Origin of the sequence: Paenibacillus sp. FSL M8-0334 (assembly GCF_038000405.1) — a bacterium.
In the GTDB taxonomy this organism is placed as follows: domain Bacteria; phylum Bacillota; class Bacilli; order Paenibacillales; family Paenibacillaceae; genus Paenibacillus_AQ; species Paenibacillus_AQ campinasensis.
The window spans coordinates 57672-114645 of sequence record NZ_JBBOCH010000002.1 but is presented as its reverse complement, the minus strand read 5'-3'; the positions used below and the strand labels follow the sequence as shown (position 1 = coordinate 114645).

Sequence of the window (56974 nt, the reverse complement as noted above, 5' to 3'; positions counted from 1 at the left end):
AGCTGACCCAGCGATTCCATCGCGATCTCCCCCTCCCTCTTGATACGTTCAACGATTCATGCAGGCACCATTGCCTGCTACTATCATTCATCCGATCATTCATTCGTTAACATAGCGGGCCTTACCCGCCCTTCTTCTTGCTGGCCTGCATCTCGGCGGCAAACCTTAACATCTCTTCAAATTCTTCATCGGACACGGCCTGTCCTGACGCATTCCCCTGGGCCACCGGAATGTCCGGCTTCACCTTGCCGCCCTTGGCGTATGTACGCGCCCGCGAAGCCGCCTTCTGTTTGCCTTTCATTTTGGCCTGATCGCGAATGTATTGAACCGCCTTCTCATAAGTATCCACCTGCTTCAGCAGCATGTTGGAGGCGATCGCCTCCACGAAATTGCGATTGATCCGCTGCTCTCCATCCTCGGCGATCAAGGTCATCAAATAATGAATGAGCACATTGATTACCTCTTCAGGCAGCTTGTAGCTCAAGTCGATCTTCTCGAACATATCCATAAACGGCGACGGAATCGTCCCCGGAAAAAATGTCTGCAGCAGCTTCGTATACGGCTCATTGCGAAGCATCATATTATATTGGTGAATATCGCATTTCGATTGAAACTGTAGCGGAACTTCCACATAATATTCCATCTGCACCGGATGCTCCTGTGCCGGCTCGTCCGGCTCGCCTTCCAGCTCCTGCCGCAGCGCCACGACCTTGCCTGCCGTGATCTCGCGCTTCTCCTGCAGCTTCATGCCCTGCCGGAAATGAAGGCTGGCCTTATGTTGCAGATCATCAAGCACAATCTCTCCCTGGGAGGTAAATATACCATCCTCATCGAGCAAACGGCATAAATCCTGCACGCTGAGGTTGTATTTCCGAACGACATAATTGACGATCCCCATCTGTTCATGATCATAGCGAAGCCGCTCGACAAACACCCGGTTGCGCGACTCGCGCGGGAAGCGAAGGATAATGTCCGCATAATTCAGCCCGCCGCTATCCTGGTCAGAAGAAAGGGACCGGACTGGCTTGCTCCCGGCAGACACCTCTTCCAGCGCCTGTTCCAGCTCATAATCGATGACATGGGTGTTCAGCTCAAATATATCGTAAAAGGGTACCGAAATATTCTCCTTGTTCAAGGATATCCCAGACCACTCCTGCGGCTCCTTGCTCCACAGCTCCTCGCGCAGCGAGAGCACAGCGAACTTGCCCACCTTGTCCCGAAGCAGCAGCGTCAAGTGCTGTGTCTTGAAGAACTCGGCCGGCGACAGCGGTGCCTGCAGCTCATATTCATAGATGTAATCATCGGTCTCGGCCACTACCATGCGGCTCGTCTGGAGCAGTCCAACCGCTTCCAGCTTCGAGGTCTGCTCAATTAGATACCGCCGCCCCTTCTCGCTTGGCTCAAGCCCGAGTGTCAGGAACAATCTGCGCTGCTGCTCAATGGCCGAATATCCTACCTTCTCTAGCGGAATATGCGAGACAAGCAGACGGTATAAACTGATGGCGAACGCACCGACCATCGGCTGATAGATCGAACTGAGCATTTTGTCGTCCAGGACGCTCACACAGAAGTCACGGTATACGCAGTAACGGTGATTCTCGGTAAAATGTAAGAAATTTGTCATGCGCATCGTTATCTGCTCCCCCTGCCTCACAAAAATAGACTGCCTCTATTCTATCATAAATCATGTCCCTGCAAGCCAGTTCCTCGCATCAAAAATTTCTGGCATTTTCATCCCCGCCTGGTCAAAAGAAAAACGGCCTTCCAAACCGGAAGAGCCGCCGCGGTTCTCTGATCTCCATCCGCTCAGGGTAGAGATTTCAGCCAAGCGATTAGAACATTTTAAAGCCTTTGATGCGAAGCGTGCGGATTGTCCACCCGCTCATATAAGCTCCTATAAGCCCAGCGACACCGGTCAAATAATCAACCAGCTGGAACGAGCCCACGTGGGTCCAGAACGGAACTTCTCCCCGATCCCACAGGCTGTATACAACAACCGGCAGGATGACAATCACAAATAAAAAGCACGGGAACCAGGTTGTCTTCATCAGCATATTCAAGATGAAGCCGATTCCAAACATCATAACAAAGAACAAAATCATCAGCACTAGTACAGGAATAATGGAAAGCATAATCGCTGTTTCACCTCGACTTTATCGCTTCAGCTGGACGTTCTCCACTCTAATAGGTAAGAAGTGTATGTCGCCCGCGCTTCAGCCCGTTGTTAGTTTACTAAAAAAATGATGACAGATCAACGAACATTCCATGAATCTATATCCGAATCGTTTGCCCTGTGTCCATCGCTTGCAGTACAATGGATGAAGAGTGCGGCGCCCTTAAGGCGCGGCAAGCATTACGACATATGATGTTTAGGAGTGATCTCATGAACGAAGCCGCCATGACGCTGGAAGGCTGGTATGCTCTACACGATTTTCGCACCATTGATTGGTCGGCCTGGAAAGCGGCAGACGATGAAAAGCGCGCCTTCGCGCTTGAAGAGCTGAATGCTTTTCTGGCAGAATGGGAAGCGGTCGATGCCTCCAAGCAAGGAAGCACGGCTGTATACACCATTGTAGGCCAAAAAGCCGATTTTGTATTTATGCACCTGCGTGAAACGCTGGAGGAATTGAACGCCATCGAGAATGCTTTTAACAAAACAGCGTTCGCCCAATATACAATCAAAGCCTATTCCTATGTCAGCATCGTAGAGCTCAGCAATTACCTTGCCGGCTCCTCCGATGAAGATCCGATGCAAAATCCGCATGTGATCGCACGGCTCAAGCCTTCGCTGCCGAAATCGAAGCACATCTGCTTCTATCCGATGAACAAAAAGCGCGATCTGTCGGATAACTGGTATATGCTCAGCATGGAAGAGCGCCGCAACATGATGAAGAGTCATGGTCTGATCGGCCGCGGCTATGCCGGCAAAGTGAAGCAGATCATTACCGGCTCGGTCGGCTTTGATGATTGGGAATGGGGTGTTACCCTGTTCTCCGACGATGCCCTTCAATTCAAGAAGTTGGTGTATGAAATGCGCTTTGATGAAGTGAGCGCCCGTTTCGGGGAATTCGGCCCGTTCTACGTCGGCAATCTGCTGGACAAGACCTCGTTCACGGAATTGATGAAGGTATAACTATAACGATCCCCTTGTACAAAAAGGTATGCTCCCGGTTAAGCTATCCGGAAGAGCATACCTTTTTTTGCTTATCGAGGTCAGACTTGCTCGTCGTCCTCCTGCTTGTTCAAGGATTCCAGAAACTCCGCTGTAGCGCGATCGCGCGCCCGCCCTTTATCCTTCAGCCGCTCAATTGCCGGCATGATGAGAATGTCCACTTCCTTCTGAACCGTATAGGCCAGGTCATACTTTTCCTGCGATTCCAGATAAGCGCCAACCTCCATCAATGCATTGTAACGGTCCAGCTCATCCCGGGTCAGCAGTCCGCGGACTTGAACGCTGCAATGTCTCATTACAGAAACCTTCCTTTTTTGAGCACGAGCGGAATGCCTCCAATAATGAAGAGATACCGCAAGTCAACTAGTTTCTTCAATTGTGCGGCTTTCCAGCCCTGATATTTCTTGTCCCCCACAACCGCAATGCCTTCACCCTTGCCGAGAGAAGCCACGGTTCCTTTATTGTGGAACTCAAACGTCTTCATCGGTTTGTTCCGGATGGAAGCTACGATATTCTGGGCACAGCATACACCCTGCTGCATCGCAATTTGGGCGGTTGGCGGATAAGGTCGTCCCTCATCATTAAAAATAAGCGAGTTATCGCCGATAATATAAATGTTCTCATATCCAGGCGCACGCAAATATTCATCTACCTTAACACGGCCGCGCATCGTTTCGAATCCTGCGGCTTCAACCAGACGATTGCCGCGAATACCGCCTGTCCATACGATCGTTGCGGCTTTAATCTCTTCGCCGCTACTCAGTATGACGCCGCCCGGCAGACATTCCTGGATCGCAGTTCCGAACTTGAAGGTGACGCCCTTCTTCTCCAGCGTCTTGATGGCATAATCCACAAGCTCCGGGGCGAAGCCCGGCAGTGCAGATGGAGCCGCCTCGATGTTGTAGATGTTGACAAGTGTAGGGTCCACATCAAACTCTTTGCACAGCTTCGGAATCCGGTCAGCCAGCTCGGCCACAAATTCGATGCCGCTAAAGCCTGCGCCGCCGACAATGAAGTTGATTCGTTCCTGCGGTCTGCGCTCGTTCTTGAATAATGCAAACTGGTATTCGATATGCTCCCGGATCAGACGAACCGAGTTGATGCTCCGGATCGTCATCGCATGCTCCGCCAATCCCGGGATGCCGAATGTTTCCGGCTCGCCGCCGAGTCCAATGACCAGGTAGTCGTAGGACAAGGTGCCGTCCTCAAGGATGACCTTTTTATCGTGAAGACGAATTTCCTGCACTGAGGATTTGACCAAATCGATTTTGAATTCATCAATCAGTTTGGAAATCGATACCCGCGTATTTTCGATGCTGTCTGTTCCCGCTGCCGGCATATGCAAATGGGTCGTTATATAATGGTAGTCATGGCGATTGACCAAGGTAACGTCCGCCTCGTTATAATTCAGCTCTTTTTGCAGCCGCTGCGCTGTCAATATGCCACCGTAACCCGCGCCGAGGATTACGATCTTCGGTATGCTGCTCATTCTACTGCTCCTTCCAGCTTACTCTTTATCTGTTATCTGTACAGTATGGTATAAAGATGTTAACAATTTGTGAAAAACGTGCAGAAAAAGAGATGAGCCCCTTCATCAGAGCCCACTCACACGGTTTTGACCCGATTGTCTTTATGCTGTCCACACGTCAAGAATGATAAGCGTGCAGTACATATTCAACATGAAGCTAACACTCAATGAACACAAGTTATCAACGTTAATAATATGCATAAACCTTACAAATATCAAGTTTTTTTTGAGGTATTGTCCACAGGAAAAGTACGGATAGTTCCGATGTCCTCCGTCATTAAAACGACATCATCTGACCTTGCTTGGACCTTCAGCATATATCTTGTCTTTTCAGTGTCGTCCCGGAGGATTATAATAGTTAAGGTATATCGAAATGAATCAGTCCGATCCCAGAGGCGAGCATTCGTCTGTCTGATTCGAATATAAATTCAATGATGGAGGTGCTTACCGCATGACCACGGTGCAACAAGAGAACGGCATGACCGATCTGATCATTATCGGGGGCGGCCCTGCAGGTATGTTTGCCGCTTTTTACGGAGGAATGCGTCAAGCTTCGGTCAAGCTCATTGAGAGCATGCCTCAGCTTGGTGGCCAGCTGGCCGCGCTATATCCTGAAAAATACATTTATGATGTGGCCGGCTTCCCTAAAGTAACCGCTCAAGAGCTGGTGAACAACCTGTCCAAGCAGATGGAGCTCTTCAACACCGACATCCGGCTGGAAGAGAAGGTCCTTTCGGTCAAGAAGCTGGAGGAACGCCATTTTGTTGTGACAACAAACCTGGGCGAGCATCATGCCAAGGCAATCATTATTACAGCCGGCGTTGGAGCATTCCAGCCGCGCCGTCTCGAGCTTGAAGAAGCCGAGAAGTTTGAAAAACGCAATCTGCACTACTTCGTGAACGATTTAAGCCAGTTTAAAGGCAAGAAAGTGCTGATCAGCGGCGGGGGCGACTCTGCGGTCGACTGGGCGCTGATGCTGGAGCCGATCGCCGAGCAGGTGACACTCGTGCACCGTCGCGACAAATTCCGTGCTCATGAGCACAGTGTCGAGCAATTGATGGCGTCCAAGGTGAACATTATCACCCCGACGGAGATTAGCGCACTTCATGGCGAGGAGACGATTACCAAAGTGACGCTCTCCCACATCAAGACCCAAGAAACCCAAGAGATTGAAGTGGACGATGTAATTGTCAACTTCGGTTTTGTATCATCGCTCGGACCGATTTCCGAGTGGGGCATCAACATCGAAAGCAATTCGATTGTCGTAGATTCCCGAATGGAAACCAGCATTCCGGGGATTTTCGCAGCAGGCGACATCACAACCTATCCAGGCAAGGTCAAGCTGATCGCCGTCGGCTTCGGTGAAGCCCCGACAGCTGTGAACAACGCCAAGGTGTACATCGATCCGGATGCGCGTCTGGCTCCTGGACACAGCAGCAACATGAAGCTGTAGATCCGCTCGCATCTGCCAGAATAATACAAACAAAAAAAGGTATCTCCATCCCGCTGTCCGGTGGGGTTGGCAGATACCTTTTCTATTTGTGTAGAGCAGCAAGCTTCAAATACGGTGGATAATTGCTAACAGATCCAATGCTTCGTCATGCTGTTCCTTGGACATTTATCTCATCTATCGTTCATCAGCCTATACTAGTGCAAAACATTGCCGGAATTGGTGTCCAAGTTCCGTTTTTGAATTTCGGCCAGCAGGAGAGTGATAAACTCTCGTTCCAACTTTAACTCTACAGCCATATGATAGGAATCGAGCAGCATCTCATCCGACAACATAGCCATCTCTTATACACCCCTTCCTCTTTTTTCCTGGGTCTATCATAGCAAACATTAAATAGTGGAACAACTGTTCGCTTATCCACACCCAACTGTGGAAATCCTGTGTATAATTTGTTGGTAAGTATTAAAAATCTGCTCGTATCAACGTGGATTATGGGGATAAATGTTATACACAGGTGAGAAGCCAAATCTACTATAAAAAAAATTAATCACCTATTATATCGGTTTTTTTGTGTCAATTATTAAATACCCTATTAATTTTTCATATAAACGCTTAGATTTGGTCTCATTGGATAATCTTAGGAAGGAAGGGCATCCTATAAGAGATCAGCTCGGACGCGTATTGACTTCCAGAATCCAGATCTTCCCTTCTTGATCGATGCCGTAATCAAAACCGAGCTGTGCGATTCCCGGGAATTTGGATTCCAGGAGCGCAATGCAGTGCCGGGTGAGGCCGCGCATCTCCCGTCGTTTCTCCCTTACTTTCACACGCGGCAGGGATAACACCATCGCCTGGGTTCCTCTCAGCAGACTTCCGCCTTTGCAAATATTCGTGACAATCAATCCCGGGCTGGCAAGCCGGCCGACCATAGCCTTAAACCGCCAAGCGCCTCTTTCCTTGACCACCTTCACCCGATAATCCAGCGGACGGCCTCGTATTTTGGCCAAATGTATCCCTTGCTGAATCATGTATTCCCTTTTTAATTTCATGCGTGCAAGTACCCTCATAAGGGCATCCATCGTATCCACATGAACCGTGCGTCTTTTGTAGGTAACCATGTAACCCGTACCGCTTTTGAGAATGCGTATGACACCATTGCCGCCAGTCCCGATAATCGGCTTGATGACAACCATGCCATGCTCCTCCAGCATCGAGGTCAGAGCCTCGGTCCCAAAAGCCTGGGTGGCCGGAATGTAGGGAGCAACCTGCGGATCAGACAGCAATGCCTCGGTTTTGAGCCATTTGCTGGCCAATTGTCTTCCCGCCATAGCTGCTTTCGCCTCCTTTATTCATGACATATCATATAGTACTCTCTAACGCACTGTCCCTCTTGGATGATTGTCCGGTATGGGATGCCTAATAATTGGCGGGCACCGCCCGTTCTGAAGCGCTATTCCAAATCAAGCCGACATGTCGTATAGTAAGTACAAGGCATACAACGACGTACACAAGCTAAACGGAGTATAATGAGGAGGATTCTTACCTTGGAACAATTATTTGAAATATTGTACTGGGTGGCAATCGTGGGGATGTCTGTCGCTCTTGCAGCGGTCACGGTCCTTATATTTGCCATCGGCTTCAAATTTATTAAGAGCAACCGCAAGGGACTCGGCGTGGGCTGCATTGCGTTCTCCCTTGTCGCAGCCGGGATGATTGTGCTCATGCTTAATGACACCTTTTTCTTCCCTGCCTGATGTTGCCATATCCCATGCGATTGCGATCAGCCATGCAGCTGTCCACTCTATACCAGAGGAGGCAACTGCATTTTTTGTTTGAACCGCGTTTTGCTCACATATAAAAAGCCCCCAATCAAACGCTCCTCCGAAATGTCCAGCGCGATAACAGCGGCGGGGAGATATGGGAGTGGTACGATACCAGCCCTACCTCGAACGAAATCGAGATGATTCGATCTATTATTGAATCCGAACAGACGACGCTCCGGCACGAAGGATCGCAATACTACAATGACCGCACCATCACCAATTCGGAAAAAAGAGCGTTAAAAAACGTGTTGGATGCGTATGAACTCATAACCGCCGCGAATCCTTAATACCTAGCCCTCAATGGAGCAATCCTGCGAGGGCTCATTTTTTATCCTTCTCTAGCGGTCCTTGTCCCATATAGCCAATCCAATTGCTTGATCGGCCCCCGGCGTCTTCAGCACTGTGTACTTCAACTGCTCCCCCTGCACACACATATAAAAAAGCCTCTACAGCGAAAAACACGCTATAGAGGCTCTAACCGACAATCCTTAACGGTACCAGAATGGCTGGTATGGGATTATCGTTCATATTACAGGAATCTAAGCTTGTATGAGCATTATCCGCTTAGCACGGCTCCTCGCTTGGCTTGCCGGCATCGGTAGCCGTACGGAAGGAAGCCCCGCAGCCGCAAGTAACGGTCGCATTCGGGTTGTGGATTGTAAACCCTCCGGTCATGCCCGATTCCTCAAAATCAATTTCCAAACCGTTCAGGTATTTGATGTCATCCTTCTCCACAACAATTCTCAAATCCTGAACATCCATATATACATCAGCTTCCGTCTCTTGGTCGTCAAAGCCCATGGCATACGAAAAACCGCTGCAGCCGCCGGCAGTTACCCCCAAACGAAGGAACATATTTGGTGCTTCCTGTTCGGACAGCATTTCTTTTAAACGTTCTGCTGCCGTTTCACTGATTGTGATCATAGGTCATCCTCCTTTCGCTCATCTTTTAGTATACTCCTCTCTTCTCAATCCCTCAAGCATCATTCCCCCTGCCCGCCGCCATATATTTCCCTTCAGGCGGGGAAAATATGGCGATCGCCCCGTTAAAGTACGTTTTGACGGTCTTCTTTGCGTCATCGCTTTTCCCCAATAGTATTGCCCCTCCGAAATGTGAGGTTTATAATAGGGAAGGAACCCGGGCGGCAACGCACCGGATGGATCGTTTGTTCCGCCGGCCTCGCAGCCGCCGGAAGCGATGGGATTATTATTGTATATTTTTTCACAAAACGATCGTGCCTCGGCACGCAAACAAGAGGACCGTTCCCGCTTGGGAATGATCCATTTTAGCACCTCGATTCTCTGATACAGAGAATGGAAGGTGTGAAGAGGAGGATGGAGCATGTCCACAATCGTTACCCCCTACACCGACCATAGAATGGCGGAAATCGCCGATAAGGTACGCAATGGCGTTCGTCTTTCTCTTGAAGACGGTGTATATCTGTACGAAACCGATGACCTGCTGACCCTGGGGCAGCTGGCCAATGAAGTGAATCTGCGCAAGAACGGGAAAAAGGTTTATTTTATTGAAAATATGAGCCTTTATTTCACCAATGTGTGTGAATCCCACTGCGCTTTTTGTAATTTTAGAAAAGATCAGGGCGAGGAAGGCGCGTACACCCTTTCCGGTCAGGAAATGATTGAATATGTTGAGCAGCATATCCATCCGGGTGTTCGGGAATTCCATATTGTCGGCGGACATAATAATCATGTGCCGTTTCAATATTATGTGGATTCGCTGAAGGCGCTGAACGAGCGCTTCCCTGATGTTACACTGAAGGCTTACACAGCGGCAGAAATCGAATTCTTCACCCGCATCAGCGGTCTCAGCACGAAGGAAGTGCTGGAGGAGCTGCGCAAAGCGGGCCTGAAGACGCTCACCGGCGGCGGGGCTGAAATTCTGTCGGATCAATACCGTCAGAAAATGAAAGTCGATAAAGCCAATGTCGATCAATACCTGGACGTGCACCGCACCGCGCATCAGCTCGGCATGAAGACGCATACGACCATGCTGTACGGCGCGATCGAAAGTCATGAAGACCGGATTCGCCATATGATCCAAATCAGGGATCTGCAAGATGAAACCGGAGGCTTCCTCGTCTTCATTCCGCTGTCGATGCAGCCGAAGAGCAAGAATGCCAGCATTATGCGCCGCAACTCGGCTTATGAAGACCTGAAGACCATCGCCATCAGCCGTTTGATGCTGGACAATTTTGACCATATCAAGGCCTATTTCATTAATATCGGTCCACAGCTGACCCAGGTTGCTCTGAGCTTCGGAGCCTCTGATGTGCACGGCACCATTCTGAAGGAAAGAATCAGCCATGCTGCCGGAGCATTGACACCGGAAGGACTGACGCGCAAAGAGCTCGTCTGGCTGATCAAGGGTGCAGGACGCATTCCTGTGGAGCGCGATACGTTCTATAACGAAATTAAAGTATACGAATAAGAAGTATAACAAGCCAGCCTAGACCAGACCGAATCAAGCCTATACAGATACAGAATGTTCCCAATAGCGGAAATTCGGTTAATGTGATCATATAGGGTGGAAATCCATAAGCCGCTTATAGCGGCGTTTTTCTTGCGAAAGCGGATTCAAGAATCACATTCATACGCATTTTCTCTCAAGAAAGGAAGAAATCTATGAAAAAGCTCGTCATTCTCGGTGGAGGCTATGGCGGCCTCGCTTTGATTCAAGAATTGTTCAGCGGCTATCTTCCTCCAGATGTAGAAGTTATTCTCGTCGACCGCATGCCCTACCAGGGCTTGAAGACCGAATATTACGCTCTGGCTGCCGGAACCGTCTCCGATGTATCGGTACGCGTGAAATTCCCTCAATATGAAGGATTGCGCATCCTGTATGGTGAGGTGACAGAGATTGATCTGGAGAACAAGCGGGTGCTTATGCTGAATGATGACCCGATAGAATATGACCAGCTGGCCATCGCGCTCGGGTGTACAGACCGGTACCACGGCGTTCCGGGAGCCGAAGAATACACTTGCAGTCTGCAGTCATTTGCAGCGGCCAGAGAAACGTACGTCCGTCTGAACAACCTCAGACCGTACAGCCGGGTTCATATTATCGGCGGCGGCTTGAGCGGGATCGAGCTTGCAGCCGATCTGCGGGAGAGCCGGCCTGACTTGAATATCGCCATCCTCGATCGGGGACAACGGGTCCTTTCTTCTTTTCCGAATCGTTTGTCTGCTTATATTCACCGCTGGTTTGAGGATCACAATGTGGAAATCCATAACGGCGTGTCTGTCTCCCGGGTGGAGCAGGATGCGGTATTCAACCTTGAAGAACCTATCGAAACCGACATCGCGGTCTGGACGGCCGGCATTCAGCCGGTCAAGGTCGTTCAGGAGCTCGATCTGCCCAAAGACCGCAGCGGCCGTATCCTGCTGAATGAATGGTATCAGGTGCCCTCTCACCCTGAGGTATACGTCATCGGCGATTGCGCCAGCCTTCCGTTCGTGCCGAGTGCCCAGGCTGCAGGCGCGCAGGCGGAGCAGGTCGGCAACGTGCTGAAGGCGCTGTGGAGAAATGATACCCCTAAAGTCCATCCGTTGAAGCTGAAAGGGACGCTCGGTTCCCTTGGCAAGCATGCCGGCTTCGGATTGATGGGGAGCACTTCGGTCATCGGACGCGTACCGCGCATCCTGAAAAGCGGTGTCCTGTGGAAGTCGAAGCGGAATTATTAGCCCTTCTCATTCTCCTGCTCTAGAAGCTCAAGCTTCTGTGAAATAAGGGCGAACAGTTCTTCGGACGTGACGGCTTCCACCCGGTCGCCATCCACATAGGCAAAAGGCGCCAGGTAACATTGCCCGCAGTCGGTCAAGCAGCCATATTCAATAATTTGGCAATCAAACCGCTCGGCAAGCGGCTGAAGCGCCTGATCCGTTCCGAAATAGCTGTTACTCGTGCAAAATTCAATCATAATGGACATAAGTCAAGAACCTGCCTTATAAGTTTGCCATTTTATTTTGGCGGTTTATGTACTATAATAAAGAAAGGAAAGGAGTTGAACAAGATGAGCGATAACGCACAAATCACCATGTATGATGAAGTGGCTGAAGTGCTTGATAAGCTTCGTCCGTTCCTGCAGCGCGACGGCGGTGACGTGGAATTGGTCGACGTTGAAGACGGCATCGTTAAGCTGAAGCTGATGGGTGCTTGCGGAAGCTGCCCAAGCTCCACCATTACACTGAAGGCAGGAATTGAACGCGCCCTCGTTGAAGAAGTGGAAGGCGTTCAAGAAGTAGTACAAGTATTCTAATCATGGTTTATTATAAAAGAAAGTCTTGGTTCTTCTCCGAACCAAGACTCTTTTTTTTGCTGTCATTCCATACAGAATCGTTCACTTCAAGCAGTCGAGTCATTCCGGTTTAATCCGTGAACGGATCGGATCAAGCCCGCCGGACACATTGATCATGTTGCCGGTTAGGAAATCCGATCGATCCTGGCACAGAAACTCAATCACCCGGGCTACATCTTCCCCGCTTCCGGAGCGCCCTCGCGGTGTCAGCCCGTCATCGACGCCGGTCACTTCTTCAATCGTCTTCTCCTTGTTCGCTCCCCGAATATCACCGGGACACACCATATTGACCGTAATCCCGTGCGGCGCTTCCTCAATCGCAAGCGTCTTCGTGAACGACACCAGCCCGACCTTGGCCGCGGCATATACGGCCCGATGCGGCCAGGCCCGCGCCTCCACTGCATGCCCGAAGCCGAAATGAATAATTCGTCCCCACTTCTTCTCCCGCATAGCCGGCAGCACGCGATGATCCAGAAGCATAACCCCGGTTAGATTCCCGTTGACGAGACGAACAATCTCATCTCTGGAATAGTCGGCAAACAACCGCCGCTCATGAATATATGGCCCTGCATTGTTAACAAGAATATCCACCGTTCCAAGCTGCTGCTCCGTTGTATCCACAAGCGAGTACAACTGCTGCTCATCGGTTATATCCGCCTGAACCGATATCGATGACACGCCAAACTTCTGTATCTCTCGGCAAAGCGACTCTGCCTGCGCTTGACTGTTCACATAGTTAACGGCAATATGGCATCCCTGACGTGCAAGCGACAATGCAGTCATCTTGCCGAGTCCCGTCGCACTGCCTGTAATCAGCGCCACCTTCCCCTTCAAGGCTTTCCCTCCTCCAAGTGGATGTCCTGTCCTCAGTATAATGGATGGGATGGCCTTCAAACAACCTGAGACGTCACACCGCCGACCGCAGCCATGCTAGGCTGGCCTTCCTCCGTCCGTTACTACTCTCATCGCCTCTGTCTTCGTTTGCCCTTATAACACCGATTCTAGCCGTACTAAAAAAGCGAACAGGTGCGATAAATTCGCACCTGTTCGCTTATTCTGTCACAGTATGCTGTCTGTTCCGCTGCAATATTAGAATGCTGGAACGACCGCGCCTCCGAATTCCTGTTCGATAAAGCTTCTCACATCTTCCGTAGTCAACGCTTTAGCCAGTTTCTGAATGGCGTCGGAATCTTTGTTGTCCGGACGAGCCACCAGCAGGTTGGCATACGGGTTGTCTTTATCCTCAAGCAGCAGGGAGTCCTTGGTTGGATCCAGGTCTGCTTCAAGTGCGTAGTTCGTGTTGATCACCGCAAGATCCATTTCATCCAGCATGCGCGGCAGCATCGCTGCATCTACATCCTGGAATTTCAGATTTTTCGGATTTTCCACGATATCCCGGGTGGTCGCTTCCAGCTTGTTCTCATCCTCCAGCTTGATCACGCCGTTCTTGGACAGCAGGGACAGCGCACGGCCCAGGTTGGTTGGGTCGTTTGGAATCGCCACGACCACGCCATCTTTAAGCTCGTCAATGGAAGTAATCGTTCTGGAATATACGCCAAGCGGCTCAATGTGAACGGCAATAACCGGTTCAAGTTCCAGACCGCGTGCATTGATTTCTCCGTCCAAGTAAGGCTGATGCTGGAAGAAGTTCGCATCCAGCTCTTTGGAATCTACTTGTGTATTCGGCATTTGATAATCGGTGAACTCGACAATTTCCAGGTTAACGCCCTCTTCGGCAAGAGCCGGCTTGATATGCTCCAGAATTTGGGCATGCGGTACCGGTGTTGCGCCAACCTTGATGGTAACTGCTTCAGGAGCAGACTCGCTTCCACCCTCCGGCTGGGATGCATTATTGTTGTCTGTGCCTCCGCCGCCGCAAGCCGCGAGAGCCCCAACCAATGCTAAACTGATGAATCCGGATAACCATTTTTTCATTTCTTAACCCCTCCACAAATGTAATATCATCTCTATATGTGAAATCCCTTGCTGCCTTCTTCAAAAACTTACTTTCTCGTAAAACGCCGCACCAGCCGGTCACCGGCCATCTGCAACAACTGTACCAATACAATCATGGCAATAACGGCAATAATCATAATCTCGGTATCATAACGATAATAGCCGTATTGGATCGCCAAGTTACCAAGACCGCCGCCGCCGACCTGGCCGGACATCGCCGTATAGGAGACCAGCGTAACGATAGTGATGGTCATCGCTGCGAGCAGACCCGGCCGCGCCTCCGGCAGCAGTACCCGAAAGATAATGTGCCGTGTCGAGGAGCCCATCGCCTGAGCCGCTTCAATCACGCCCTTATCCACTTCATTCAGCGCAGTTTCCACCAGCCTTGCAAAGAACGGGGCCGCCCCGACAACCAGCGGCGGAATCGTTCCAATCACTCCGTAGGATACACCGACAATCGATTTCGTAATCGGAATCATCGCCACGATCAGAATGATGTACGGAATAGAACGCAGAATATTAACGATAAAGGAAAGAATTCCATATCCGAATCTAACCCAGCCCGACGTCGACCTGGCGGCCATATACAGTATTACCCCGATCGGCAAACCGAGAATAAAGCTGAATAATGCCGATAGCCCCAGCATCCGCAGTGTATCAAGCGAAGCGGTCCCGATTTCATTCCAGTTTACCTGAGAAAAGTCCAAACCCAGCATCAACGAATCACCTCCACGTCGAGCCCTTGCTCAAGCAGCTTCTTTATTGTCTCGTCCGTGGCAATTTCGTCACCTTCGAACCGGACGATCAGCTGACCGTACGGCGTTTCCTTGATCGTTGAAATTGTCCCCTGCAGAATAGCAAAATTCACGCCGGTCTCATGCACAATGCGGGACAGAATCGACTCATACGTCTTGGTGCCAAGGAACGTAATCTTCACCGCGCGCGATGGACCGGAAGCAGCACCTGCAATCGCCAGACGCAGCGCTTCGCCGCTATCGGTTTCCTGGCGGATGAATTCCTTTGTAACCTCATGCTGCGGCTTGAGGAACACCTCCGCTACCGGCCCCTGCTCCACGATGCCGCCCTGGTGAATGACAGCAACCTTGTCGCAGATGCTTTGGATGACGTGCATCTCATGCGTAATCAGCACAATCGTCAAGTTGAACCGCTTGTTGATATCCAGAAGCAGCTTCAGGATGGAATCCGTCGTCTGCGGATCGAGCGCCGAAGTTGCTTCGTCGCACAGCAGCACCTCCGGGTCGCTTGCGAGCGCTCTTGCTATGCCAACCCGCTGCTTCTGTCCGCCGGACAGCTGTGCAGGATATTTATGGCTGTGCGCCTCAAGTCCGACCAGGCTCAGCATCTCCTTCACCTTGCGCTCGATTTCCGCCTTGGGCGTCTTCGTCAGTCGCAGCGGATACGCGATATTGTCAAACACGGTCGCCGAGGACAGCAGATTGAAATGCTGAAAAATCATACCGATCTTGCGCCGCTGGGCCTGCAGCTCGGTCTTGCCGAGGCGCGTCAGGTTGACGCCGCCAACCCATACCTCGCCCGACGTCGGCCGCTCCAGCAGATTGATGCAGCGGATCAAGGTACTCTTCCCGGCTCCGGAATGTCCGATAACGCCAAATATTTCTCCTTTGTCAATTGACAGATTCAATCCGGACAAAGCGGTAGTTACATTGCCGCCCGTGCCGTACTGCTTCGTCAATTGTTTGATCTGTATCAAATCTTGAGCCTCCCTTTCCCTAGCCTTTGGCACATCTATTGTCCATAAAGAAAAGAGCCTCTCTTTGTCAGAATCAAAAAGGGCTCTCTTTACGTAAAGTCAATGCCTTTTCTCATCTGTCAAAACTTCGGATAGATTCCAAAGTCTTGAAGGAATTAGCACCATGACACTCCAGACGTCTGCGGTGATCCGCTTAACGTCAGGAATCGGTTGCCGGGCTTCATCGGGCCTGTCCCTCCGCCGCTCTCGATAAGAAATAAATGTGTTATGAAATTATCGTTTTCATGAGGAATTTCATCGAATGCAATTGTTAGTATAGTTTTTTTTCAGCTTTTTGTCAAAAGGAATTTCATAGTAGCTTCCCCATCAGGTCAGTTTTCAAGCTGAATTCCTTGGGTCGTCCAGATCTGATTCGTATACCGGAACGACGCTGCGAGCGTCTGGCATACCATATCCAGTCCTTGCTTCAGATCATCCAGATGCGCATCCAGATCCTCCAGCTCAAGCTTCGTATCATGCCCCTGCATCCTCTGCCACAGATCATCCTGCATTTCAGCGTTCATGTAATGAATCTCGGCATTACGCCGTTTGCGCAGCGTCCCCATCGGCACCTTGTACTTGGCTTTGATCCCTTCAAGCTCCTCGGACAGCGAATCATGAATTTTCAGAAATTTAAACTGCCGCAGTACGGTAAAATAGGAAAAATGCACTTTTACCTTGGATGTGTGCAAATTGAACAGCTCATCAAGCACAGTGCCCAGCTTATCCAGAATGGCAAACACACGGATGAATCCATTCTTATAAAAATACACATACCTGGCGTACTCTTCCTTCTCCTGAAGCGACATATCATCAATGAAGCCGGACGTCACCGATTTGCGAAAATGGCAGGCTGCATACCAGCTCTGCTCCAGTTCATCCAGCGATACAATCAGCCCGCGTATCCAGATTTCCAGCTTGCGGTGGTCATGGGTCGGATCCGGATGTTTCTTGATCTCCTCCCGCAGCAGCTGTACGGTCTTCGTCATCGATTCCACCGCAGCTTTAAGATATCCATCATTATGTCGGGGCTGCTCCCCTAACAAGGTCCGAAGCATGCCATCCCTCCCTGTTCACAAGTTGTTCACCATTCGCCGCCATAGTTTCCCGCATACTTCTACTTCAACATCTCCAGAGCAACCAAATACAGCTAACGCGAATGTCCCGATTACTTGGCAAAATACTCATTCCAGCGCTCATCCACCATGTTGACGATATCCTCACGCGGGAACAGCTCAGCAGGATAATCCGGCTTCATGCGCGCGTCTATAACAATCGGCAGCCGGTACGACAGGTGATGATGCTGAACATTCGCCGCAGCGAACAGGTCGGTCGCTGGATTGAAGCGGGTAAATACCGTCCACAGGAAGGAGGTTTGGGTCGCTGCCGCCTGCTGTGCATTATCCACAACGATAACGAGCGGCCACGACGTGTCCCGCGATTTCAGATGCTCCATCACGCGCAGGGCGAGATCGGAATCTTTGTCATAGGATGCCCCGGAAACGACAAGACAACCGCCGCAATACGCAACAACGTTGTCAATGCCCGGGATGTCGCCTTCCTCATAGCTGCGCGGAAGCTCGCGAATTGGATGGCCAACGCCGATGAGCACAGCCTTGCTGCCATGATTCAGTTTTTCACCTGTATAATCGAGCGTATCCTGGGATGTTTTGTTGAAAATATACAGGTCTGTGGACGGGTCGAAGCGCTCAAGCACCGCCTCCAGCGTCTCGTTGAAATCGGTCAGATCCACCGGGCGGCTTGTCAGCATCAGGAAACTTCGTCAGCGACAGCTGCCCTTCTCCCAAGATGCGGAAGGCCGATACGAGCGCTTCACGCGAATAGCTTTCCCGAACCACCGCGGCCGTCAGTGCATGGAATCCGGTCTCAGCATAAGTCCAGAGCGAGCGGACCGATGGCATTACCATCGGAAACGCCGGCGACAGCAGGCGCTGCAGGAAATCGCCCAGATAATAATCCTCCTGTCTCGGTTTGCCTACAATTGTAGCCGGATAGATGGCATCCTTGCGATGCCACATATGGTTCACATGCAGCACCGGATACTCGTGCGCCAGAGAATAATAGCCGTAATGATCGCCAAACGGCCCTTCAAGACGGCGCTCATGCGGCGGCACATAACCGCTGATCGCAAATTCGGCCTCCGCCGGAATGCGATGTCCGCCCAGCGGGTTGTCCGTCATCGGCAGACGCCCGCCCATGATCAGCGAGGCCAGAAGCAGCTCAGGCAGATGCTCCGGAACGGGAGCGATCGCTGCAGCGATCAGCGCCGGAGGGCCGCCGATAAAGATCGACACCGGCAGCGGCTGGTTCTGCTGCTCCGCTTCAAAGTAATGGAACCCGCCGCCCTTATGAATCTGCCAGTGAATCCCGGTCGTGTTATTGTCGTAGATCTGGATGCGATACATACCCAAATTGTGGTGCTTTGACCTGGAAGGGCTCTCTGTGTAGACGAGCGGAAGCGTAATGAACGGACCTCCGTCCTCCTGCCAGCTTGTCAGTCTTGGCAAATGTTTCAGCGGCTCCTCCGTCACCTTTACGCCCATGATCGGGGCTTCCTGCGGGACGACACGCTTCATGCCAACCTTGAGCATATCCTTGATCAGTCCGCGCTCGTTCCAAATGGCCGGCAATGTCGGCGGAATCAGCGTTCCCGTCGCTTCAACCAGCGACTTCATCAGCTGCTCAGGCCGAGGACCAAAAGCCATATCCACCCGCCGCGGCGTACCGAACAGATTCGTTGCTACCGGGAACGGCGTGCCCTTTACATTCGTAAAGAGCAGCGCAGGCCCTCCCTCCTCAATGACACGGCGATGAATTTCAGCAAGCTCCAGGTACGGATCCACCGGTGCTTCGATGACGGTCAGATCATTTTCCTTGCGAAGCGTTTCCAGCCATTGGCGTAAGTTTTGATAGATCAACGAGCCCACTCCTTCAATAGCAGCATAGTCCTCGTACAATTGTCCGGGGACTATGCCTGCGTTTCCATATGATGCTCATCGTTGGACTTCCACAGCCTGACGGCTGCCTCTAAACGATATGTTTCTGATCCCGGGCCTGGTCGGATGTCTGCTGCAGCGAGGCTGGTCTGCTCAGCTGCCACACTCTGACACTCATATAACTAAGGACGCCGAACAATATGGAGATCAGCAAGGTATGTCCCAATGCCGAGAACACATAGACTTCCTCGTTGTGGATCGTTGCCATAATAATCCCGCCGCTGATCACCTGCAGCACGCACAGAATCGTTGCAGCAACGCCCAGCATCTGAATCTCCCGGTTGTTCCGGTTGCGCCAGTATGCAAAATGTCCCATAACGGCCACCAGTACCAGTAGCAGCAGCGCCGCCACCCTGTGCATAAAGGCGATGCCTACGCCTCCGCTCAGCTCCGGAATCACCTCGCCGTTACACAGCGGCCAGCCTGAACAGCCTTCCCTGGAATCGGTATGACTGACAAACGCCCCGATGTAAACGACGATATAGGTATAAATAGCCGTCGCCCAGACGAGCCAACGAAACGCTGGCGTAACCCGGGGCTGGGGCTTGTCGTTGGCCATGCCCCCCGACTTCTCCACCCTTCGCATGCCCAGCGCAAGCATGGCCGAGCTGGCAAACGCAATAAGCGAAAAGCCGAAATGCAGGGCCATGACAGCTGCCGACTGCCGGTTCACCACCGCAAAAGCTCCCATAATGGCTTGTACGATGACAAAGATGGAAGTCATGATGACATACGCCATCAAGTCCCGGCGATCCCGCTTATATTTCCAGAAGGCGATCAAGGATGCGAGCGCAGCTAGACCTGCAAGTCCGCTCACCGCCCGATGCGAGTATTCAATCATCGACGCCACGGTGTAAGCGGGAACAAATCTGCCGTTACACAGCGGCCACTCTTCCCCGCACCCAAGTCCTGACCCTGTCTTGGTCACGACCATGCCGCCGAAGGTTGCGCAGAACATGATCACACATGTTGCGTAGCTAAGCCATTTCAATTGTTTATCATTCACTAATCTCACCTGCTGCCCCGTAATGATCTATCCCACAAGCCGAACATTACCTTCTATGTACAATCCACATTCCATTATACCTGATTCCGCTGTCAAGGTCATGAAGCGTTTGTGACAAAATAGATGAAAACGCGTTCAATAGTAGCACGACCGAGCATTCGCTACAAAAATACCGCCGAATCGGCGCTTCCCAATTCGGCGGCATCTGCACTGCCTGTTGCTCTTCGGTCGCTGTTCACCTTCCCGAACACCAGCCTTACTTGTGGATCGTCTCGTATACGTCCACGGCACGCTGCAGGAAATCTTCAATCTCCTCGCGCGATTTGCGATATTTATTCACGAAGCGAACGAGCTCGCGCCCATCTGAATAGGCCACAAAGCTCGGAATGCCCAAAATGTTCTGCTGCTGGCTGACATCCCCGACTGCGTCCACATCCACTTCAACCAGAGTGAGCTGATTGGAGAACTTGGTCTCCACTTCCGGCATGAACGGATCGATGAACTTGCAATCTCCGCACCAGTCCGCTTTAAAAACAGCGACCGTCAGTCGTGGCGACTGGATCGCAACCTGGAATTCCGCTTCAGATGTAATCTTTTGCATGTGGGTATCTCCCCTTTCTGACGAATCTGTCACCCTTAGTGAATCAAATTGAAGAGTGGAAGTCAAATTTTCGAGCCATACTGACAATAAACGATGTGAACGTCCGACAGTCAAGGATAAGGAAGGTGTTCATCACATGGGCGATTCTCACGGCTTCAAGGCCGGCACCCGGCATCTGTGGTCCAGGCTGGCCTCGTTGCCGAGAGCGGCGGGGGCAGCCTTGAGCGGTTTTACAGCAGCCTGGCTGGATTCCAGCGAGCTCAGACGCTCCCCGCAAGATCTCCATTGGAACGAGAGTGCAGTCCAGAGCATTTTAGAAATATTAAACAAAACCGCCGCGATTCGACGCATGGAGCACACCGGGGGCCATCCGGGGCCGACAGGCGCCTCCCATATTCCCCCCATCCAGGGCTCTGCTCCGGCACCGTCGGAGCTTTCCAGCCGGGACCACCTGCTGCTGCAGCGCATCCGTGAAAATGTTCAGGATGCCAACAAAAGCAACATTACCCGGACCCGGGCTTACTTACAATTTTATGAGGCGTTCCCCGAGGTGCACTGGGCGCTGCTCGCCCATATGGTATCGCGCAATGCCGGCTGGAATATGACCGATCTGAAGAGCGGGCTTATGTCCGATCTTGTAAAGGATCCGTTTAAGGACCGGCTGTATCGCTTTCTGGAACGCTGCAATGCGCTCATTTTTCAGGACGCTTATCCGCAGCTGCTGCTGTATCAATACAGCCGCGAACAGGGGAGAAGCTGCTTTCATTTGCTTCCTCACTTTCATATCTCATCGTTCATGACTCCGTTCTGGGAACGATTCTGGCTGGACCGGAGCAGCAGCCCGGTATTAACGGTTGCACTCATTATCAATGAGCAGAACTATATTGAAGGGCGGGTCGTCCAGAACCCGATGTTTCGCCAAAATGTACTGGATCATCCCTCGATGAAATTATTTGACATCGCCAGGCTGAACCAGGTTCTGTTTCCGCTCGGGAGCCCGAACTGCCGCCACGATCTGTTTCGTGAATCCATCCTGCCTCTGCGTCCGCTGGCCGGATTGACCATGCGGCAGTTCAAGGACGTTGCTGCACGGATCAGGACAGGGAAGGCGTTATACGCCATGCTGTTCGGCTATAAGGATATTTACGAGGGAGTGATGCATTTTGCCCGCTGCACGGATCATCACGGCTCGCGCTCCGAATATTGGCCAGCGCTGTTTACATCCCGGAAGCAGGCGGCCATGGCGGGTGAGGATGCCAGCCTGGAGCTGCTCGAATCCGAATGGAGAACTTACGGTGATCGGCTATACAGCCCACGGCTCGAAGATGTTTGGTACGATAACGAGTACGAGCCGATTCCGAGGTACGACTGGTTTCAGTCCACAGAGCGGCTTAGCCACCTGAAGCGGCCTTCCCGCCCGCTCCTGATCGACATGACCCATGCTCACCGGTTTGCACTGGAGCGAATTGCCTTCGCTCACGATGCCGAAGAACAGTTCTAGTCACCTAGAATCATAAAAAAAGCCAGGCCACCTCCCATACCAAGGGAGACGAGCCTGGCGCTTCATACACACTTCCTGTAGCCGGAGATACTCGCAGCGCACTTTCCTGGTACGCCATCCGACCTGCATGAAGCTTTCGGCAAGCGACTCCGATCGAATAAGATCGGACACGATCGGACATGCCTGGACACATAACACACGGGGCTTGTCTTCACCCCTCACATCAAACGATGTGGACAGCCTGTTATCCCCGCTCGCGAAGACGTGCAGGCTGCAGTCTCATCAGCGGACGGAACAGCTTCTGCAACGGACGCGGATAGCTGGCAAGCTCGGATTGACGCAGCACGCCAAACATCACCATGAGCACCAAATACACCACCACCACGGCTACGCCGACGATGAGGCAGGTTATCAGGAATGCCAAGCGGCTCGGCATCACATGCACCAGCTGAATGCCCGCCTGGTTGAGGCCGTAGCCGACCAGCCCGGAGGCCAGCACCGTCAGCGCGAAGCCGACCCAGCGTTTTCCGAGCATGGAGAACGCAACAATCGCTTTGATCGAGCGAAGATTAAGTGCTGTGATCACGAGGAAGCATATCGCGGTGCCGCCGATAATGCCGTAAATGCCAAACAGCGGGGCCAGCAGGAAGCTTGCGGCCAGCTTGACCACCACTCCAATCATGACATGGACCATGGATAGCTTCGCTTTGCCGATGCCAAGCAGAATCGAGTTCGTGGTCATCATCGTGATCTGAAGGATGGTGCCAAATGTCAGGAACGCAATGATACCGGTTCCCTCCAGATTACTGAACAGAAGACCGTTAATGGAGTATGCTGCCGTACACAGCGCAATCACAACCGGCATGCCGGTCATGATCGCGACCCGCATCGCCATCGTCACCTGCTGCTCCAGATGCTCCTGATCCTTTCGCGCATACGCTGCGGAGATGATCGGAATGAGCGAGGTGCTTAGGGCGATGGCCAGAATCGGCGGAATGCCGGCCACGCTCTGTGCCCGCGTGCCGAGCACCGCCAGCGCTGCCGTTGCCGCTTCCGCACCAATCGGCCCGGTAAGCAGCGGCTTGACGATGGAATTGTCGATGAAATTGACCGCTGGCACCGCCATCGATGACAGCACAATCGGAATGGACAAGGTGAATATCGCCTTGTAGATTCCCCTCAGCGGGATCGAGCGGTCAGCCGGCGGCATATGGGCCTCCCGGTCCGTGCGGCGGAGCTTGGCTGCAAAATACAACATGACCGCAAACGCCCCGATGCTGCCCAGCACGCCCCCGAAGGATGCCCCAGCCGCAACCCACTTGTCATCATACCCCATGCGAAGCAAAATGTAAGCCAGACCGATAGCGGTAACGACCCGCGCAATCTGCTCCACGATCTGCGACAGCCCGCCGGCCGTCATATTGTTGCGGCCCTGGAAGTAGCCGCGCATCATCGCGATCGCCGGGAACAGCAGCAGCGCCGGCGCCAGCGCCTGAATCGCCGGGGCCGCTTCCGGAAGCTCGGCCACATAAGTGGCGTAATACGGCGCTGCGAAATAGAGCAGCACCGTGATGATCACGCCTGCTGCGGCTGCGAACAAAAGCGCAGCCTGATATACCCGCCGGGCCTCGGCAGGCTTGTTCAAGGCGTGGCGCTCGGAGATCATTTTGCTGAGCGTGCTCGGTATGCCCGCTGTAGCTACAGTTAACAGCATCAAATATAACGTATTGGCAAAATTGAATGAGGCCTGTCCCACATCGTTCAGCATGTGCTCAAGCGGCACGCGCTGCGCGATGCCCAGCACGCGCGCCACCAGAGCAGCCACGGCCAGAATGATGGTTCCTTTAATAAACGTTTCCTTCTTCGACAAGTGTCTACCCTTCTTTCCCCAAAAAAGCATCCCGTCAGCTCAGCAACCATGCGCCGATCATCTGCCACCCGTTCTAAAGCAAAGTGTGACCATGCCGTTCTTCAATCAATTGCCGGCCCTAAGGGACTGTTATTTAGAAAACCCAGATAAAGAAAATAATAATCATCGCCAGCTGCAAGATCACCTTCACCAGCACGCTGCTGAACAGTCCCAGTACAGAGCCCATTCCAACCTTGAGCGACTTGCCCGGCGAGGAACCGGTCAGCATCTCCCCGATCAGCGCCCCCAGAAACGGGCCGATGATCAGACCGAACGCCGGAATGACAAACGGCCCGATAATGAGTCCGATCGTACTGCCCCATATGGAGGCCTTCGAGCCGCCAAGCTTCTTGACACCCCAGGCATTCACCGCATAATCAGCGATAAACAGCACGACCAGAATCAAGGTCTGGATGATCCAGAACCATAACGTGTAATCTGCAAACGAGAAGAACCACCCGTACACAAACAGTGCAAAATAGATGGCGAGCACCCCGGGCAATATTGGATAGATCGCTCCGGCCATACCGATGACAAACAGAGCGATCACGATAAACCAGCCTAATATGTCCATAACCTCACCCTTCGATCAAAATATGATCCCGGATCACCTCGACAATGCCGTCCTCGTTGTTGCTGGACACGACCAGATCCGCCTCATCCTTCACGGTCTGTTGGGCATTGCCCATCGCCACACCGAGTCCGGCCTGCTGTATCACCGCCAGATCGTTCAAGCTGTCGCCAACGGCAACGACCTGGGACATCTCAATGCCCAGCAGCTCGCACACCTGCCTGATGCCCGTCGCTTTGTTGACGCCCATCGGGTTAATCTCCAGGTTATACGGCGAGGAATTGGTGATTTCCAGTCCGCCCATATCCTGCAAGGACATCAGAATCCGATGCCGGACCTCATCATCCTCGGTCGTATACCCAAACTTCAGCCATTCCTGGCCCTCCACATCATCAATCCAGTGAGTGTCATTGTAAAGCCGGTCAACGGTGTAGGCCCAGAACCATGCGCCCGTCTCCACTGCCAGCTCATGCATCTGCTTCACCAGCTTGCTGTCGAGCAGCGCACGGCGGTGAAGCTCATACGGCGCCCGCCATACTTCGCTCCCGTTCACCGTCACCATCGGCGTCATCAGCTCCAGCTGTTTCGCGTAAGGATATGCATCCTTGAACGGCCGGCCGGTGGACAGGCATACATAGATGCCGCGGCGGACCGCCTCCTTGATCCATTTCACCGTCTCGTCAGAGATTTCATGATTGTCCTGAAGCAGTGTTCCATCCATGTCCAAGGCCAGCAGCCGGTATTTATAATCCATGGTTCATCCCCCTTGGTTTCTCCAAACATGATCTGGTGCGTTCGATCCCACACCTTTTATAGCTCACGCATAAACATAACGACATTTTACCACAAATAAATAGGAAGCAAAAAAGATCGGCAGACATCCCCAGCAGGCAGTCTCAGTCATACCTTGTGCATATACGTTCCGGAGGTGTATTTCGTTTCACCATAACAAAAGACAGGCCACAGGGATAGGCTCCCCACGGCCTGTCTATTCAGCACAGAGGCGGCGGGAGCTCCCCCGATTATGGCTTACTGGTTCTCCCCGCCCTCACCCTGCTCTCCATCCTCCTGCTCCGTTTCTAGGTCTTGCTTCGGATGCGGTGTTCCGTCGAGCCCGTAGATTTCATCATAGGCGTCGAATATTTTGCGCGCGATCGGCGCAGCGCTCTGGGAGCCGAATCCGCCCTCCGGTATAACTACAGCTACCGCCAGCTTCGGATTCTCACGCGGTGCAAAAGCGATAAACACACCGTTATCCACCCGTTTGCGCGTTCCATTAATGTAAATATCCTGCTCGGACGTACCGGTTTTTCTGGCAAAATCGTACCTGAAATCATCAAATGCCCGCAGACCCTGCGTGTTCATGCCTTTAATGACCGCATCCCAGTGTTCCTTCGAAAATTCCATCTTGTTCAGAACTTCCCGTTCGAACTTCTTCACGACATTGCCGTTATGGTCAACAATCTCCGTCGCCAGCTGCGGCTTGATCCGCTCGCCTCGGTTTGCCAGAGTTGCGGCGTATTGAGCCAGCTGAAGCGTGGTATACTTGCCCCCTTGACCGAAGGATGAGAAGGCCAGCGACGCCAGCGAGCTACCCATCTGCTCTACATTGTTGTATTCCTTCCGGCCCAGGAACTCATTCGGAAGACCAGAGCCTGTCGAGACGCCAAGGCCAAAGGCTTCCATATAGTCATTCCATACATCAAGACCTTTGGAACCGTATTTGCCAAACAGCCGTTCTGCCACCATATCGATCATATAGGCATTAGAGGAGTTCTGAATGGCGGTTATTGCATTCAGCGAACCGAACGCCCGGCTTCCCGAGTTTCGGATTTGACGCGGGTCTTTCCCGATCTGGGCATATCCGATGTCCGGATAGTATTCATTCACGCCAAACAGATTCTCGTTCAATCCAATCAGCACGCTGAGCGGCTTGACGGTGGAACCGAGCAGCAGCACAGATTCCAGATTATTGCCTGATCTGCCGGAGCTGTATGGCGAAATCGTACCGTTGCGGTAATACTTCATGACCGACTCCCAATCGTCCGATCCGTTCTCCCACACGTTCGGATCATAGTCCGGCATGCTTGCCATCGCCACGATGTTTCCGGTATCGACCTCCATAGCGACTGCGTAACCGGTCAGCGCATCCCTGTGAAGCTTGCCGGAGACCGGATTGGTGTGCAGCCATTGCAGCTGCTCCAGGATCGCCTCCTGTGCTGCCAGCTGAATATCCTTGTGGATCGTAGAGTGGACATTGTAGCCTTTCTCCGGCGGCACCATCGTTGGCACGCCTTCCGCCATATTTTGCGGATTGATCGGAATGCTGATGTAGCCATTCTTACCGCGAAGCTCCTCCTGGAACATCATTTCGAGTCCATCTACACCGACCTTCTCCTGCTCGGTATAGATCAGCCCCGGATCCTCCTGGGTTCGGTTCTGCTCATCGATCTCCTTATATTTGTTCAGATCCTTAGTCCCTTTAAACTCCCGTAAATAACCGATGGTCTGTACCGCAATGCGGTCCGTATTGTAATGGCGCGAGCTTTCTTCCACTACCTCTACGCCAGCAAATATATTTTTGTGCTCCAGAAAATACGCCACTTCCTCAGGCGTCAGATTGCTCTTGATCCGTCGCGGCTCATACCCGGGCTGCTTGTTAAACTCCAGGTCCATCGCTTTGATGACATCATCAACGGTCATCTGCTCCCCATCCGGGTCCCCGTACTCATCAAATACCTTGACCATTTGCTCGGCCACTTCTTCGATCTCAGGCCGATTCTGCTGCCCTCTCTCCGAAGAACTGTAATCCTTCAGCAGCGTAATATACAGCGATTGAGAAGCTGTCGAATAAGCAAGCGGCGTACCGGAGGCATCCACGATGCTTCCCCGGATCGGCTGAAGCGGGAAGCTTCTTGACTGGCCGCCGGTTTCCTGTCCCTGAAGCTGAGGCCCCTCTACAAATTGGAGAATCGCCAATCGAACGATAATGATACAAAATAGAATGAATGTACTGAAGAAAAACACATTGATCCGCAAATTAAACTGATTGCTGGATTCCCCTTCGTTCTGTTTGTTGTCCGGCTTAAACCCTTTCACTTTAAGCTTCTCCCCTTTATCCCAATCACATAAATTCATATTAACACAAAATGATAAGCCGCTTCATCCGGAGAACCTAGGAAAGGCGGACTTTCACCCGAAAGCCCGCCTCTAAAGCTTAATGATTAACGAAGCCTCGGCCCTCTAGAAGACCTGCTCCTTGATATGCGTTTCGTTGAAGCGCGGCGGGTTGAACCAGTCACCGCTCTGTGCCCAGGTAGGATCAAGCGGAACCCATCGTCCTTCCTCGCTGAGGTATACTTCATTCCAGGCGTGCGGGCCATAGCCGCCCTGACCATTATACCCCCGCCCGGTCACAACTCGCACATCCAAATCCTGCGAGCGGGCCATCATGGCGTACAGGCGGGCATAATCGATGCAGACACCAAGCCGGGTATTGTAGGTATCCTCCGGTGTCTGTTCCTTCCAGATGCGATGCTCTTCGTACAAGCGCACCTTCTCATGATCATAAGCGATGCGGGTGCCGACCCAGTCATACAGCCTGCGCGCTTTCTCCTCATCGGTCTCAGCTCCCTCCACGATATGGGAAGCCGTTTGCTCAATGCCCTCCGGTATCTGGTGATCGATGACCTCATACTTCCGCTGAATGATTCCGTTCAGCTCTTCCTGAACCGATTGCGTGAAGACCGGCAATCTCTCGCGGACGATCGTCCCTGACAGAGGCTCAATCACCGCTTGCGCTCCCTGCTTGTAGACCGGGGAGGCCTCGACATAACGGCTGAAGCCGTTGTCGGGATTCAAGCTGACCCAAATGAACAAAATCGCAATCAGGATGATGCTGCGAGCGGCTCCGATGACGCCCCCGATGCCCGCTCCGGCCAATCGGCTGAGCAGCGATGCGGAAGAATCCCGTCCCGGGCCGAACAAGCTGATCCGGCTGCCAAGCGTCATCGCAGCCAGCAGACGGAGCATGAAGCCGACCAGCCCGTAACCGATGATGAACAGCAGTGCAAACCGAAGCAGCGGGAAGTCCGCGATCGATCTTACTGCCGTATAGTACATCTGCTCCCACAGCTTCAACTCCCGGTCTGGTAGCGAGCTGCCAAGCTTCGTAAGCCAGTCCCCGGCTTTCGGGGACAGCCACAACGTAAACGGCACAGAGATAGCGAGCGCAATCAAACGAAGAAGCGCATCCCCCACAAAATGAACGAGCTTTCCGGCTGATCGCGAAGCGCCGCGATTCCAGCCCTGAAATATCGAGAACAATATAACCAGGAGCAACAGAACCGTAATCCCGTTGCCCTCTTTCAAACTATTCAACCATTCTGTCATCATGGGCATAATCCTCCCCTCCCGGATGATGTCATTGTTGGTATACGAGGAAGAGTTCTGCACCTAGTCGATCGTTGCCATTCAAGCCGAGACGAACCATCTTCCGTATTTCTGTCAGCCTTGATTGGACCCGGTGTTATTTCTGGCGCTGTCAATATAGCTGCGAATGGTGTCATTCATTTCCCATTTGCCCACAGGAACCCCTCTGAAAGTCACTTCAACTTCATTGGAGCCGGACTCCCCCTTAAGCTGCAAATTCGGGGCCGTAATGGAGAAGCTGCCGTCGCCGTTGCTAACATACGTAGCTTCTTGCGCTTCTTTCATCATCATATTCAGTGCCTCCGTCTTCACGGTGTCGATGGTCTCATCGGTCACCGTAGACACGACATCCTTGATCTGATCAAGCGAAATGCCGCTGTAAATCAGCAAACCTGCAATGATCAGCACAGCGAGGGCCCATTTGACAACCGTCCTCACCACATTGAGAACAACAAACAATACGATCAGGGCGATGACAATGACGAGCCAGTTTTGCTTCAGAAACTCTATCCACACTTCCGTATTCATAATCCTTCACTCCCGTAGACTCTTCAGACAGCTCACACGGGCCGCCCTTGTTAATTATACATGATTCCCAGTTGCTCTGTCAGCCAACCCTCCCGGACATTGAAAAGGTATAAGCTTGCCCATTCCAACGTACAAGTAGTAACATAACATCTTTTGCCGGGTTGGAGGTGCCGTCTTGAAAACTGCATTATGGCTCTATATGTTTTTGTTCCTGGCCTTTTTTGATCTTCACGCACAGTATCCCGTATTGACGCCGTTCGCCATATCCCTTGGCGCAGCGCCGGCCTTTATCGGATGGATGATGGGCATCTATGCACTCACCCATCTGCCGGGCAATCTGATTGCCGGCGGCCTCATTGACCGCCATGGCAGCAGACGCTACATCATCTTCAGCCTGACAGCGGCCGGCATTGTGCTTCTGCTGCAGGCACATGTCCAGTGGCCCTGGCAGCTCCTCGTCCTGCGTTCCATCAGCGGCTTTGTGCTCGCCTTCCTGTCGCCGGCCTGTCTTGCGCTCCTGGCCTCCCTGTCCCGGGATCCGGTAACGCAGGGCAAGTACATGTCCGGCCACGGCGTCATCCATACGCTGGCCTCTGTGCTCTCCCCTGCTGCAGGCGCCTTTATCGTAGCCAACACCGGCTTCTCCGGCACCTTTCAAAGCCTCGGCTGGCTGCTGATCCTCACCGGACTTATGGCTTATCTAAGCCTGCCGAAGAGAGCCCCCGTTCCAGCCAACTCGGCCAGCCCCGAAACCGGGGACAAGAAGGAGACTGATGCGCGTCTTCCCTTCAGTCTTCGTCTATATTTGCTCCCTTTTGCCATCGCTTGCTCTCAGGGCATCCTCTTTTTTGAAATTCCGCTGCGAGAGAGCGGGAAAGCGAGCATTCTGTCCACCGGCCTTCTGTTCTCGGTTGTCAGCCTCGGAGCGCTGATCACGCTGTGCATGCTGTTTCTGAACCGGTATGAGCCTTATCCCCGTGTCGCTTTCGGCATGCTTGGGTTCGCGCTGTGCTTCTATGCCTTGGCCGGTATCGGGCAGATCCCGCTTACAGCTATCCTGTTCATTCTCGGCCTTTGCAAAGGCATCTTGTTTCCGGCACTATCCTCACTCTTTATTGAGCTTAGCGGCGGGACGAGGCTCGGCCGTGTCTTCTCGTATCAATCGATTGCGATGTCACTTGGATCGTTTGCCGGTCCGATTGCAGCCGGTCAGCTGCGCGCATTCATCTCTCCTTATTTCATCGCCTTCGTCCTGCTTATGGTTGTGCTGATGCTGCTGCCGAACCAGCGGCGCCCGGTAGAGCGCATTCGCCCGGCTGATCAGCCGATTTCGACCTAGGCAGCGGACCATATTTCGGAGCTTCGCCCGCAGACAGACCATAACTTCAAGCGCAGCATCCTGAACATGTGCCCAAAACGCCTGATTTGGGCCGATGCACAATCGTTGCGGGACATTTGACATAAGATACAGTGTGGCAAATGACCACGGACATCAGACCTAAGGGGTGAACATGGATGAGTCATGTGCATAAGCATCATCACCATAAATCTCCGGTAGGCGGAGGATATTCTGTAGGCGCGATTCTGGTGCTGTATATATTGCTCGTTATCATTCTTAGCGGCTACTACTATTAATCCCCAGTTCGTATCCTTCCCTCATGGCTCCCGCAGGTCCTATAGACCGATGGGGGCTTTTTCACATGCTCAAGCCTGTGTAGCAGCTCGGCTGTCCCTCTTGTACTATCGCTTCGGTTTTTTGCATGAATCAGGGAATCCAAGTTACATTAGTGACATACCCAAAACGTCTGTAACCTGACCGAGGTGAGTTGATGTCGATTTATATGATCGTGGAAGGAAAAAATGACCGCAGCCGCCTTCGCAGGCTGCTAACGTCCGACATTACCATTCTATGTACGTTCGGCACCCTGAACACCGCCAAGCTGGAATCGCTTCGCAAACAGGTCAGGGATCATGAAGTCTACCTGTTTATGGACAACGACAGCTCCGGCAAGAAAATCCGGGCCATTCTGCGCGATGCGTTTCCAGACGCTGTTCAATTGTACACCCGGCGCGGCTATGCGGGCGTTGAAGGAACGCCCGATGAATATTTGATCGCTCAACTGGAAAAAGCCGGACTTGAAGAGTTCATTATATATCCTCCCCCGGAGCACGAACCGGGCCTTTCCGGTTACAGCGGTACAATTGAGCACCGCCTTCCAAGAAGGCCCTGACCGATAGGCTGCCCCATCCAGCAACCACCAACCACCAGCTGCGCATTCTCCGCCACGCCTCCGCCAATAGACACAACAAAGCGCCCGCCACACAAGTGGACAGGCGCTTTGCTGTCATGCGCATCTATTCGTTGATCAAGTTGTATATATCTTTCACCACTTCATCGATCTCCACATCCTGCGGAATAGCCGCATTATACATCTTGCGGATGTTGTTGTCCCTGTCCACGAGCGCGATGTAATTGCCGTGGGTATAGTTGGTGGCATCGTTTCCGAGCAGAGGGATTTTGAACGAATCCCGCATCAGTGTCCGCGTCTCCTCTTGATCCCCCCGAAGGAAGTACCAGCCGTCGTAATCCGCATAGAACCGGTCGCCAAACTCCTTGATCTTCTCCCGGGTATCCGTTTCCGGATCAAACGAGATGGATACGAAGGATACCTTCTCACCGAAAACACCTTCCTCCTTCTTCAGCTCGTCCTGAATTTGGGACAGCAGGAAGGTCGTCACCGGACACACATCCGGGCAGCTCGTAAAGTAGAAATACATCAGCCGGACTTGACCGGCCGTATCATCCCGCGAGACCGTAGCACCGTCTACATTCTCCATGGTGAAGTCCCCGACTTCGCGAATGACCGGCAGCTTCTCCTTGCCGAAATCAAGCGCATTATATACCAGATAGACTGCCGCGATCATACAGACAACCAGCAGCAGCCAGCTCCATTTATGTTGTTTCAATCCGTTCATCTTATAAGTCTCCCTTCATCTCATCAGCCTTGCATGACTCGCCGCTAGCCAGCTTCGAGCACCGTCTTAGAAAGACGTGTTCAGGATGAGAACGATCAGGCTCAAGGTCAAATAGTTGATCGAGAATAGGAACACTTTTTTGGACCAAGCTTCGTCATCCTTGGCTCGAAAGCCTTGCAACGCCGTATAGAGCCATCCGATCGCCAGCAGAAGGCCGATGACCAGGAAAAACACGCCTGCATATCCGTAGGTGTACATCAATATTGGCAGCGGTACCAACAACACCAGATACGGAATCATTTGAAACTTCGTGCGCCGAATGCCCTTCACTACCGGCAGCAACGGAAAACCGGCCGCCCGATATTCTTCCACACGCCGGATGCCAAGCGCCCAGAAATGCGGCGGCTGCCACAGAAACAGCATCGCAAACAGCAGAATAGCCCCCATATCGACGCGATGGGTAACAGCTACATAACCGATGACGGGCGGCATCGCTCCCGAGATCGCCCCGACCGACGTGCTCCAGGTCGATGAGCGCTTAAGCCACAACGTGTAAATGACCACGTACACAAACATCCCGACAACGCCGAAGATGCCTGCGAGCAGCCCTGAGAACAGGAACAATATCGAGAGGCCGGCGATGCCCAGTATGATCGCATACCACAGCACGACCTTCGGGCTCAAACGTCCCGTTGGCAGCGAGCGATCCCGGGTCCGCTCCATCTTCATGTCAAGCTCCCGGTCGAAGTAGTTATTGAACACGCAGGAGGATGCCATGACAAGTACGGTTCCCAGCAGTGTGGAGACCAACAGTCCGAACTGGATGTCCCACTTGGAAGCAAGCCAAAATCCGGCAAAAGCTGCTATTAAATTAGACCGGAGAATTCCGGGTTTCGTCACAGTGATAAAATCTTTCCATGTTCCCGCTGGCTGATCTGCGGGTGCAGCGGACGCGAGGGCCGCCGATTCTGAAGGAGACTGGTATCTCAAGCGATTGTCCACGTGTACAATATTCCTCCTTGTTCTTTCGATGATGGAGGAAGTGCCGCCTCCGCTATAAAGTTTATCATATCATTCCAAAAAAGTGTTGAGCAATCCCGCGCAATTGTTCGGATCTGTATGACAATTCGGTGAATTTTGCCAGGCCTCAATCTTGACGCCAGACCTTTCTTTAAGGCACAATTTCAGTTAGACGTTCTGACCTCGATCCACAGCATAAAAAGCCCGGTGCATAGAAGCACCAGGCCTGTGATCGCTTATTGGTTAAGAAACAAATTTACAGTGTACGGCCAGACCCGGAGAGGGACTGCTCGGCCAGTTGAACCAGACGTTTAGTAATATATCCACCCAGGGAGCCGGTTTCCCGAGAAGTATAGTTACCGTAGTAACCATCCTGCGGAATCGTCACTCCAAGCTCACGGGCAGCCTCCATTTTCAGTTGCTGAAGAGCGGCTGTTGCTTGCGGCACTACCAGATTGTTGCTAGAACGTCCTCTTGCCATATTATTGTCTCCCTTCACTGAATGTCTGATGTTCCAGTGCAAGCTTGCAAACTTATTATGGCTCTTTATCGCAACGTTATTCGTATTTTTTTAGTTTACACTTCCCGGGAGGTAATCTTGATATGAGCAAAGGCTTATCCTTATGGTTTGCAATCTCGTCCATTGCCCTGCTTAGCGCTTCAGCCATGACGATCAGTTATAACGGATGGCTTGCTGCCATGCTTGGCGTGCTGTCCATTCTGAACATCGGCTGGGGATTCGTCATTAAATCCAAACGCAGGCGCTCCTGACCCAGCTGCAGGCCGCAAGCGGATTTATTTCGGAGCCAGAAATCCCATCTTCTCCTTCACATCGCGAAGCGTTGCAGCGGCGGTTTGACGAGCCTGCTCTCGGCCCCGGGCCAGAATATCATGAATTTCCCCGGTTTGGCGGATTTCGAAGTATCTAGTTTGGAGCGGCTCCAGCGCAGCCACAACGACTTCGCCAAGCTCCTTTTTGAAAGCTCCGTACATCTTTCCTTCGAAACGATCCTGAACCTCTCGGAGCGAGACTCCCGCGCATTCGGAATAGATGCTCATCAGATTGCTGATCTCAGGCTTCGCTTTCGGATCATAAACCACTTCTGTGCCGGAATCCGTTGTCGCCCGGCTTATTTTTTTGCGAATCTGATCGGGAGAGTCGAGCAGCTTAATATAACTGCCTTCAACCGGACTGCTTTTGCTCATTTTTTTCGATGCATCGTCCAGCGACATGATTCGTGCGCCCACTTCCGGAATGTATGGCTCCGGGATGGTGAAATATTCACCGAAGCGGTGATTAAAGCGCGCCGCCAGGTCGCGGGTCAGCTCCAGATGCTGCTTCTGATCATCGCCTACCGGCACAAGATCGGCGTTGTACAGCAGAATATCTGCCGCCATCAGCGCCGGATAAGTAAACAGGCCGGCACCCACGGACTCTTTGCCCGCCGACTTGTCCTTGAACTGCGTCATCCGCTCCAGCTCTCCCATGTGAACAAGCGTGGTCATGAGCCATCCGAGCTCCGCATGCTCCGGTACATGGGACTGAAGGAAGACATTGGAGCTGGACGGGTCGATGCCCGCCGCCACGAACAGGGAAGCGACCGCCTCCGATTGCTCCCTGAGCGCGGCCGGCTCCTGAGGAACCGTGATCGCATGCAGGTCCACCACCATGAAATAGCACTGTGATTCATGCTGCAGCTTGACGAAATTTTTCATCGCGCCGATATAGTTGCCGAGTGTCAGGCTTCCGCTTGGTTGAATGCCGGAAAGTACCTTTTTCATATCGTTTAACCTCCCTATTGAATATCCATGAAATACAAAAAGGCCCTCATCCGCTAAAGGGACGAGAGACCGTGGTGCCACCCTAATTCGCTGCAACAGGACCATGATGTCGCACATCATTGCCGCAGCCTTGGATTCTTATAACGGAGAATAACCGGCCCGCATAGTAAGGAGGGAGCACGAGGCTTCTTCCTGTTCTGCCCAAGGCACTCCAAGGTCCATTCAGCAAAGCGGCTTCACCGATTCGCATCACCCATCGGCTTTCTGAAGAATGACCGCGCCTGCCTACTTGTCCTTGTCATCGTGTTTAAAGTCATTGAGAACTTGTTACAAGCAAATGATAAATCCCCGAACTTCCCTTGTCAATTCCATTTTGACCGAACTTGTCCTTATGTTTCGAAGCTTTTCTTTTACGTACACTGCAAAAATCTGTTATGATGTGGTTAATCGTCAAGACAATGATTTCTGTTAGTAAAGGAGCATCGATATGAATCAAGTGACCAAAGGTCAATGGAATGGTTACGACACTTATACTCTTAACAGCGGCCGTCTTGAAGTGACACTCCTTCCCCGTTTAGGCAACAATGTTATTGAAATCAAGGACAAAGACAACCATCGCCAAGTTCTACGGAAGCCGGATGAAACCGAGCTGGCCTTCTATTTGCAGAAGCCGTATCATTTCGGGATTCCGATGCTCATTCCGCCCGGCCGGATTGATAAAGGACGGTTTGAATACGGCGGCGTTGAATACCAATTCGAACAGAACACTGCCAATGATAATCATATTCACGGTTTGCATCGCACCCAAGCGTGGTGCGTCAGCGATATTGAAGAAGACGATGAAGGATGTGCCGTCACTACGGAATTTGTCACCTCGGACGATCCGAAATGGATCGCGCAGTTTCCAGAACCTTTGAAGCTTGAAATGAATTTTCGACTCCAGAACAACCAGTTCATCCAGACCCTTCGTGTGCATCATATGGGAAAGCAGCCGGTCCCGTTCGGCCTTGGGTACCATACGTGGTTTTTGCTGGACGGACAGCCGCAGAACTGGACGCTTCAGCTGCCGGTTGAGGCGATCTACACGCTGAACAGCGAGCTGCTTCCTACAGGCGACACCGCTTCCCTGGGGCATCTCCAGCCGCTGAACAGCGGCATGAATCTGAAGGAGGCCGATCTGGATACGATTCTGAAAATTCCAGAAGGACAGCCTGCCGAAGCGGTGCTCACCCGGAATGACGGTTATCAAATCCGTTATTCTGCCGACCGTGCCTATTTCAAACACTGGGTACTGTATACCAAGGGCATCGCGGATCAGTTCCTGTGCATTGAGCCATATACATGGCTTCCGAATGCTCCGAATCTGGATTTGCCAGATTCCGAAACCGGCTTGATCCGGCTTGAACCTGAAAGCATGGTGGAGCTGCGGACCAAGCTGACCATCTCGAGCCCTGAATCGGAGGCCTGAGCTGCAAGGCTCCTGCCAGAAGGTCGCAATCGACACTGTCAGCTGCTCTCCTTACAGTCATTTCCCCCGACTGGCGGGACTATACGAAAGCGCGAGTAAACGGATGTATTTCCGTCTGTACTCGCGCTTTTTCATATGGATAAACCACGGAATAGCTTGTCGTAAAAACCCGAAAGATGACATATAAAAACTTGCATGAACTAATCATTCATGCAATATTAGGGATTATTACCCAATTGTGTTGAATATTGTTGATCAGACAATATGTTTGTCATATAATGAGTCACAAGCCCTAGTAAATATAGGGAATAAGTATTGTTGAGGAGGTGTTTGGAATGATTCAATTGGACCAGCTTTCGCTAGCCCGACAATTGGACATTGTTTTTAAAGAATTAGAGGAGGAGTTGGCAGGACTTAACTCCGGCACGGTATTTGTTCAAATACGAAATAATGTCATTGGCAAATTCGGAATTCGACATAATCCGGTACAAGGGCGCAACGGTTTCCTTGATTCTCAGGAGCCGGGACTTAATGAAGCTCAGCAATTATCATTTCGAGCCATGGCACTGGAAAGTCTCAAGCACAAGCGACGCTGGACACACGGTGAAATCAGTTACGAATTTATGGTAAGACAAGGCACGATTGTCGTTGATGCTATACTTGAATCCAACTATAATATGGCGAATCTAATGATACGTTATCCCCGACATACATATGCCGAGACGGTGTCAGAATCCTAATATTCCATGAACTTATTATGTATACCTTATTTATAACATAGTGAAAGAGGCGATCTTTGGGGAGAAGATCGCCTCTTTCTATTCCGGCTGGAGGGAAGAGATGCGATTACAGGTTCGAACGACCCGATAATTGCTGCTCAGCCAATTGAACCAGACGTTTCGTAATGTAACCACCCAAAGAACCGGTTTCACGGGAAGTGTAGTTCCCCATGTAACCATCTTGAGGAAGAGTCACACCCAGTTCTTGAGCTGCTTCAGCTTTCAGTTGTTGAAGAGCTGCGCTAGCTTGAGGAACGACAAGATTGTTAGAACGGTTGCGTCCTTGACCTTGACCTGCGAATCCCATGTATGTCACCTCCTTTGATGTTGTATGAGGTTATTATGGTTGAAAGAAGCCTTTCTCATTCGCGCAATCGAAAGTGTAGTATTGGTAATATTAGCCGTATGCTAAAATCCCGCCGTTATTACGGTTTCCTGCCACACAAAAAGGGCTGTTCCCCAAGGTATAAACCTATAGAGAACAGCCCGCCTCATGGCTCAATAAACGAAGATACAGGCATCCCGAAGCAAGGGATTAAACCAAATGATCCGTCATTTTCAAAAATTGCTTCACATCCGAGATGCACAGATCAGCCGCACTTTGCCAGAAATCGCGCTGGGTCAAATCGACATCCAGATGCTTCTTGGCCAGGTTCTCGACCGTCATCACACCTGTATCGCGCAGCAGCGCATCGTACTTGTCCGCAAACGAGCTGCCTTCCTCCATGGCGCGTACATACAGTCCCGTGCTGAACATATATCCGAACGTATAAGGGAAGTTGTAGAACGGAACCCGGGTGATGTAGAAATGCAGCTTGGAAGCCCAGAAATGCGGATGATAGGAAGAAAGCGCTCCGAGATAAGCTTCTTTCTGTGCCTCTACCATCAAGTCGGAAATTTCCGACGCGCTGAGCAGACTTGTTTTCCGCTGTTCATAGAACCGGGTTTCAAACAGGAACCGTGCATGAATGTTCATGAAGAAAGCAACATTTCTCTGCACTTTCTCCTCCAGCAGCGCCAGCTTCTCCTGCTCATCGGCAGCCCCCTTCACAAGCGCATCAAACACAATCATCTCCGCGAAGGTCGAGGCCGTCTCGGCAACGTTCATCGCATACCGTTGGTTTAATACCGGCACGCCGTCCATCACATGCTGATGATATGCATGACCGAGCTCATGGGCGAGTGTCGACACGTTTGAAGCCGTTCCGCCAAAGGTCATGAACACGCGAGTCTGTTTGCTGTTCGGGAAGGAAGTACAGAAGGCGCCCGGACGTTTGCCAGAACGATCTTCAGCCTCCACCCAGCCTTTGTCAAATGCCATCTGGGCGAACTCGGCCATCTTCGGATTGAATTTTCCGAACTGCTCAACCACGCTTGCCGCCGCTTCTTCATACGGAATTTTGGCTGCCGATGTCCGGATCGGAGCGTCTACATCCGTCCAGTCCAGCGCTTCCAGACCCAGCAGTTTGGCTTTGCGGTTCAAATACTCAACCAGCACCGGCTTCGTATCCTGAATAACCCCCCACATCGTATCCAGCGTTTCCTTGGTCATTCTTCCGATAGCGAGCGGCTCCTTCAGCACATCGTCCCAGCCGCGCTTCTCATACAGCTTGAGGCGGAAGCCCGACAGATGATTCAGCGTATCGGCACAGTAATCAGCGGAAGCGGACCATGCATTCTCCCACTTCTCGAACAGTTCCTGACGAACCTCACGCCGAGGATCATGCAGCTTGTTGAACGCTTGTCCGGCCGACAGCATCTCGGTCTTTCCATTTTCCTCATAAGGAATTTTGATTTTGCTGACGATCGTATCGTACATGTCGGACCATCCATGATAGCCATCAACCCCCAGTGCCAGGGCAAGACTCTCCAGCTCGGGGCTCATTTTCTCCTTCGCCTGATCGCGGCTTTCATTCAGAACGAAATTATACTCCGCAACCTTCTCGCTCTTGATCCAGTCTGCCCACAGCTCATCATTCATGCCGCGAAGCAGATTGTCGAACTGTGTCTTTACGCTCTGCAGGACGGCAGACAGTGACATCACGCGTCCTGAAATTTGCGAAGCTTTTTTATCATTTACGTTTTGGGCCGTCAAACAGCTTACAAACGCAGACGCCTCACGGATACGTGCAAAACAGCTGCCGTACAGCTCAATTATGTTCTGAGTGGCGGATACTTCGTCCAGGCTTGCAGGAACCTTCGCCCCCTTAACCTCTTGATCAAGCTGCTGAATATCCTGCTGAAGAGCCTCCAGAAAAGAGGACAGCTCAGCCGAGTCCGCGCCTCCAGGGAATACCGAATCCAAATTCCAGGTCTGTTGAAGTGACATACTTGGGGTCAACACCTTTCATAATAATGTGATAGGATAGCAGTAAGCATTTGTGTGGCTTTTGGGAAAAGTGTATAACTATATATAACAACAAATTACTGCTGGAGGTACACATCCATGAGACCTTTGCAAATATCTGCGGAGACAGCGATTGCGTTGTCCAAGCAGCTTGGCGTGCCGATTGAGCAGCTGATGCATATGCCGCAGCACATTCTGATGCAAAAGATCGCCGAACTTGCCAAATCGGACAATGCCCCTGCTTCGGGCAAGGATGAGCAACCCCCGTCCCAACAGGAGAACTGATGATTCCTTTTTCAAACACCTGGCCGTATGACATTGTTCAGAATGATGTATATGTACAAGACTGCCCGTTTTGCGGAAGCCGTAATGTACTGCTGCCCATGAAGCCGAAAGAGCTGGTCAGCGTCCGCGAAGGGAAAAAGAAGCTGCTCGTTTTCCCCTGCTGTCATAACCGGGTCACTGTTCTGGACAGCGATCCGGATTATATCCTCACGGATCAGAAGCTCCGTTAAATCGACTATGGCGGTTACACGGAGCGTAGCAAGAGGCGTGTCCCTTCCCGGGAACGCCTCTTTCGCTTTGCGGGCGATCCGGCCGCCATCACGAGAGACCGGCTTCCTTGCCCTGCTCTTCCATCTGCTGACGAATAAGCTGCCATTGTTCTCTCGAAGCCCGAATCATGGCTGCATCCATGATCTTCTCATCCCTGACCACTCTGGAGAACCATTGCACCGCTTCGTTGAAACGTCCCAGCCGCCGGTTAATCTCCCCGATCAGGTAAAGCAGACGCGCATCGTTCGCACCGACGCCTTCATACTCAAACACACGGATATAGGAATCCAGCGAGTAGGCGAGAAAACGCTGCTCCTGTGCGGTGTTGTTCTGGTATCTATACAGCCAGGCAATGTGATGCAGCAAGCTCGCAATCAGGCGATCCCGCTCCCCGATCACCTGCGCGCACAACAGCGCCAGCTTGTACACCTCAATGGCATCTTCCAGACTTCGTTTGCCGCTGAAGTCACGCCCTACCCAGCGGCTTCCGATCTGTGATCTGAAGTCCTCCCGCTGCTTGTCTGTCAGCTTATTGACAGAATGCTCCGTTGAGGCAAACCCGCATTTCGGACATACTCTAACCACGTAGAAATCCGGATTCTCCGCTTTGTAATAAGCACAGAAATCCGTATCCGTCCGAATCGGCTTCTTGAAGCTGGGCCGGACGCGGGATGTAGCGTACTCGGTACCGCATTGGACACACGTTACGTTAATCGAATACAAGGGCTCTAGTTTCACAGGATCTCCATCTCCTCTTGACGTCCACAAAACGTATTCAGGCACATCCAGCACCCGTTACTCTGGTGTGTTCACAAAATGATTAGCCGGTCCAGACAGTCTCTGAATGACAAATTCGCGGAGCGTTTCATCGACACCGATATCCTGAAGTGCCGCCGACATACATTTCAACCATTCCTGCGCATGACTTGGCGTGATGGGAAACTTCAAATGCCTCGCCCGCATCATCGGATGCCCGTAAGCTTCCGAGAACAGGGCCGGCCCTCCAAAAAATTGGCTTAAAAACATATACTGCTTCTCCATCACCGGATCGATATCCTCCGGAAACAGCGGAGCAAGCAGCGCATTCTTCTGAACTCTGGGATAAAAAGCCTCAACCAATGAGCGAATGCCATCAGCTCCGCCCAGATTGTCGTAAATGCTTAAGTTCGGATTCATGGTCGTATGCTCTCCCATCTAATTTGGATGTGCAATCTTATTATAGCAAAAAACAACAAAAAAAGGCGCTAAACGACAGTTTAGCCCCTTGAACTCCTTTAGTAACTGCGCCAATCCTCTTCACCCTGGACGAGAGAAGCACGTATGACATAAACGAAGGCGCATACCAATATACCCGCGACTATGCTCATCATCATCACTCCATCCACACTTAATCCCGTTAACCGTTACGATTAGTGGTTTTATTATAACACAAGATTCTTAAAAAGGAAGCTTTTTTGCAAGCGCTTACCCCAAGTTTTTATACTGTTTGTCCGCTCTCAGGCATACATTTTTATCAATATGGACGTGTTGCCTACACTGACCTTCAACGAATCCGGGAGTTGATCATAATCATGACCCAGAAAATCGCGAGTTTGCTCCTCATAACCGGGGCGCTGTTAAGCGTAGTTGCCCTAATGACTGTTTTCCCGGAGGCCGCGCTTGAATCGTCGCTGCGAGGACTGGCGATCTGGTGGGACGTGCTGTTCCCTTCGCTCTTCCCCTTCTTTGTCATATCCGAAGTGCTGCTCGGCTTCGGTGTCGTTCATCTGATCGGGACGCTGCTCGATCCACTGATGAAGCCGCTGTTCCGCATCCCCGGAAGCGGCGGATTTGTGGCCGCCATGGGCTACGTATCCGGCTATCCGGTCGGTGCGAAGCTGACCGCCAAACTGTGGGAACAGAACATGCTGAGCCGGGATGAAGGAGAGCGTCTTGTGGCCTTCACCACTTCTTCAGACCCGATCTTCCTGATCGGGGCGGTCTGTGTCGGCTTTTTTCACAAGCCGGAATTGGCCGTCATTCTGGCGCTTGCCCATTATGGCAGCGGGCTCCTTGTCGGCCTCTTGATGCGATTCCATGGGCGTAAGGAAATAGAGGCCACCACATCCCGCTCGGAGAATAAACGGAAGACAAGCCGCATGAAGGCTGCCCTTCAGGCAATGCACGCCGCAAGAGCACGTGACGGGCGGGATCTGGGCACCTTGCTGGCCCAGGCGATTCAGTCCTCCCTCCAGCTTATTATTGTCGTCGGGGGGCTGGTTGTATTCTTTTCTGTTTTCCTGGAAATGTGGACGCAGGCAGGCGCCATTCCGCTGCTCACCCGCGGGGTGAATGAACTGCTGGCTGTGATGGGCATGCCGGAGGAGTTATCGACGGCGCTGATGGGCGGATTGTTTGAGGTCACGCTTGGCGCTCGCTATGCCGGCGAGGCCTCAGCGGCAATCCCGCTTATGTATAAGGCAGCTGCCGCTGCGTTTATCTTGTCCTGGGGAGGCCTCAGTGTCCATGCCCAGATCGTCAGCATTCTGAACACTACCAAGCTCAGATACTGGCCGTTTGCCATGGCGCGATTCATCCACGGGGTACTCGCTGCCGGCCTTGTGCTATTGCTGTGGAACACGCTGATGGGATCAGAGCCTTCCGGCACGGTTACGCCATCCTTCGCCTACTCGGCTTCCGGCGGGTATGCTACCCTGATGTCCGCATTCTGCCTGCTGTTTGGAATGCTGCTCGGCATTGCTTTACTGATGCATTGGGTCAGCCTGTGGCGGCAGAAATTTCGCAATTTTCCCCGGTGAGCGTTGTGTTCTCCTTCAGGTTTGAGTTATCATCGTTATATACCCTTATAAAGGAGCTATCAACTTGAGATATTATGTTCTGGATCGCGGAGACCCATTGTCTGTCGAGCTGACGCAGCAGTTTCACAAGCTTGCGGAACAGCGGGGATTTGAGCTGGATGCAGAATCGCCTGAAATTGTCGTCTCCATCGGCGGAGACGGAACTATGCTGCATGCTTTTCATACGTTTATAGATCGGATTCCCGACTTGGCGTTTGTCGGTGTTCACACCGGGCATCTTGGATTTTACGCAGACTGGAAAGCGGACGAGCTGCACGAGCTCATCGACCACATGAGCGGCGCCCGTGGTTCCGACTCGCATCCCCGGATTGTTAAATATCCATTGGTTCAGCTGGAAATTCACAAGAAGTCCGGAACGTCCTCTTATATCGCCTTAAATGAATTTACGCTCAAGGGCATTGACGGCACAGTCGTCGCCCAGATCGACATCAATGACGTGACCTTTGAAATGTTCCGGGGCGACGGCATATGTGTATCCACACCTTCTGGCAGTACTGCCTATAACAAAAGTGTGGGGGGAGCGATGGTTCATCCTTCGATTGAAGCGCTCCAAATCGCGGAGATCGCATCGATCAACAACCGGATTTTCCGTACGCTAGGCTCCCCGCTGCTGCTGCCGAAGCATCATCATTGCGACATTTTCTCACGCAAGGAGCAGCGTCTGCTGCTGACCGTGGACCATATCAACATTACGATTGACGATCTTATCTCTGTTCGCTGTCAAGTTGCCGAACAAGAGGTCAGCTTTGCCAGATACCGCCCGTTTCCGTTCTGGAATCGGGTGCGGGATGCGTTCCTCGGCTAATCGAATAGGTATACACCATAAGGCCCCCTGCTTGGTTGCAGGGGGCCTCTATGCTTGTTCTATGCTTGTTCTATGCTTGTTCTATGCTTTCGTTGTCTCTGCCTCTTTCGAAGCATCCTTGGCAGCTTCCTTGTGGGAACGTTTCTCTTTGGATTCCCGGTGCGCACGCGCTTCCCGCTTGCCTTCCCGCTCCCGTGATTCCCGGGCTTCACGCGGCTCGCGCGGTTCCTTCTTGCCTTTGGCTTCGCCCTCAGGCCGGGGCTCGGCCGAGCCCCGGCTCTCGCGGGCTGCATCGGCATCCTTCGCATCTTTGGAATCTTTGGCGTCTTTAACGTCCTTGGCCTCTTTAGGCTCCTTGACATCCTTCAGCTTCTGCAGCACAAAATGCGCGCAGCCGAAGTTGCAGTATTCGTTAATATAATCGGATACGCTGGAAAACGTCGCGTCCTTGGGCGCTTTCGGATGGTTGTCACGATAGAAGCCCTTCAAACGGAGCTGGTTGTAGCCCCAGTCGCCCACGATGTAATCATAACGATCCAGAACCTCGCTGTATCTCTCCCGGAAAGCCTCGGGGTTCCAGCCGTTGCGGTGGTCCTTGAGCACCTCGTAACTTTTGTTGCCGATCACGATCACTTACGGTTCCCCTGCCTTTCATCCAAGGTTAAGAGCTTACTGGCTCTTCCTTCTGGCGCTGAGCCGATTTCACCTGTTCATGCGCATGGTAGGAGCTGCGGACAAGCGGTCCGGACTCGACATGGCTGAATCCGCGCTTCATACCCTCTTCCTTCAGCTGTGCAAACTCCTCCGGCGTGTAGTATTTCTCGACATTCAGATGCTTCGGTGATGGCTGCAAATATTGTCCGATCGTCATGATGTCGCAGTCTACTGCGCGAAGATCGTCCATCGCCTGCAAAATCTCGTCCCACTGCTCGCCGACGCCCAGCATGATGCTGGATTTGGTTGGGATGTCCGGCTGCATTTTCTTGGCATTGGCCAGCAGCTGCAGGGAACGGGAATATTTCGCTTTGGCGCGGACCCGATCCGACAGTCTCTCCACCGTCTCGATATTGTGATTCAGAATATCCGGCTTGGCATCCATAACGATCTTCAGCGCATCTTCGCTGCCCATGAAATCCGGAATCAGCACTTCGACCGAGCAGAGTGGAAGACGTTTGCGAATCGCTTTGACCGTTGCTGCAAAAATCGACGCCCCTCCGTCCTTCAGATCATCGCGCGCCACACTCGTCACGACGCAGTGCTGCAAATTCATCTGCTCGGCAGCTTCCGCTACCCGCTCTGGCTCCTGAAGATCGAGCTCCGTCGGCAGTCCCGTATTCACCGCACAGAAGCGGCAAGCACGGGTACAAATATCGCCCAGAATCATAAAGGTTGCCGTCCGGTTCGCCCAGCACTCGTAAATGTTCGGGCAGCGGGCCTCCTCGCACACGGTATGTAGCGTCTTGGAACGCATCATGTTCTTGATTTCCTTATAATTATCGCCAGTCGTCAGTTTGATTCGTATCCAGTCAGGTTTTGGCTGTTTAGTTTTGGACAAAGAAAATACCTTCTTTCGAATGGATTAAGGGATATGGTTCCCCCTCTATCTTCAACTGTTCCATATTATATCATGAAAATGGTTGATTTACCTGTTTCACATCGGTATGAGATTGATCTAGGTCCGGCATGGATAAAATTTCTCCTTTGGAAGCACGCTACTGGGTAGGCGAGAATCTATCGCCCCGACATAGGACCGGCGTTCAGCCAAACGCTGGCTGCCTATAGCCATCAAATTGCAGTCCTTTCATTCAATATAAGGAGGAGAAGACGCCTTGAGGATCGTCAATCTCAGAGACCGCCGCTCTGCCGGCAAACGGTGGAGTGCTGCCTTCATTGCCGCCGTGACGGCAGTATGCTGCCTGAGCAGCTCCGAAACCGCCGAAGCATCTCCTTCATCGAAGGAGGAGCCCATGGCAGCCAAGATTAAGGCGGAGACGGCCGAAGAAATTTTTGCAGCTCGTAAAGCGTTATATGACCAAATCTCAGCCGTTACCCATATCCCGTGGTTCCGTCTGGCTGCCATTGACCAATATGAGCGCACCATGACCCGCGTGCATCCGAAGGATCGCAAACATCCGGACCGCCTGATCGGCATTTTCGTCCCTCCGACGCGCTGGGCAGGACCGCTCAATCCTGACAAGGAGGATACGAATCCGACATCCATTCGCGTGTTCTCCGGCATCGGCCGGGACGGCAATGGCGACGGCATCGCGGACCCGAACAATGATCTGGATCTGCTATACTCCATTGCTGCCAAGCTGGGCCCTTACGGACATTCCCAAGAGGATTTCAGCATTGGGCTATGGGCTTATTACCAGAACAGCCGGGCGGTTCAGCGCGTCGAGCAATATTCGAAGCTATATGAAACCTTTGGCAAACTCGACCTGTTTGAGCATGCCTTCCCGCTCCCGATCAAAAGCGACTATTCGTACAGAAGTACCTTTGGCATGGGCCGAAGCTGGGGCGGCCGGCGAATACATGAAGGAACCGACCTGTTCGCCGATTACGGCGTTCCTGTCCGCAGCACCTGCTATGGCGTTATCGAGATCAAAGGCTGGAACAAGTATGGCGGATGGCGAATCGGAATCCGGGACTTGAACAACCAGTATCATTATTACGCCCATCTCCAAGGCTTCGACAAGGGAATCAAGCTCGGCGACGTCGTACGCCCAGGGCAAACCATCGGCTGGGTCGGCAGCTCCGGCTACGGCAAGCCCGGCACCCAGGGGAAGTTCCCTCCCCATCTGCACTATGGCATTTACCGGGATACCGGCCTGACCGAGTGGTCCTTCGATCCTTATCCGCTGCTGAAGCAGTGGGAGCGGGAAGAGATGCGCCGGCCGAAGAAGAAAACGCGCTCCTGATTGAAATCAGGGCGCGTTTGTCTGTGTACCGGCCGAGTCTGCGTCGCTTCCGGATATGCCGCCGCTATTCGGCGCCCCCTCCGGATGTGGCGGCGGCTCAAGCGTCGTCCCGGATGGCGACATTTCCAGCCCCCCGGTGCTGGACTCTTCCTCCGAAACCGTCGGCGGCGGAAGGGCAATGCTTGGCGCACTGGCGCTGTTCTCGCCTACCGCTCTGCCCTGGCCGTCATAGTAATACATCGGCACATCACCGACGATCAGCAGATACGAGATCGGAATATCGGTCTGAACAGTCTGGGCCTCCATATCAAAGGGCACCACAACCGCTACCTCTGTCGTGATCCGAACATACACCTCCACCAGGATGTTGTTGATGCCCGCTTCCTTCTGGCGCGTGGACAACTGCACTTTTACAGCTCCTTGCGGCTCAATCTTGACGGGAATTTGCGGGCCGAAGGAGGCGACGATCGGGCTCTTAAGCACCTGCCCTAGCGGAATATGCTCCTGCCGCTTGTGAATGTCATCGAGCGTCTGCTGCACAATTTCCGTCGTGAAGGACGTAATCTTCAAATGCTCGTCATAGTTCAGCATAAAGCCGCTGACTTTTCCAGAGGCATCGGTTTTCCAGTTGACTAGATTGTCAAATTGCTTGCCTTGGGCGACCTGGCTGGAGATCGCCTTGTTAATGGCCTCCGTGGCAATCTGCTTCACCCGGATTTGCGCCAGATGCATAATGGGCGGGCGCAGATTGCGCTCGATATACATGAAAAATTCAAACATCGCGAAAATCATAAGAAACACCGCGAGGAGCACCCATTTTTTCCGGCCGCCGGGCTTGACGGTTCTTGGCTGGTGCGAGGAAGGCCTTGGTGTCCTGAAGCTTCGTCGCTGCGCCTTGAACCCCCGGCGCGCTTTGGGCCACGAAATGGACGGAAAGGTCAAGCGCCTCGTTCCCCATCTTTTTCTTCTCAAAGCGTTCCCCCCTCTTTACATTCATGAGGAGTCTGTGTTGACTTGGCAAGCTCCTTTCTGTATAGAAGGTATGCAGACAGGCGCCAAAAAAGAAGAGCCGGGACACTCGTTCGTCCCGGCTCTTCACTCTTATTATGAAGACTCATCCGTATCCGATTCCACATAAGCGCGAAGCATGGACAGCTTGTTCTCCCAGAAGCGGTCAAAGTAAGATAGCCACGCCTTCAGCTCCAGCAAAGGCTCCGTGTCCAGGCTGTACCTTGTTTCGCGCCCGACTCTCCGCTCTTTCACCAGACCGGCCTCGGACAAAATCCTTAAATGCTTGGAGACGGCCGTTCGAGTCATTGAAAAATGCCCGGTAATATCCTTGAGCGGACGCTCTCCGTCGCCGAGCAGGCTGAGCAGCTTGCGGCGGGTCGGATCGGCAACTGCCTGAAAGACATCATGCTTGGCAGGGGCTGCACTCATGATTACTCCTCCACAACCCCGGCCAGTTTCTGCACGAGACCGCCCCAGCCGTTGTCCATCCGGTCCCGAACGATCGAGTGGGCCTCTCCAAACTCGGTCAGCTGATCTGCTGTCCATCCGCCGTGAATCAGCGTGAACTGCGTGTAGTCCCCCTGCTGCACCAGCTCAAAGGTGACCGTCCAATCCTTACCCCAGTTGAACGATAACCCATTCGGTGGGTCGATCATCGTCACCTTGCACGGGGAAATCCCGAACGGTCCTGCATTCAGCTGAAACTCATAGCCCTCGATCGGCTCAAATGTGTTCGGCATGAACCATGAGGCTATGCCTTCGGATGTGGCAACTGCCTTCCATACCTTATCGATGGAAGCCTTCAAAACCAAGGTGTGGCGAATATCAGGCAGCTTGGACGGATCTATGTGCTCACTCATGTACATCTTCCTCACTTTGTATCTTATTTTATGAAACCATTCGGTTTCCATTTCGATTATATGACACCATATGGTTTCATGTCAATCCAGATAATCATCGCCTCTATCTTAGCTAAATGAAAAAACCGGCGCTCTCGGGTAGATTCCCCGAAAGCACCGGCTTTATGCCGCGTGCATAGCTGCATCAGCGTGGAATGCTTATGGAACCACGGGATATTCCGTCCTTGTCTAATGGATGAGCGGATCCCCTAGGTTTGCGATGCCGGCCGGCTTCTTCTCACCGCCAAACGGAGTAACTGGATAAACAACGCAAAGATCCATCCAGCCAGAGCAAACAGCACAATGAGCGTCATGCCCGTGGCAGCAATGCGTCCAACGTTCAGCAAGAGAAAAACACACCCCATCCCGGCCCCCGCCAAAAAGTAGACGAACATTTGCCATATCACACCGTATTTCATGACCCAGGCATCGATATAGATAGATACCGGCACAGCAAAGAACACATATATAAAGAACAGAACCAGGAATCCTTTAAGGAAGGTGCCGTAATAATACAGCAAGCCAGCCACATCCGGGCTATTGATCACAGTAAACCCCAGCGAGAGCAGCATAGCCGACAATATGGCAGACATAAACCGGATCAAGATACGCCCTCCCTCCAGCATTCACAATTTAAACGCATGGTGCCGAGACTGCCTGTCTTCCATCATTTCGGCGTGTCCTTCGATGATCCCTTTAGTTCCATGCCTCTTGTAAAGAATACGACCCCCAGAGCGGCAAAAGTAACATAATTGCTTATTCTCGCTATGACGGCCTCATCATTCTCATATTGAATCCAGAACAAGAGAGCAATTGGCGAGATGATCATGAGTGCTTTCATAACGAGCATAAAAACATACCGGACTTTCTGCTTTCGCAAATCCCCTTCAGTTTCCGCTATTCTAAGGCTCACCTTGGACGAATCATAAATGGTGATCAATAATGCGATGATGCTCGTATACGCCGTTATTTTAACGCCGATCTGAATCCATGGTATAAAGGCCACAACGGCAATGCCCAAATATATTCCTGCAGCCAGATAAAAAAGGTTGCTCTTTAGTTTGTTGCGCAGCATTCTCTCTCTTGTCCTCTCATCAGCCTATGATTTAATCATTATCGGAACGCTTCCCGCTCGTTATGAAGGAATGAGCGGTTTATAACATCCGCTGCCGCAGCGCCTCAAACAAGAGCACGGAAGCGGCCATCGCGGCGTTAAGCGATTCCGCTTTCCCCGGCATCGGAATGATCATCGTATCGTCGACGAGCGCCTCCACTTCAGGAGATACGCCGCGGCCTTCGCTTCCGATCACCATCCAGCAGTTGCCCCCAAAATCATATTCATAGCAGGAGCGGGATGCGGCGAGCGATGTGGTCACCATTCTTGCTCCGCGCTCCCGGGCTTCAGGCAAAATGGTCAACAGATCCCCCTCCACAACCGGCAGGTGAAACAAAGAGCCCATGGTGGAGCGGATCGTTTTCGGATTGTATAAATCCGCACAGCCCCGGCCGAGCAGCACCCCCGCTGCTCCGGATGCATCCGCACTGCGAATAATCGTCCCGACGTTGCCCGGGTCCTGCAAACCATCCAGCACCACAACGAGCCCCTCCTCATGAAGAAGCAGATCCTGCCAGCGGCGGGATTCCTTGCGCACGACGGCAAATGTCGGCTGCGGCGAAGGCGTGTCACTCACCTTGGCAATGACGGCTGGCGAGACGCCGATCCATTCGATCGCTTGTCCCGTATCCACGGTGGCAGCCTTAAGCTCATGCGGAATGCCTTTCTCCACATCATAAGCGACACATTCGATGTCCGCTCCGGCCTGCAGCGCCTCCTGGACCAGATGAATGCCCTCGATGATATATTTTTGCTGCTTATCGCGATGCTTCTTCTCCTGCAATTGTGCCCACGCTTTCACTCTAGCGTTCTGGGGCGACAAAATCTCCATAGCTGATCATACGTCTCCTTTATTTGGCATACGCCAGTTCAAGCTTGGTCAGATCATTCTTATGACCGACGATAACGAGGATGTCTCCATCTTCAATCCGGTCGTCCGGATGCGGGGAAATGTTCATATCCTCTCCTTCGCGGATCGCCATGACGTTGCAGCCAAAGCGTGCCCGGATATCCAATTCCCTCAGGTTATGGCCAATCATATTGCCCGAGGCCTTCATTTCCATAATGCTGTAGTCATCCGACAGTTCGATATAGTCCAGAATATTCGGCGATACAAGATGGTGGGCCACCCGCATCCCCATGTCCCGTTCAGGGAATATCACTTTGTCTGCACCGATTTTGGCAAGTACCTTCCCGTGCAGTTCATTTCTTGCTTTTACAATAATAACCGGCACGCCGAGATCCTTCAGGATCAGCGTGGTCAGAATGCTGGCTTGAATATCCTCGCCAATCGCCACAACCACGACGTCGAAGTTCCGGATGCCAAGCGCCCGCAGCGCCTCTTCGTCCGTGGAGTCTGCGGATACCGCATGGGTAACCAGACCCGCTATCTCCTGTACTCGCGATTCGCTCGAATCTACCGCAAGCACGTCAAATCCCATTACGCTTAGTTCCCTGGCCACGCTGGTGCCGAAACGGCCCATGCCAATGACCGCATACTGCTTCTTCGCCATGTCAATATCCTCCCACGAACCTGAGCTTTCCTTATATGATCAGTATATCACACTGTCTTTGTTCCTTGTATGTAACTCGGGTCAAGCGGGTACATTACACATTGACCCTGAATAACAAGGAGGAGCATTTCGATGTCCATATTGTTAGATCTAAGGCAGGCCGTCATTCACAAAGTCCATGACCAGGACAAAGACCAGCTTCGCTCCATGATCGAGGGTTCCGTTGACGGGCCGGAAGCTGCGCTGCCGGGACTCGGTGTTATGTTTGAGATGATGTGGAAGGATATGGATGCCAGCCAGCAGGATCAGCTTGTTGATACCATCCATCATCATTTGCAGAATACCACGCCGGGACAGCTTGTGAACGGTGCCGGCAACGAATGAAAAAGGACAATCCCCCGGCGGTCTTGCCCGGGGGATTGTTGTCTCCATCGCCTAATAAGCGATATTACGGAGCCATCTCAAGGAACTGGGCGGTCGGATTTTTCTCCATCGCCGTTCTCATCGCATATTCATTTTCAAACAGAACGACATAGTTGTCCTTCTTGTCCTTCACCAAGGTGGAGTTAATTCGGAATTTGGACGGGTCCAGATTCTCGTCCACGATCCAGCGGGCGAACTGGTACGGCATCCGCTGCAGCTGAACGTCTACCCCATACTCGCCCTTCATCCGATATTCGAACACCTCGAACTGGAGCTGGCCGACCACGCCGAGGATCGTCTCGTCAAAGCTTGTGGTGCGGAATACCTGAATCGTCCCTTCCTCGGTAAGCTGGTCGATCCCCTTCTGATACTGCTTATGCTTGAGCGCATTTTTCACCGTGACTTTGGCGAACAGCTCCGGCGAGAATGTCGGAAGCTCGTCAAACACCACTTCACGGCCTTGGCTGAGCGAATCTCCGATGCGGAAGATGCCCGGGTCGAACAGCCCGATAATATCGCCAGGATAGGCTTCCTGGACAATATCCCTATCCTGTGCCAAAAATTGCTGCGGCTGCGACAGCTTGATCTCCTTACCGGCCCGCACATGCTTTACGCTCATGCCGCGTTCGAACTTCCCGGACACGATGCGCAGGAAAGCGATCCGGTCGCGGTGGGCCGGGTTCATATTGGCCTGAATTTTGAATACATACCCCGAGAATTTCTCGTCGGTCGGCTCGATCAGCCCTTCCGTGCTCTTGCGCGGCTCCGGCTTAGGTGCCAGCTGCAGGAAGTTCTCCAGGAACGTCTGGACGCCGAAGTTGTTGATCGCACTGCCGAAGAAGACGGGCGTTAGCTGCCCTTGCAGCACTTTGTCATAATCGAACGGATCACCGGCCACGTCCAGCAGCTCCAGGTCCTGGCACAATTGCTCATGCAAATATTCGCCGGCCATCTCGCGAATCACCGGATCGGTGTAGCCGTCTACCTTCTGCACTTTAATCGTGGAATGATCGTCCCCCTGGAACAGCTCCACCTGATTCTTCATGCGGTCATAGACGCCGCACAGATCCCGCCCTGAACCGATCGGCCAGTTCATCGGCACCGAGCGGATGCCGAGCACCTGCTCGATCTCCTCCATCAGGTCAAACGGACTCTGTCCCTCTCGGTCCAGCTTGTTGATGAATGTAAAGATCGGAATGCCCCGCTTGGCGCAAACCTGGAACAGCTTGATCGTCTGGGCCTCGACGCCCTTGGCCACGTCGATAAGCATGACCGCGCTGTCTGCGGCAGTTAACGTACGGTAGGTGTCTTCACTAAAATCCTGGTGACCCGGGGTATCCAGAATGTTCACCCGATGTCCCATATAATCAAATTGCATGACAGAGGAGGTTACGGAAATCCCCCGCTGCTTCTCGATTTCCATCCAGTCACTTGTCGCATGCTTGCTTGCTTTCCGGGCCTTGACCGTGCCCGCCAGACGGATCGCGCCGCCGAACAGAAGCAGCTTCTCGGTCAGCGTCGTTTTCCCCGCATCCGGGTGAGAGATAATCGCAAACGTTCTGCGCTTATCCACTTCCTGCTGGAGCTCATCTATTTTACTCATTTCACATATCCCTTCGCACTAAAGTCACGTATATCATTGTACCACAATTCATACGCAAATCATCCCCATACGTAACACGCATGAGGATGATTTCAGCGGCCTGCCCGGGACATGTTTACTGCCCTTTCAGCCACACCACGTTATCTTCTTTTTGCCCGTTAACCGGCCACCAGTGGAATCCGTCTTCCTGCAGCAGCTCGTCGGCCTTCGCCGGCCCCCACGATCCTGCCGGATACATCTCCAGATCCCCTTGCTCTTCCTTCCACGCATTCGCAATCCGGTCGACAAAAGCCCAAGCCGAGGCGACTTCATCCCAGCGGGTGAAATAAGTGGAATCTCCGCGCGCAGCATCATGCAGCAGGCGCTCATACGCCTCCGGCGAGTTGATGCCAACGATGCAGCTTTGGCAGAAATCCATCGCCACCGGCGCAATCTCCGATTCCGACCCTGGCTTCTTCGCATTGATCTTCACGTAGATGCCTTCCATCGGATTGACGCGAATCACGAGCAGGTTCGGCTCCAGCGAATGCTTCTGACCCAGGTAGACATTGGTCGGCATCCGTTTGAACTCAACGACAACCTCGGTCGTTTTCACCGGAAGGCGCTTGCCTGTACGAATATAGAACGGAACGCCGGCCCAGCGGAAATTGTCCACGAATACCCGGGCTGCAAAATAGGTTTCCGTCAGCGATTCCGGATGAACCTTGTCTTCTTCACGATAAGCAGGCAGCTCCTTGCCGTCCGCCGATCCCTTCGTATACTGGCCGCGAACAACATTGTTCCGCACTTCCTCACTTGTGGCATACGGACGCAAGGAGCGAAGCACCTTCACCTTCTCGTCGCGAATATCCTCGGCCAGCAGGCGGCTAGGCGGCTCCATCGCAATCATCGTCAGCAGCTGCAGCATATGGTTCTGCCCCATGTCACGCAGCGCCCCCGCATGATCATAGTATCCGCCGCGCTCCTCAACCCCGACCGTCTCACCGAGCGTAATCTGAACATTGGCGATATGCTTGTTGTTCCAGAGCGGCTCGAAGAAGGCGTTGGCGAAGCGGATGACCTCGATGTTCTGAACCATCTCTTTGCCAAGATAGTGGTCGATCCGGTAAATCTCCTCTTCCTTAAATACCTTCCGGATTTCCTCGTTCAGCTTCGCTGCCGATTCCAGATCGTATCCGAACGGCTTCTCGATCACCAGCCGGTTCCAGCCTGCGCCTTCGAGCATGCCGCCCTTCATCAGATTGAACGATACGCTGCCGAACAGCTCCGGTGCCAGCGCCAGATAGAACAGGCGATTGCCCGGAATGTTAAACTTCGTCTCCAGCTGCTCAGTCTGCTCGCGCAGTTCCCGGAAGCCGTCGATGTCGTTAATATCCAATGATTTATATTCAAAATGCGCTGCAAATTCGCCCCACTCCGGCGCTTGCTCCGGCTTATATCGGCAAAACTCCTGAATGGACTGATACACGTCCTCCCGGAATTCCTCTTGCGTCCGTGAACGTCTTGCCACGCCGATCACCGCAAAATCTTCGCTCAGCTTGCCTTCGCGATAAAGACTGTAGATCGCCGGAAACAGCTTGCGTCTTGCCAAATCTCCGGTTGCTCCAAAGATGAAAAATACCGTTCCCGGTGCTTTCAAAGGTTCTAGATTTTGATTTTCAGCCATGGCTCCTCATTCTTTCTATGTAATATTGTATATGCTCCATTGTAAACACAAACTCAATGTGATGACATTTTAGCATATTCATTTCAAGGATGCTATTGCCAGCCCGATTTTTCATTGTTGTTTCAGAAATACACTTTCAATACTCAACGGTAATGACGGGAAATCCGATCGTGATTCTATTCCATTTATTTATGGAATCTTCATGGACCGCAATCTGCATCTGGATCGGCTGCCGTCCGCTCATGACATGAAGCGGGAGGTCGGGAACGTTATAGGACCGGCTTATTGTCGTTACATCTTCATAATTCTCTACCTGCTGAAAATGAAGCATCGGAGACAGCTCGCGTTCAACCTGAGCGATTGTCTCATGAACCGCCGCAGTCTGCCCGGCATACCCCTGCATCGATGCATTCCAGTCAGCCTTGATGCCAAGCGCCGCCATCTCCGTCTGTACTTGCTGCTGCAGCGCGGTCAACCATTCCACTTTATCCGGCCGTTCCTCAGTCAGCATCACCCTCACATAGCTGTTGCCATCCGGCGTTACTGCCCAGTTCAGAGCAGTCTGGATCCCGCCGATAACCCCTTCCGCATGATACACGTCATTGCCATGAAGCTGGTCTTCCCGGACCTCGGTCAATCCGATGGCCGAAGCGAGCTGCTGGGCCGCTTCCCTAGCTTGTACGAATGATGCATGATTTATCAGTTCTCCTTGCAATTTGACAGTGATCGTCCCGCCTGCTTCCATCTGCCGAGCGCCAAGGTCGATAAGCATGCGCAGCTGATCAGCCGCGTCAGCCTTGTCGCGTTCCAAGCGCTGCCCGGCCTCCGAACCCGATATAACGCCACATCCCGACAGAACGACGACGATACCGCTTAACAAAGATATAATCATTGCCAGACTCCACAACTTCATTCCGAATTGTCTCATGCTTGGCCCCGCCCCTCTTACAATCTATCAATCTAGTAAAAGGTTAGCCAAAGGACATTCGCTTTATACCTTCCCCCGTCCAAAATAAAACAAGCCTAACTCTTCTTCTACATAAAAAAGAACCGGCCTTATTACTCTGCCAGTCCGTTCTTGTAGGCATAAATCGCTGCCTGTGTCCGATCCTCCACACCCAGCTTGCCTAATATATTGGTCACATGAAATTTGACCGTCTTGATGCCAATCACCAGCTCATCGGCAATATCCTGATTCGATTTTCCTTGCGCCAGCAGACGCAGCACTTCCATCTCCCGTTCGGTAAGATCATGATGCGCAGCCGACTCTGTCTTCGGATGACGGAAACGATTCATCATCTTCGAAGCCACCTGCGATTCCAGCACCGATTGCCCGCGAGCCGCAGCCCGTATCGCATCGGCCACCTCGGAAGCCCGGGATGTTTTCAGCAGATAACTGAAAGCTCCTGCTTCAATGACCGGGTACATCTTCTCATCATCCAGATAACTCGTCAGCACAATCACCTTCAGCTCCGGAAACAGCTTCATCAGCTGCCGGGTCGTCTCGATCCCGTCCATGCCGTCCATCACCAGGTCCATCAGCACCACATCCGGGTTATATTCCTTGGCCAGACGGATGCCTTCTTCGCCGCTGCCCGCTTCCCCGACAACCTCAATCCCGTCCTCTGTTCCGAGCACGGCAGCCAATCCGAT

General features: G+C 52.4%; 61 protein-coding genes, 1 pseudogene, 1 riboswitch and 1 other annotated feature (2 of these 64 only partly in view). Of the genes and pseudogenes, 18 read left to right on the top strand and 44 right to left on the bottom strand.

Translation table 11 applies throughout. The features are described 5' to 3' along the window. From dnaI to MKX64_RS14560, 3 genes are all read right to left on the bottom strand, one after another. Positions 1 to 20 carry the 5' portion of a primosomal protein DnaI gene (gene dnaI, locus MKX64_RS14570; RefSeq protein ID WP_095264676.1) on the bottom strand. The gene continues 934 nt to the left of window position 1, outside the view, so the window shows 20 of its 954 coding nt (coding positions 1–20); the start codon lies at positions 18 to 20; its stop codon lies beyond the left edge, outside the window. 101 nt (positions 21 to 121) lie between these two features. Further along, the gene (locus MKX64_RS14565) at positions 122 to 1630 is read right to left on the bottom strand and encodes a DnaD domain protein (protein WP_095264675.1); all 1509 of its coding nucleotides are present in this window, start codon (positions 1628 to 1630) and stop codon (positions 122 to 124) included. Positions 1631 to 1832: 202 nt separating this feature from the next. Continuing rightward, on the bottom strand, positions 1833 to 2132 hold the full coding sequence (locus MKX64_RS14560; RefSeq protein ID WP_095264674.1) for a YuiB family protein: 300 nt from the start codon (positions 2130 to 2132) through the stop codon (positions 1833 to 1835). Between the two features lie 251 nt (positions 2133 to 2383). On the opposite strand from MKX64_RS14560, the gene hemQ reads away from it, so the two are divergent. After that, positions 2384 to 3133 carry a hydrogen peroxide-dependent heme synthase gene (hemQ, locus tag MKX64_RS14555; protein ID WP_095264673.1) on the top strand — a complete coding sequence of 250 codons (750 nt, stop codon included), beginning with the start codon at positions 2384 to 2386 and terminating at the stop codon, positions 3131 to 3133. An 80-nt stretch (positions 3134 to 3213) separates the two neighbouring features. Here hemQ and MKX64_RS14550 read toward each other — a convergent pair whose 3' ends face one another. Together MKX64_RS14550 and MKX64_RS14545 are read right to left on the bottom strand one after the other, a co-directional pair. Continuing rightward, positions 3214 to 3468 (bottom strand): hypothetical protein, encoded by a 255-nt coding sequence (locus MKX64_RS14550; protein ID WP_095264672.1) that lies wholly within the window; start codon positions 3466 to 3468, stop codon positions 3214 to 3216. Beyond that, positions 3468 to 4661, bottom strand: a complete 1194-nt coding sequence (locus MKX64_RS14545) for an NAD(P)/FAD-dependent oxidoreductase (RefSeq protein WP_095264671.1) — start codon at positions 4659 to 4661, stop codon at positions 3468 to 3470. Before MKX64_RS14545 ends, MKX64_RS14550 begins: the two co-directional genes overlap by 1 nt. 490 nt (positions 4662 to 5151) lie before the next feature. Here MKX64_RS14545 and MKX64_RS14540 point away from each other — a divergent pair, with 490 nt between their 5' ends. Then, positions 5152 to 6153, top strand: a complete 1002-nt coding sequence (locus tag MKX64_RS14540; RefSeq protein WP_095264670.1) for an NAD(P)/FAD-dependent oxidoreductase — start codon at positions 5152 to 5154, stop codon at positions 6151 to 6153. 194 nt (positions 6154 to 6347) lie between these two features. On the opposite strand, the gene MKX64_RS14535 is transcribed toward MKX64_RS14540, so the two are convergent. Together MKX64_RS14535 and MKX64_RS14530 are read right to left on the bottom strand one after the other, a co-directional pair. Further along, entirely contained in the window at positions 6348 to 6491 is a 144-nt protein-coding gene (locus MKX64_RS14535; protein ID WP_095264669.1) for a sporulation histidine kinase inhibitor Sda, read from the bottom strand. Between the two features lie 324 nt (positions 6492 to 6815). Next, on the bottom strand, positions 6816 to 7478 hold the full coding sequence (locus MKX64_RS14530; RefSeq protein WP_341036385.1) for a YheC/YheD family protein: 663 nt from the start codon (positions 7476 to 7478) through the stop codon (positions 6816 to 6818). Positions 7479 to 7694: 216 nt separating this feature from the next. On the opposite strand from MKX64_RS14530, the gene MKX64_RS14525 reads away from it, so the two are divergent. Beyond that, a complete protein-coding gene (locus tag MKX64_RS14525) occupies positions 7695 to 7904 on the top strand; it encodes a hypothetical protein (RefSeq protein WP_095264667.1) in 210 nt (69 codons plus the stop codon). A 633-nt stretch (positions 7905 to 8537) separates the two neighbouring features. Here the strand turns inward: MKX64_RS14525 and MKX64_RS14520 are convergent. Further along, positions 8538 to 8897, bottom strand: coding sequence for a HesB/IscA family protein (locus MKX64_RS14520; protein WP_095264665.1), 360 nt, complete (start codon positions 8895 to 8897; stop codon positions 8538 to 8540). A gap of 418 nt (positions 8898 to 9315) precedes the next feature. On the opposite strand from MKX64_RS14520, the gene mqnE reads away from it, so the two are divergent. Together mqnE and MKX64_RS14510 are read left to right on the top strand one after the other, a co-directional pair. Next, complete coding sequence (gene mqnE / locus MKX64_RS14515; RefSeq protein ID WP_095264664.1) at positions 9316 to 10422, top strand: aminofutalosine synthase MqnE; 1107 nt, start codon at positions 9316 to 9318, stop codon at positions 10420 to 10422. 194 nt (positions 10423 to 10616) lie between these two features. After that, positions 10617 to 11675 carry an NAD(P)/FAD-dependent oxidoreductase gene (locus MKX64_RS14510; protein ID WP_095264663.1) on the top strand — a complete coding sequence of 353 codons (1059 nt, stop codon included), beginning with the start codon at positions 10617 to 10619 and terminating at the stop codon, positions 11673 to 11675. Here MKX64_RS14510 and MKX64_RS14505 read toward each other — a convergent pair. Further along, the gene (locus tag MKX64_RS14505; RefSeq protein WP_095264662.1) at positions 11672 to 11920 is read right to left on the bottom strand and encodes a YuzB family protein; all 249 of its coding nucleotides are present in this window, start codon (positions 11918 to 11920) and stop codon (positions 11672 to 11674) included. The genes MKX64_RS14510 and MKX64_RS14505 overlap by 4 nt on opposite strands. Positions 11921 to 12004: 84 nt before the next feature. On the opposite strand from MKX64_RS14505, the gene MKX64_RS14500 reads away from it, so the two are divergent. Beyond that, positions 12005 to 12250 carry a NifU family protein gene (locus MKX64_RS14500; protein ID WP_095264661.1) on the top strand — a complete coding sequence of 82 codons (246 nt, stop codon included), beginning with the start codon at positions 12005 to 12007 and terminating at the stop codon, positions 12248 to 12250. Between the two features lie 99 nt (positions 12251 to 12349). On the opposite strand, the gene MKX64_RS14495 is transcribed toward MKX64_RS14500, so the two are convergent. The 8 genes and pseudogenes from MKX64_RS14495 to MKX64_RS14460 all read right to left on the bottom strand — a co-directional run bounded on the left by MKX64_RS14495 (position 12350) and on the right by MKX64_RS14460 (position 20640). Continuing rightward, complete coding sequence (locus tag MKX64_RS14495; RefSeq protein ID WP_095264660.1) at positions 12350 to 13123, bottom strand: SDR family oxidoreductase; 774 nt, start codon at positions 13121 to 13123, stop codon at positions 12350 to 12352. 255 nt (positions 13124 to 13378) lie between these two features. Continuing rightward, positions 13379 to 14224, bottom strand: a complete 846-nt coding sequence (locus tag MKX64_RS14490) for a MetQ/NlpA family ABC transporter substrate-binding protein (protein WP_341036382.1) — start codon at positions 14222 to 14224, stop codon at positions 13379 to 13381. Positions 14225 to 14292: 68 nt separating this feature from the next. Further along, positions 14293 to 14961 (bottom strand): methionine ABC transporter permease, encoded by a 669-nt coding sequence (locus MKX64_RS14485; protein WP_095264658.1) that lies wholly within the window; start codon positions 14959 to 14961, stop codon positions 14293 to 14295. Next, positions 14961 to 15977, bottom strand: coding sequence for a methionine ABC transporter ATP-binding protein (locus tag MKX64_RS14480; RefSeq protein ID WP_095264657.1), 1017 nt, complete (start codon positions 15975 to 15977; stop codon positions 14961 to 14963). Before MKX64_RS14480 ends, MKX64_RS14485 begins: the two co-directional genes overlap by 1 nt. A 109-nt stretch (positions 15978 to 16086) precedes the next feature. Next, a riboswitch (SAM riboswitch) is annotated at positions 16087 to 16233 on the bottom strand. Positions 16234 to 16348: 115 nt separating this feature from the next. Further along, entirely contained in the window at positions 16349 to 17074 is a 726-nt protein-coding gene (locus MKX64_RS14475; RefSeq protein ID WP_095264656.1) for a Cthe_2314 family HEPN domain-containing protein, read from the bottom strand. A gap of 110 nt (positions 17075 to 17184) precedes the next feature. Then, positions 17185 to 18955 (bottom strand): annotated as a pseudogene (locus MKX64_RS14470) (UbiD family decarboxylase). Between the two features lie 109 nt (positions 18956 to 19064). Further along, complete coding sequence (locus MKX64_RS14465) at positions 19065 to 20039, bottom strand: COX15/CtaA family protein (protein WP_095264654.1); 975 nt, start codon at positions 20037 to 20039, stop codon at positions 19065 to 19067. 256 nt (positions 20040 to 20295) lie between these two features. Continuing rightward, positions 20296 to 20640 carry a thioredoxin family protein gene (locus MKX64_RS14460; RefSeq protein WP_095264653.1) on the bottom strand — a complete coding sequence of 115 codons (345 nt, stop codon included), beginning with the start codon at positions 20638 to 20640 and terminating at the stop codon, positions 20296 to 20298. Positions 20641 to 20776: 136 nt separating this feature from the next. On the opposite strand from MKX64_RS14460, the gene MKX64_RS14455 reads away from it, so the two are divergent. Beyond that, a complete protein-coding gene (locus MKX64_RS14455; RefSeq protein ID WP_155618029.1) occupies positions 20777 to 22141 on the top strand; it encodes a DUF2515 family protein in 1365 nt (454 codons plus the stop codon). Positions 22142 to 22385: 244 nt separating this feature from the next. Here MKX64_RS14455 and MKX64_RS14450 read toward each other — a convergent pair whose 3' ends face one another. From MKX64_RS14450 to MKX64_RS14425, 6 genes are all read right to left on the bottom strand, one after another. Beyond that, positions 22386 to 24011 (bottom strand): putative polysaccharide biosynthesis protein, encoded by a 1626-nt coding sequence (locus MKX64_RS14450; protein WP_095264651.1) that lies wholly within the window; start codon positions 24009 to 24011, stop codon positions 22386 to 22388. A gap of 133 nt (positions 24012 to 24144) precedes the next feature. Further along, positions 24145 to 24624, bottom strand: coding sequence for a DUF456 domain-containing protein (locus MKX64_RS14445; RefSeq protein WP_095264650.1), 480 nt, complete (start codon positions 24622 to 24624; stop codon positions 24145 to 24147). 4 nt (positions 24625 to 24628) lie between these two features. Continuing rightward, positions 24629 to 25375, bottom strand: a complete 747-nt coding sequence (locus tag MKX64_RS14440) for a Cof-type HAD-IIB family hydrolase (RefSeq protein ID WP_095264649.1) — start codon at positions 25373 to 25375, stop codon at positions 24629 to 24631. Positions 25376 to 25650: 275 nt separating this feature from the next. Further along, positions 25651 to 27720 (bottom strand): peptidoglycan D,D-transpeptidase FtsI family protein, encoded by a 2070-nt coding sequence (locus tag MKX64_RS14435; protein WP_095264648.1) that lies wholly within the window; start codon positions 27718 to 27720, stop codon positions 25651 to 25653. Between the two features lie 144 nt (positions 27721 to 27864). Next, positions 27865 to 29016, bottom strand: a complete 1152-nt coding sequence (locus MKX64_RS14430) for a transglutaminase domain-containing protein (protein ID WP_095264647.1) — start codon at positions 29014 to 29016, stop codon at positions 27865 to 27867. Positions 29017 to 29127: 111 nt separating this feature from the next. Continuing rightward, positions 29128 to 29580: a hypothetical protein gene (locus tag MKX64_RS14425; RefSeq protein ID WP_095264646.1), complete on the bottom strand. Its 453-nt coding sequence runs from the start codon at positions 29578 to 29580 to the stop codon at positions 29128 to 29130. A 175-nt stretch (positions 29581 to 29755) separates the two neighbouring features. Here MKX64_RS14425 and MKX64_RS14420 point away from each other — a divergent pair, with 175 nt between their 5' ends. Both MKX64_RS14420 and MKX64_RS14415 read left to right on the top strand, forming a co-directional pair. Continuing rightward, positions 29756 to 30919: an MFS transporter gene (locus MKX64_RS14420; protein ID WP_095264645.1), complete on the top strand. Its 1164-nt coding sequence runs from the start codon at positions 29756 to 29758 to the stop codon at positions 30917 to 30919. A gap of 490 nt (positions 30920 to 31409) precedes the next feature. Next, on the top strand, positions 31410 to 31811 hold the full coding sequence (locus MKX64_RS14415) for a toprim domain-containing protein (RefSeq protein ID WP_230875688.1): 402 nt from the start codon (positions 31410 to 31412) through the stop codon (positions 31809 to 31811). Between the two features lie 124 nt (positions 31812 to 31935). On the opposite strand, the gene MKX64_RS14410 is transcribed toward MKX64_RS14415, so the two are convergent. From MKX64_RS14410 to MKX64_RS14400, 3 genes are all read right to left on the bottom strand, one after another. Continuing rightward, positions 31936 to 32556, bottom strand: coding sequence for an SCO family protein (locus tag MKX64_RS14410; RefSeq protein WP_095264644.1), 621 nt, complete (start codon positions 32554 to 32556; stop codon positions 31936 to 31938). A gap of 66 nt (positions 32557 to 32622) precedes the next feature. Continuing rightward, complete coding sequence (gene cyoE, locus MKX64_RS14405; protein ID WP_095264643.1) at positions 32623 to 33558, bottom strand: heme o synthase; 936 nt, start codon at positions 33556 to 33558, stop codon at positions 32623 to 32625. A 274-nt stretch (positions 33559 to 33832) separates the two neighbouring features. Beyond that, positions 33833 to 34057: an alpha/beta-type small acid-soluble spore protein gene (locus MKX64_RS14400; RefSeq protein WP_095264642.1), complete on the bottom strand. Its 225-nt coding sequence runs from the start codon at positions 34055 to 34057 to the stop codon at positions 33833 to 33835. Between the two features lie 122 nt (positions 34058 to 34179). Here MKX64_RS14400 and MKX64_RS14395 point away from each other — a divergent pair, with 122 nt between their 5' ends. Beyond that, entirely contained in the window at positions 34180 to 34347 is a 168-nt protein-coding gene (locus MKX64_RS14395; protein WP_176475528.1) for a hypothetical protein, read from the top strand. Positions 34348 to 34371: 24 nt separating this feature from the next. On the opposite strand, the gene trpS is transcribed toward MKX64_RS14395, so the two are convergent. Further along, complete coding sequence (gene trpS, locus MKX64_RS14390; protein WP_095264641.1) at positions 34372 to 35358, bottom strand: tryptophan--tRNA ligase; 987 nt, start codon at positions 35356 to 35358, stop codon at positions 34372 to 34374. Positions 35359 to 35412: 54 nt separating this feature from the next. Beyond that, positions 35413 to 35669: a binding site (T-box leader), on the bottom strand. Positions 35670 to 35845: 176 nt separating this feature from the next. On the opposite strand from trpS, the gene MKX64_RS14385 reads away from it, so the two are divergent. Together MKX64_RS14385 and MKX64_RS14380 are read left to right on the top strand one after the other, a co-directional pair. Next, on the top strand, positions 35846 to 36826 hold the full coding sequence (locus MKX64_RS14385; protein WP_095398169.1) for an aldose 1-epimerase: 981 nt from the start codon (positions 35846 to 35848) through the stop codon (positions 36824 to 36826). A 335-nt stretch (positions 36827 to 37161) separates the two neighbouring features. Further along, positions 37162 to 37566: an O-methyltransferase gene (locus tag MKX64_RS14380; protein ID WP_095264639.1), complete on the top strand. Its 405-nt coding sequence runs from the start codon at positions 37162 to 37164 to the stop codon at positions 37564 to 37566. Positions 37567 to 37672: 106 nt separating this feature from the next. Here MKX64_RS14380 and MKX64_RS14375 read toward each other — a convergent pair whose 3' ends face one another. After that, positions 37673 to 37912 (bottom strand): alpha/beta-type small acid-soluble spore protein, encoded by a 240-nt coding sequence (locus tag MKX64_RS14375; RefSeq protein WP_095264638.1) that lies wholly within the window; start codon positions 37910 to 37912, stop codon positions 37673 to 37675. Positions 37913 to 38140: 228 nt separating this feature from the next. After that, positions 38141 to 39934: a M3 family oligoendopeptidase gene (locus MKX64_RS14370; RefSeq protein WP_095264637.1), complete on the bottom strand. Its 1794-nt coding sequence runs from the start codon at positions 39932 to 39934 to the stop codon at positions 38141 to 38143. Positions 39935 to 40051: 117 nt separating this feature from the next. On the opposite strand from MKX64_RS14370, the gene MKX64_RS14365 reads away from it, so the two are divergent. Both MKX64_RS14365 and MKX64_RS14360 read left to right on the top strand, forming a co-directional pair. Then, positions 40052 to 40237 carry a YycC family protein gene (locus MKX64_RS14365; protein WP_095264636.1) on the top strand — a complete coding sequence of 62 codons (186 nt, stop codon included), beginning with the start codon at positions 40052 to 40054 and terminating at the stop codon, positions 40235 to 40237. Then, the gene (locus MKX64_RS14360) at positions 40237 to 40467 is read left to right on the top strand and encodes a hypothetical protein (protein ID WP_095264635.1); all 231 of its coding nucleotides are present in this window, start codon (positions 40237 to 40239) and stop codon (positions 40465 to 40467) included. The genes MKX64_RS14365 and MKX64_RS14360 overlap by 1 nt, the downstream gene beginning before the upstream one ends. Before the next feature lie 88 nt (positions 40468 to 40555). On the opposite strand, the gene MKX64_RS14355 is transcribed toward MKX64_RS14360, so the two are convergent. Continuing rightward, positions 40556 to 41245, bottom strand: coding sequence for a DUF2225 domain-containing protein (locus tag MKX64_RS14355; RefSeq protein ID WP_095264634.1), 690 nt, complete (start codon positions 41243 to 41245; stop codon positions 40556 to 40558). Between the two features lie 57 nt (positions 41246 to 41302). Then, complete coding sequence (locus tag MKX64_RS14350) at positions 41303 to 41683, bottom strand: globin domain-containing protein (RefSeq protein ID WP_095264633.1); 381 nt, start codon at positions 41681 to 41683, stop codon at positions 41303 to 41305. A gap of 395 nt (positions 41684 to 42078) precedes the next feature. Between MKX64_RS14350 and ylbJ the strand changes: the two genes are divergently transcribed. Together ylbJ and MKX64_RS14340 are read left to right on the top strand one after the other, a co-directional pair. Next, a complete protein-coding gene (gene ylbJ, locus MKX64_RS14345) occupies positions 42079 to 43305 on the top strand; it encodes a sporulation integral membrane protein YlbJ (protein ID WP_095264632.1) in 1227 nt (408 codons plus the stop codon). 64 nt (positions 43306 to 43369) lie between these two features. Next, positions 43370 to 44170: an NAD kinase gene (locus tag MKX64_RS14340; protein ID WP_095264631.1), complete on the top strand. Its 801-nt coding sequence runs from the start codon at positions 43370 to 43372 to the stop codon at positions 44168 to 44170. An 81-nt stretch (positions 44171 to 44251) separates the two neighbouring features. Here the strand turns inward: MKX64_RS14340 and MKX64_RS14335 are convergent, their stop codons facing one another. Both MKX64_RS14335 and lipA read right to left on the bottom strand, forming a co-directional pair. Beyond that, complete coding sequence (locus MKX64_RS14335) at positions 44252 to 44803, bottom strand: YutD family protein (RefSeq protein WP_341036371.1); 552 nt, start codon at positions 44801 to 44803, stop codon at positions 44252 to 44254. Between the two features lie 28 nt (positions 44804 to 44831). Beyond that, the gene (gene lipA / locus MKX64_RS14330; RefSeq protein ID WP_095264629.1) at positions 44832 to 45725 is read right to left on the bottom strand and encodes a lipoyl synthase; all 894 of its coding nucleotides are present in this window, start codon (positions 45723 to 45725) and stop codon (positions 44832 to 44834) included. Positions 45726 to 46059: 334 nt separating this feature from the next. Between lipA and MKX64_RS14325 the strand changes: the two genes are divergently transcribed. Further along, a complete protein-coding gene (locus tag MKX64_RS14325) occupies positions 46060 to 47091 on the top strand; it encodes a M23 family metallopeptidase (protein WP_413773607.1) in 1032 nt (343 codons plus the stop codon). Between the two features lie 6 nt (positions 47092 to 47097). Here MKX64_RS14325 and yunB read toward each other — a convergent pair whose 3' ends face one another. The 7 genes from yunB to MKX64_RS14290 form a co-directional block, all read right to left on the bottom strand. Further along, positions 47098 to 48063 carry a sporulation protein YunB gene (gene yunB / locus MKX64_RS14320; protein WP_095264627.1) on the bottom strand — a complete coding sequence of 322 codons (966 nt, stop codon included), beginning with the start codon at positions 48061 to 48063 and terminating at the stop codon, positions 47098 to 47100. A gap of 132 nt (positions 48064 to 48195) precedes the next feature. Further along, on the bottom strand, positions 48196 to 48531 hold the full coding sequence (locus MKX64_RS14315; protein WP_095264626.1) for an ArsR/SmtB family transcription factor: 336 nt from the start codon (positions 48529 to 48531) through the stop codon (positions 48196 to 48198). 2 nt (positions 48532 to 48533) lie between these two features. After that, complete coding sequence (locus MKX64_RS14310; protein WP_095264625.1) at positions 48534 to 48962, bottom strand: SRPBCC family protein; 429 nt, start codon at positions 48960 to 48962, stop codon at positions 48534 to 48536. A 248-nt stretch (positions 48963 to 49210) separates the two neighbouring features. Beyond that, positions 49211 to 49606 carry a hypothetical protein gene (locus MKX64_RS14305; protein WP_095264624.1) on the bottom strand — a complete coding sequence of 132 codons (396 nt, stop codon included), beginning with the start codon at positions 49604 to 49606 and terminating at the stop codon, positions 49211 to 49213. Between the two features lie 62 nt (positions 49607 to 49668). Then, positions 49669 to 50076, bottom strand: a complete 408-nt coding sequence (locus tag MKX64_RS14300) for a hypothetical protein (RefSeq protein ID WP_095264623.1) — start codon at positions 50074 to 50076, stop codon at positions 49669 to 49671. 79 nt (positions 50077 to 50155) lie between these two features. After that, complete coding sequence (locus tag MKX64_RS14295) at positions 50156 to 50947, bottom strand: TrmH family RNA methyltransferase (RefSeq protein ID WP_095398170.1); 792 nt, start codon at positions 50945 to 50947, stop codon at positions 50156 to 50158. Positions 50948 to 50966: 19 nt separating this feature from the next. Next, complete coding sequence (locus tag MKX64_RS14290; protein WP_095264621.1) at positions 50967 to 51629, bottom strand: potassium channel family protein; 663 nt, start codon at positions 51627 to 51629, stop codon at positions 50967 to 50969. Between the two features lie 132 nt (positions 51630 to 51761). On the opposite strand from MKX64_RS14290, the gene sspI reads away from it, so the two are divergent. Further along, entirely contained in the window at positions 51762 to 52013 is a 252-nt protein-coding gene (gene sspI / locus MKX64_RS14285; protein WP_095264620.1) for a small acid-soluble spore protein SspI, read from the top strand. A 64-nt stretch (positions 52014 to 52077) separates the two neighbouring features. On the opposite strand, the gene MKX64_RS14280 is transcribed toward sspI, so the two are convergent. The 4 genes from MKX64_RS14280 to MKX64_RS14265 all read right to left on the bottom strand — a co-directional run. Further along, complete coding sequence (locus tag MKX64_RS14280; protein ID WP_095264619.1) at positions 52078 to 53655, bottom strand: peptide chain release factor 3; 1578 nt, start codon at positions 53653 to 53655, stop codon at positions 52078 to 52080. A gap of 115 nt (positions 53656 to 53770) precedes the next feature. Next, positions 53771 to 55321 (bottom strand): glucose-6-phosphate dehydrogenase, encoded by a 1551-nt coding sequence (zwf, locus tag MKX64_RS14275; protein WP_095264618.1) that lies wholly within the window; start codon positions 55319 to 55321, stop codon positions 53771 to 53773. A 136-nt stretch (positions 55322 to 55457) separates the two neighbouring features. Further along, positions 55458 to 56213 (bottom strand): YwmB family TATA-box binding protein, encoded by a 756-nt coding sequence (locus MKX64_RS14270; protein ID WP_341036367.1) that lies wholly within the window; start codon positions 56211 to 56213, stop codon positions 55458 to 55460. A gap of 167 nt (positions 56214 to 56380) precedes the next feature. Then, positions 56381 to 56974 carry the 3' portion of a response regulator gene (locus MKX64_RS14265; protein WP_095264616.1) on the bottom strand. 57 nt of this gene lie beyond the right edge of the window, so 594 of the gene's 651 nt are visible here — the last part of the coding sequence; its start codon lies beyond the right edge, outside the window; the stop codon is at positions 56381 to 56383.

Coding starts and splice junctions, on each gene's coding strand:
- MKX64_RS14565 (WP_095264675.1), bottom strand. CDS start 1,630: ATGCGCATGACAAATTTCTTACATTTTACCGAGAATCACCGTTACTGC.
- MKX64_RS14560 (WP_095264674.1), bottom strand. CDS start 2,132: ATGCTTTCCATTATTCCTGTACTAGTGCTGATGATTTTGTTCTTTGTT.
- hemQ (WP_095264673.1), top strand. CDS start 2,384: ATGAACGAAGCCGCCATGACGCTGGAAGGCTGGTATGCTCTACACGAT.
- MKX64_RS14550 (WP_095264672.1), bottom strand. CDS start 3,468: ATGAGACATTGCAGCGTTCAAGTCCGCGGACTGCTGACCCGGGATGAG.
- MKX64_RS14545 (WP_095264671.1), bottom strand. CDS start 4,661: ATGAGCAGCATACCGAAGATCGTAATCCTCGGCGCGGGTTACGGTGGC.
- MKX64_RS14540 (WP_095264670.1), top strand. CDS start 5,152: ATGACCACGGTGCAACAAGAGAACGGCATGACCGATCTGATCATTATC.
- MKX64_RS14535 (WP_095264669.1), bottom strand. CDS start 6,491: ATGGCTATGTTGTCGGATGAGATGCTGCTCGATTCCTATCATATGGCT.
- MKX64_RS14530 (WP_341036385.1), bottom strand. CDS start 7,478: ATGGCGGGAAGACAATTGGCCAGCAAATGGCTCAAAACCGAGGCATTG.
- MKX64_RS14520 (WP_095264665.1), bottom strand. CDS start 8,897: ATGATCACAATCAGTGAAACGGCAGCAGAACGTTTAAAAGAAATGCTG.
- mqnE (WP_095264664.1), top strand. CDS start 9,316: ATGTCCACAATCGTTACCCCCTACACCGACCATAGAATGGCGGAAATC.
- MKX64_RS14510 (WP_095264663.1), top strand. CDS start 10,617: ATGAAAAAGCTCGTCATTCTCGGTGGAGGCTATGGCGGCCTCGCTTTG.
- MKX64_RS14505 (WP_095264662.1), bottom strand. CDS start 11,920: ATGTCCATTATGATTGAATTTTGCACGAGTAACAGCTATTTCGGAACG.
- MKX64_RS14500 (WP_095264661.1), top strand. CDS start 12,005: ATGAGCGATAACGCACAAATCACCATGTATGATGAAGTGGCTGAAGTG.
- MKX64_RS14490 (WP_341036382.1), bottom strand. CDS start 14,224: ATGAAAAAATGGTTATCCGGATTCATCAGTTTAGCATTGGTTGGGGCT.
- MKX64_RS14485 (WP_095264658.1), bottom strand. CDS start 14,961: ATGCTGGGTTTGGACTTTTCTCAGGTAAACTGGAATGAAATCGGGACC.
- MKX64_RS14475 (WP_095264656.1), bottom strand. CDS start 17,074: ATGCTTCGGACCTTGTTAGGGGAGCAGCCCCGACATAATGATGGATAT.
- MKX64_RS14460 (WP_095264653.1), bottom strand. CDS start 20,640: ATGCAAAAGATTACATCTGAAGCGGAATTCCAGGTTGCGATCCAGTCG.
- MKX64_RS14455 (WP_155618029.1), top strand. CDS start 20,777: ATGGGCGATTCTCACGGCTTCAAGGCCGGCACCCGGCATCTGTGGTCC.
- MKX64_RS14445 (WP_095264650.1), bottom strand. CDS start 24,624: ATGGACATATTAGGCTGGTTTATCGTGATCGCTCTGTTTGTCATCGGT.
- MKX64_RS14440 (WP_095264649.1), bottom strand. CDS start 25,375: ATGGATTATAAATACCGGCTGCTGGCCTTGGACATGGATGGAACACTG.
- MKX64_RS14430 (WP_095264647.1), bottom strand. CDS start 29,016: ATGATGACAGAATGGTTGAATAGTTTGAAAGAGGGCAACGGGATTACG.
- MKX64_RS14425 (WP_095264646.1), bottom strand. CDS start 29,580: ATGAATACGGAAGTGTGGATAGAGTTTCTGAAGCAAAACTGGCTCGTC.
- MKX64_RS14415 (WP_230875688.1), top strand. CDS start 31,410: ATGTCGATTTATATGATCGTGGAAGGAAAAAATGACCGCAGCCGCCTT.
- MKX64_RS14410 (WP_095264644.1), bottom strand. CDS start 32,556: ATGAACGGATTGAAACAACATAAATGGAGCTGGCTGCTGCTGGTTGTC.
- MKX64_RS14400 (WP_095264642.1), bottom strand. CDS start 34,057: ATGGCAAGAGGACGTTCTAGCAACAATCTGGTAGTGCCGCAAGCAACA.
- MKX64_RS14395 (WP_176475528.1), top strand. CDS start 34,180: ATGAGCAAAGGCTTATCCTTATGGTTTGCAATCTCGTCCATTGCCCTG.
- trpS (WP_095264641.1), bottom strand. CDS start 35,358: ATGAAAAAGGTACTTTCCGGCATTCAACCAAGCGGAAGCCTGACACTC.
- MKX64_RS14385 (WP_095398169.1), top strand. CDS start 35,846: ATGAATCAAGTGACCAAAGGTCAATGGAATGGTTACGACACTTATACT.
- MKX64_RS14380 (WP_095264639.1), top strand. CDS start 37,162: ATGATTCAATTGGACCAGCTTTCGCTAGCCCGACAATTGGACATTGTT.
- MKX64_RS14375 (WP_095264638.1), bottom strand. CDS start 37,912: ATGGGATTCGCAGGTCAAGGTCAAGGACGCAACCGTTCTAACAATCTT.
- MKX64_RS14370 (WP_095264637.1), bottom strand. CDS start 39,934: ATGTCACTTCAACAGACCTGGAATTTGGATTCGGTATTCCCTGGAGGC.
- MKX64_RS14365 (WP_095264636.1), top strand. CDS start 40,052: ATGAGACCTTTGCAAATATCTGCGGAGACAGCGATTGCGTTGTCCAAG.
- MKX64_RS14360 (WP_095264635.1), top strand. CDS start 40,237: ATGATTCCTTTTTCAAACACCTGGCCGTATGACATTGTTCAGAATGAT.
- MKX64_RS14350 (WP_095264633.1), bottom strand. CDS start 41,683: ATGAATCCGAACTTAAGCATTTACGACAATCTGGGCGGAGCTGATGGC.
- ylbJ (WP_095264632.1), top strand. CDS start 42,079: ATGACCCAGAAAATCGCGAGTTTGCTCCTCATAACCGGGGCGCTGTTA.
- MKX64_RS14315 (WP_095264626.1), bottom strand. CDS start 48,531: ATGAGTGCAGCCCCTGCCAAGCATGATGTCTTTCAGGCAGTTGCCGAT.
- MKX64_RS14310 (WP_095264625.1), bottom strand. CDS start 48,962: ATGAGTGAGCACATAGATCCGTCCAAGCTGCCTGATATTCGCCACACC.
- MKX64_RS14300 (WP_095264623.1), bottom strand. CDS start 50,076: ATGCTGCGCAACAAACTAAAGAGCAACCTTTTTTATCTGGCTGCAGGA.
- MKX64_RS14295 (WP_095398170.1), bottom strand. CDS start 50,947: ATGGAGATTTTGTCGCCCCAGAACGCTAGAGTGAAAGCGTGGGCACAA.
- MKX64_RS14290 (WP_095264621.1), bottom strand. CDS start 51,629: ATGGCGAAGAAGCAGTATGCGGTCATTGGCATGGGCCGTTTCGGCACC.
- sspI (WP_095264620.1), top strand. CDS start 51,762: ATGTCCATATTGTTAGATCTAAGGCAGGCCGTCATTCACAAAGTCCAT.
- MKX64_RS14280 (WP_095264619.1), bottom strand. CDS start 53,655: ATGAGTAAAATAGATGAGCTCCAGCAGGAAGTGGATAAGCGCAGAACG.
- zwf (WP_095264618.1), bottom strand. CDS start 55,321: ATGGCTGAAAATCAAAATCTAGAACCTTTGAAAGCACCGGGAACGGTA.
- MKX64_RS14270 (WP_341036367.1), bottom strand. CDS start 56,213: ATGATTATATCTTTGTTAAGCGGTATCGTCGTCGTTCTGTCGGGATGT.